Genomic DNA, 57,671 nt, shown 5'->3' with positions numbered 1-57,671 from the left:
GCCGGGGTGCAGGATGAACGGCTCGTCCCCCTCCACCTCGATCATCCGCGTCAGATCGGCCTGTTCGACGGCGGGATCGATGTGCGGATAGCGGTGGTTCTCGAACACCCGGAACCAGCGGTCCAGCCGCACGTCGATGCTGGAGGGCTGGACCATCGCCGGATCGTACGGATCGATCCGCACCCGTCCGGCATCGATCTCGGTACGGATGTCCTTGTCTGAGAGAAGCACGGACCGAGACTACGCGCACGAGACAGGACCGGCCCAATCGGACCGGCCCCGCGTCGCGTCCTGCACCCTCTGTCTGTCGGCAGTGCCCGTTCAGCCCCTGCTCAGCGCCGGTGATCCTCCTCCACCGGCACGGCGTTCCGCAGCCGCGCACAGCGCGGACACCGCAGCAGCCGGCCCGGCCCGATCCGGTCGGGCCCGAGGTTCTGCATCGGGAACGACGAGGTGCTGAACACATGCCCTTCGGCACACCGGACGACGGTGGATTCCATCGCTTCCCTCTCCCCAGATACGTGGACGACGAACGCCACATTAGGGGATGAACCGGGCGCACTCACGAGCGGCACTCCGTGATCCACCGTACGCCTCAACTCCCCACCGCCACGGCCACTTCCTCCCACCCGGGAACAGCGAAAAGACCCCTCGGCCTGTGCGGCGGGGGTCGTGGATGGGGTAGAGTGTCCGACGCCGAGCCGGAGTCTCTCCGGCTCTTCGCGGGCGTAGTTTAATGGTAGAACATGAGCTTCCCAAGCTCAGAGCGCGGGTTCGATTCCCGTCGCCCGCTCAGAGACAAAGCCCCAGGTCAGCGACCTGGGGCTTCTTCGTTGTCTGGACCTCTCTAGGGCTTCCGTGCCCGTTACGTGCCCGATCCGCCTTCAGGAGGTGGTGCGTTGGACTCCTCACGCTTCCGGGCAGCCGCATCCCGCTCCGCCTGTACGCGCGCGGCGATGCCGGCGGCGACCTCACGCTGACGCTCCAACGGCGAGTGCTGATAGATCAGCGCCGCCTTCTCCGAGGACTGCCCAGCACGGACAATCGTGTCCTTCAACGTGGCCCCGCTCTGCATCAAGGCGGCTCGCGTCCCGTTCCCCGGACGCGGCCCGGCTCCCCGGGCCGCCGCTCCTGTCTCCGACCCGCTCCGGCCCGGTCCGCCAGCCCGCGCTCATGACGTGACGGTGCCAACTTGCTTGCGAGGAACAGCTCATGGCCGGGTCCGGTCGGCTCCACGGCTTAGGCAGCCACATTGGGCCGAGCCTCTAAGTTCGGGGGCCGCGCTCGGACAATTCCGGGCAGGCGAGGTACTGCCCGAGTCGTAGGCAGCTTAGTGACCCCCGCCCCCTAACCCTAAAGCAGCTCCAGCCCAAAGCTGCTCCACCGACCTGAGTCTTGGTCGCGCGAAGGTTATCGGCTCAGCAGGTCCAATGCCTCTTTAAATCCCGGGTGCACGCGAAATACCTCCGCCGAAGAATTGAATCGAGCTCGGGGATCACGATACCGCCACACGTACTCAGATCCCCCACCCCTTCCTCCTGGCTTGAGGTATCCGACGATGGAAAACTCAAAGAGCTGACCCAACGCGTAGATCGGATCTATACCACTAAGGCTTTCTCTTCTCGACCAGGCGGAGGAAAAATCATCCAGTGCAAAATGCACGGACCCGATCTCCTTTACGACCTCCAAATACTCCTTGTAATTGGGGACGTGCTTGGCAATCTCATCATCAAGCTCATTGAGGAGGTAGTCAGAGTAGCCTGATCGCGCTTCATGCACGACTTGATTGTCAAACTGAGGATTACCTTCGATCATTGGCGCCTTGTGCTGCTGCAATACCTCATTGCAGAATTTAATTATGTCACGAGGCCGCAAGAAAGTTCGATCACAGATGTGCTTGTACTTGCTCTGCCTACTGGGCATCTCCCGCGTCTCATCAAATACTGACCCCCAGGAGACGTCCGGAGATGATGCATCACCAAGAACTCGACTAAACCTGCTCTCCATGAGCATCTTCAGAGTAAGGCCACTCCCATATTCACTCCACACAACCAACTCGGAGAAATTATCCTTGACCTTGTTCTTGTCTTCAAACTGCAAATCCTGGAAAATGTCGTCACGCAAAAAAACAACCACGTTAAGTTTCTTGCCATAGGATCGCGCAGCGAGGAATAGATCCCTTGCAGCAAGAATGAGACCGATTAGCCGCTGAGAGTACGCGGGGTCGTCCTTCGTGAAGCCAAGGTCCAGCTGATCGAAGCAAATATAGTAAGAGTGCTCAGGGTTGAGCGCACGCAAGACGTGCTCCTGAATCGCCCTATTTACTTCCTGGATATGCGGAGGAAGATCCTTGATTCGGACCCGTTCACCAGAGATTTCCAGGTAGGGAATCTTCAGCGTCCCTTTGAACCGCAGTTCCTTATTAGGGCTGAACAGTTGCCGGACATCGGGATCGCGAGTGCCATACGAGTCCACGACAAAATCCTCAAGTGCCTGCACGGCCTCGAACGAGTCGTCACTCCACGGTTGACTCTGATCTACATTGAGTAGAATCTTGGCAAGTCCGACCAGAGTCAAATACTTCCAGCTGTGGAAGTAACGCCTCTCTTCGGGAACCCCCGTTTGCGCTTGCAGGTCGTGATGCTGCCAAGGGTAATCATCGAATGAATGGCCATAGGCGAATTCTGCCGAACTTCTATCGGTTAGAAATTTCTTGAAGATTGCAGTTTTCCCTGAGCCCTTGCGACCCAAAATTAGAAATTTCTTGTTATCCCTAGCAGCGATATAGGCCGGATGATCCTGAAAGCATTCGCGGAGCAGTTCGTCTGCGTCAGCATCAATGGCGCCGAAATTTTCTGCTTCTGAGATCCTAAGCATCACTACCCCCTGACGGGACGGAACAAGCTCTAGCGGACAGGATAACCCTCTACGTCAGGGATGAGAATATTTCGCGGCTTCGAGTTCAGTTCAGTGAGAGGTCCCTAGATAACAGCAAGTGTGTTCTGCAGACCAGTCGACGCCGCGACCTCCAGCAGACTGCACCGTCCGCAAGCGTGCTGCCACAGATTGGGGCACATGCCAACGTTTCATACTCCTCAACGAGGCTGTGAGGTTAGGCGCCAGACAGGTAGCGAGTCACTGGACTGTGGACGTCGCAACGGGCAGTCCCTAGTTCCGTACGGTGCCGCCGTCACAGCTCAGCCGATGGCCACACTCCCCCAGCCCTAAACGGTGCTCACGCGCATGCCCGATCCGTGCCCGTAGCGTCGGTGAACCACGGTCAACAGCGGGTCATCGAGGATGCTGGCCGATGGGGCGTGGGGGCCGGGCGCACTGGCCAGGGCCCCAACTGCCCCTACAGCCACTGCGGTTCCCAAGCTCAGAGCGCGGGTTCGATTCCCGTCGCCCGCTCAGAGATGAACCCCCAGGTCAGTGGCCTGGGGGTTCTTTTGTGTGCGGGGCCGCTTGCGGGGTGGGTTGACGGGGGCGAGTGGGGGTGTCAGATGTGTTCTGGGCCAACTCGCCTCTGCCGGGGAGGACTTGGGATGTTGCGTCGAGCTGTCGGTCTGGTGTTGCTGGGGCTCGTGCTGCCCGCCTCGCTGGTGGGTGCGCCCTCCGCAGGGGCCGCGCGCGAGGGCGGAGCCGTACGCGAAGTGGGCGCTGCGCAGGGGGCGGAGGCCGCACACGATGCCGGGGACGCGCCGAGAACCGGGGCCGTACGGGGCGCCGGGGCCGCGTCGAGAGCCGGGGCCGCACAGGACGCCGGGGCCGAACCAAGAACCGGGGCCGTACGGGGCGCTGAAGCCGCGCCGAGAACCGGGGCCGCACACAACGCCGGGGACGCGCCGAGAGCCGGGGCCGCCCCGGACGCCGGGGTGCCTCTGGAGCGGCTCGGGGTGGAGGGGTTGGGGCTGGCGTTGCGGGAGGGGCGGACCAGTTCCGTGCGGCTCGTCGAGAGTTATCTGCGGCGGATCGGCGCGTACGAGGAGGACCGGAACGGGCGGGCCGGGGTCAACGCGGTGATCGCCGTGAACCGTTCGGCGCGGGCCGAGGCGGCGCGGCTGGACGCGGAGCGGCGGGAGGGGCGGACGCGGGGTCCGCTGCACGGGATTCCCGTGGTGGTGAAGGACAACATGGACACCGCGCGGATGCCGACCACGAGCGGGTCGGTTGCGCTGCGCGACATGCGGCCGGGGCGGGACGCGACGCAGATCAGCAGGCTGCGCGAGGCCGGGGCGATCGTGCTGGCGAAGACGAACATGCATGAGTTCGCGATGAGCGTCACCACGATCAGTTCGCTGGGCGGGCAGACCCGCAATCCGTACGACGTGACGCGGCATCCCGGCGGTTCGAGCGGCGGGAGCGCGGCGGCGGTGGCGGCGGCGTTCGCGCCGGCCGGGCTGGGGACGGACACCTGCGGTTCCGTACGGATTCCCGCCGCGCACAACAACCTTGTGGGGCTGCGTCCGACGTTCGGGCTGGCCAGCCGGGCCGGCATCGCGCCGCTGGCCGGTACGCAGGACACGGCGGGGCCGCTGACGGTGTCCGTACGGGATGCCGCGCTGCTGCTGGACACCATGGCCGGGTACGACCCGCGCGACCCGAGCACGGAGGCGGCCCGCGGAAAGGTGCCGCGGAGCTATCTGGACGGGCTGTCCCGTGCGTCGCTGGAGGGCCGGCGTGTGGGCGTCTTCACCGACAACTTCGGTACGGAGCCGGAGGCCGCGCCGACCAACACGGTCGTACGGAAGGCCGTCGCCGACATGCGCCGGGAGGGCGCCACGGCGGTCGAACTCGGGCCGCAGCCCGCGGTGACGGAGGCGGCGGCGGGCGCGAACCGGGTGCGGAACGAGTTCGAACGGGACCTGAACGCCTATCTGAAGACGTCCGCCGACGGGCGTCCCGAACGGCTCGCGCGGCTGGTCGCCCCGTACGACGAGGTGACGCTGGCCGACATCGCGAAGTCCGGGGAGGTCACGCCGAGCGTGCTGGAGACGCTGCGCGCCTGGGTGGACAGCCCGGCGCTGCCGAACCCCGAGTATCTGGAGAAGCTGCGCCAACGGGACGTTCTGCGGGCCGAGTTGACGAAGCTGATGCGCGAGCACGACCTGGACGCGCTGGTGTATCCGTCGGTGAGCCAGCCGCCGGGGAAGGTCGGGACGACGCAGCCGTACGCCAACTGCCGGCTGTCGGGCTACAGCGGCTTCCCGGCGCTGAGCGTGCCGGCCGGGTTCACGGGTGACGGACTGCCCGTGGGGGTGGAGCTGCTCGCGCGGCCGTTCGCCGAGCCGGAGCTGCTCGGCATGGGGCGGGCGTACGAGCGCGCCACCGGGCACCGCACGCTGCCGCCGGGCACCCCGCCCCTGCCGGGGACGGGCGACAGGTGACCGGAGAACGCCGAACGGCCAACCCCCGTACGGAGGCCGGCCGTTCAGGACGAAGAACCCTCAGGCGTGCGCTTCGGCCTGGGTGGGCTTCGGGATGAGGAACGAGGCCACGATGGCCGCGGCCATGATGACGACGCCTGCCGTCATACCGGCCGTGTAGCCCGCCGAGGACGTCTCGTCGGCCGGCTGCGCCACCGTCTGCACCGCGGAGAGCACCGCGAAGCTGAGGCCCGAACCGAGGTTGAAGGCACCGGCGTTGAGCCCGGGCAGGAAGCCGGGGTTCTCGCGGGGCGAGAGGACGATGCCGAGGCCGTTCAGCACGATGTTGCCCACACCCGCGTACGTGATGCCGACCAGGACCGAGGCCGCGAGCAGCATGGCCTTGGACTGTCCGCCGAGGGTGAGGATCATCAGGACCACCGTCGCGGCGGCCCCCGTCAGACCGAGGCGGAGGATGCGGCCGTACCCGTACGTGGCGGCGAGGCGTCCCGCGAGCGGGCCCATGGCGAGCCCGGCGAGGGCGTACGGGGTGAGCGTCCACCACGCGGACTGTTCGGCGGTCATGCCGAGGCCGGCGCGGGCGTCCTGGGCGAAGGCCGGGATCAGCCCGTTCATGACGGCGAAGACGCCGGTCATGGTGAGCACGGTCGTCAGCAGAGTCGCCCAGGTGGCGCGCTGCTTCAAGTGCCGGATGGCGACGAGGGGATGGCTGCTGCGGCCCTCCGTACGCCAGAACAGGGCGAAGGCGGCGGCGGACACGACGACGAGGACGGCGATGAGCGGCCAGTCGGCGGCGGCGAGCTTGCCGGCCTCGTTGAGCGCGACGAGCAGCGCGCCGACGGAGACGACGAGGGCCCCGACGCCGGGCCAGTCCATCCGGGTCGCCTCCTCGGACTTGGACTCCGGGGTGAGGGTCGCGACGAGGACCGCGGCGAGCGTCGCCACGACGGCCATGGCCCAGAACACCGAGGAGAATCCGTGGTGGTCGGCGAGCCAGCCGCCGGCGAGGGAGTCGACGCCGGCGATGCCGCCGTTGACGGCGGTGATGACGCCGAGCAGGGTGCCGTACTTCTTGGGCTCGGTGACCTCGACGCGCAGCATGATGAGGCAGAGCGGCACGGTCGGCCCTGACACGCCCTGGATGATGCGGCCCGCGAAGAGCATGGGCACGCTCTGCGCGAGGGCGGCGATCACGCAGCCGATCACCATCAGCGCGAGCATGCCCGCCAGCACCCTGCGGCGGCCGATGACATCGCCGAGCCGCGGGAGGAACAGGGAGAACAGCGCGGCCGAGGTGAAGAACGCGGTCTGGGTGAGGCCGACTTCGGCGGAGGTGGCGCCGAGGGAGTCCTGGATGCTCTTCAGCGCCGGACTGAGCATGCTGGCGTTCAGCTGGAACGCGAAGCACGCCACGAGGAGCGCGGTGAGCAGGACTCCGACGCGGACCGGGCGGCGGCCCACGGGGGCGGGGGCGGTGGCTGCCGTGCTCATGCGGCGCCGTCGCCGATCCGCTCCAGCGCGTCCACGACGAGGTTCCAGAAGCGCGTGTGGTCGAGGCCGACGGCGACCTGCGTGTGGCAGTCGTCGGGCGCGGGCGCGCGGAGGTCCGTCACGGTCATGCCGAGGGTGAGGCCGCCGCGGAGTTCGACATCGACGGGGGCCTTGCGTACGGACATGACGTCCGGGTCGATGACGTACGCCACAGCGCACGGGTCGTGCACCGGCGGGTGGTCGAAGCCCTGCATCTCGCGGTAGGTGGCGCCGAAGAAGTCGAGGAGTTCGTTGACGAAGCGGGCCGGCTTCGTGCCCACGGCGTCGATCTTCTTGATGACGTCGGGGGTGGCCAGCGCCTGGTGGGTGAGGTCGAGGCCGACCATGGTGACCGGCCAGCTCTCGTTGAAGACGATGTGCGCGGCCTCGGGGTCGATCACGATGTTGAACTCGGCGACGGGGCTCCAGTTGCCCTCGTGGTAGCCGCCGCCCATCAGCACGACCTCGCGGACGCGGGACGCGATCCGGGGCTCCTTGCGTACGGCGAGCGCGATGTTGGTGAGGCCGGCGGTGGGCACGATGGTGATCTCGCCGGGCTCGTGCGCCATCACCGTGTCGATGATGAGGTCGACGGCGTGCCGCCGGTCCAGCTCCAGCTCGGGCTCGGGCAGTTGGGGCCCGTCGAGTCCGGTCTCGCCGTGGATGTCCTCCGCCGTCTCGACGGTGCGCACCAGGGGCCGCGGGCAGCCGGCCGCGAACGGGACTCCGGTGATGCCGGCGATGCGGGCGACGGAGAGCGCATTCCGGGTGACCTTCTCCAGCGTCTGGTTGCCGACCACGGTGGTGACGGCGACCAGCTCGACGTCGGGGCTGCCGTGCGCGAGGAGCATGGCGATCGCGTCGTCATGCCCCGGGTCGCAGTCGAGGATGATCTTTTTGGACAACGGTGGAGCCCCTTTGCTCGGCTGGATCGCACATCTGGATCCCGGCGGTGCCGCGCGACTCGGCCGTACCGCGGATCGCAGGCAATCGTTCTCCGAAGACTTTGCTCACCGGTCCGGACGATGTCAATGGCCGAAATCATGCCCGCCCGATGTGCCAGCTCCCGGGCGTACGGAGGTCCCTGGGAGTGGCCGGGGCGTGGTGATAACGTTTGCCGCCATCTGACGGCGTACGGGGACGTTCCCGTACCGCCGGACCGCGAGCGAAGGGGCTGGAGGCGATGGCGGACGTCACACTGCGGGACGTGGCCCGGGCGTCGGGCTGTTCCGTCTCCACGGTGTCCCGGGTGCTGGCCGGAAGCCGCCCGGTCGACGCCGCTACGGCTCACCGGGTGCGGGAGGCGGCGGCCCGTCTCGGCTACCGGCCGAACCAGGTCGCCCGCGCGCTCCGCAGCCGTTCGACGGGCACTGTCGGACTGGTGCTGCCGCAGATCACCAACCCCTTCTACCCGCTGCTCGTACGGGAGTTGACGCACGCGCTGCACGCCGACGGACGGGCCGTGCTGCTCGCCGACTGCGACGACGACCCGGCGACGGAGAAGGCCCGGATCGCGGCCCTGCTGGACCGGCAGGTCGACGCGCTGCTGGTGGTCCCGGTCGACGAGCGCCGCAGCAGGGACGCGGTGGCCGCGGCGGCGGACCGGGTGCCGCTCGTCCTGCTGGACCGCGGCTGCGGTCCCGGCGTCGCCGACTCGGTGGCCGTCGACAACGGCGCCGGGATGGCGCTCGTGCTGGACCATCTGGCGGCTGCGGGCCGCCGCCGTCCCTGCTTCGCCGGTGCGGCCGGCACCGCTTCCGCGGCGGCCGAGCGCCGTGCCGCGTACGAGGCGGGGGCCGGGGCGCTGGACCCGCAGGCGCCCGGACGGGTCGAACTGGGGGATTTCTCCGTGGAGTTCGGCCGGGCGGCCGTGGACGCGCTGCTGCCGTCCCGGCCCGACGCCGTCGTCTGCGCGAACGATCTGATCGCCGTCGGGGCGCTCCAGCGGCTGCGGCAGCTCGGCGTGGACGTGCCCGGCGACATCGCCGTGACCGGCTTCGACGACATCCCCATGGCGGGGCTCGCCGACCCGGACCTGACGACCGTACGGCAGCCGGTGGCGGAACTGGCGGCCGAGGCCGCGCGGTTGCTCGACCGGCGACTCACCCCGGCCGCGAGCGGGAACGGGAACGGTACGGCGATCGGGGCCGGTCCGGGGGCCGGCTCCGGTACGGGGAACGGCGCGGGTGGTGGCGCGGGGGCGCCACGGCGCGCGATACGGCTCGCGCCCGGACTCGTCGTACGCGCCTCCTCAGGCGGCCCGTACGGCGCCCCCGCACCCCGCGCACCGCACACGTCCGAAACAGCCGAACTGACCGTGGCCGACTGGCCAGTCGAGAGAGACACAGGGGCAGAAGAGTGATCGCAGTCGTCGGAAGCCTCAATCTGGATCTCGTCGCGCCGGTGCCGAAGCACCCGGTGCCGGGCGAGACGGTGCTCGGCGGGGACATCGCCCAGCACCCCGGGGGAAAGGGCGCCAACCAGGCCGTCGCCGCCGCACGGCTCGGCGGGGAGGTCTCCTTCGTGGGCCGCGTCGGCGACGACGACGCGGCCGAGGTCATGCTGGAGGCGGCGCGCCGCCAGGGCGTCGGCACGACGCACATCCTGCGGACCGCGGAGACGCCGACCGGGCGGGCGCTGATCGCCGTCAGCCCGGAGGGCGAGAACACCATCATCGTCAGCCCCGGCGCCAACTCCCGGCTGGCGGCCGAGGACTGCACGGCCGCCGGTGACCTGCTGCGGAACGCGAAGGTCACGGTGCTCCAGCAGGAGGTGCCGGACGCGGCGAACCACGAGGCGGCCCGGCTGTCCGGCGGCCTCGTGGTGCACAACCCGGCGCCCGCCGTCGAGGGGTCCGAACCGCCACCGCACGTCGACCTGCTGGTGCCCAACCGCACCGAACTGGCCGCGCTCGCCGGTACGTCCGTGCCGCGGACCCTCGACGAGGTGGCCACCGCGGCCCGCAAGCTGAGCGGCGCGGACGCGGTGGCCGTCACCCTCGGCGGCGACGGCGTCCTGCTGCACGAGGGAACGGCGAGCCTGCACATCCCGGCCTTCCCCGTACGGCCCGTCGACACGACGGCGGCCGGAGACTCGTTCTGCGGCGCGCTCGCGGTCGCCCTCGCCGAGGACCGCACGCTCGAACAGGCCGCGCGCTGGGCGTGCGCCGCCGCGGCCGTCAGCACGACCCGCGCCGGCGCACAGCCCTCCCTGGCCCAGCGCGACGAGGTGGACACGTTCCTGGCTCAGCAGGGCTGACGAAAGGGGCGCGGGGAACTGTGCGTCCCCCGCGTGAACCGCAGCCGCTCAGCCCGCGCCATCAGTCCGCGCGGTCGAAGTAGCCGTTCAGGGTGCCGTAGTCGAGGGTGCCCTCGTACGAGGCGTACGTGCCGCTGTCCAGCAGTTCCCGCGCGGCGCGCAGGGCCGCCGTGTACGCGACCTGGGTGAGGGCCGTCCCCACGCTGACGCGCCGCACCCCGGCGTCCCGCAGCGCGGCGACGTCCGGGGCGCCCGGCCCCGCCATCACGTTGACCGGCAGGACCACGTCCGCCGTGAGGGACTTGAGGTCGTCCAGGCCGGTCATGCCGGGCACGAACAGGCAGTCGGCGCCCGCCTCTTCGTACGCGGCCGCCCTGGCCCGTACCGCGGCGGGGCGGTCGTCCGGGGCGCCCACGCCGAACAGGACGACATCCGTACGGGCGTTGATCACCAGGTCGGGCACTCCGCCGGAGACGGCAGCCTCCCGGGCCGCGCGGAGGCGCGCGGTCTGTTCCGCGACGGTGAACAGCGGGCCGCCGGGCGCGGTGGAGTCCTCCAGGTTGATGCCCGCCGCGCCGGCCGCGACAGCCTCCTCGACGGTGGCGGCGACGTCCCGCGGGTCCGGCCCGTAGCCGCCCTCGACGTCCACGGTGACCGGGAGTCCGGGCACGGCCGCGGCGATCGCCGAGGCGGCGGCCGTCATCCGCGTACGGGTGAGGTGCTGCCCGTCGGGGCTGCCGTGCGCCCAGGAGACGCCGCCGCTGGTGGTGCCGACGGCGCGGGCGCCCGCCTCCCTGAGCAGGACGGCGCTGCCCGCGTCCCAGGCGTTGGGGAGCACCAGCATCCCGTCGTGGTGCAGCGAACGCAGGTGTAATGCCTTGTCGTTGAGCGAGGTGAACACGTGGGCTCCGTCTGTCGTCGAGTCGTGCCGTGCCGTGCCGTGCCGTGCCGTGCCGTGCCGTGTCGTGTCGTGTCGTGTCGTGTCGTGTCGAGAGGGTCCGCGCCGGATCCGGCTACGCGTCGAGCGGGAGCAACGGGCGGACGCGGGCGCGTTCGTGGTCGAGCAGGCGGCGCTTGCGGTCCAGACCTCCGCCGTAGCCGGTCAGGTCTCCGGCCGCGCCGACGACGCGGTGGCAGGGCACGATGATCCCGACCGGGTTGCGGCCGTTGGCCATGCCGACGGCGCGCGAGGCGGAGGGGCGGCCGAGACGCCGCGCGAGCTCCCCGTACGTGGTGGTCTCCCCGTACGGGATTTCCCGGAGCGCCGCCCAGACCGCCTGCTGGAACGGCGTACCGTCGAGCCGCAACGGCAGGTCGAAGACGGTGCGTTCACCGGCGAAGTATGCGTCGAGCTGCTCCACCACGGCGGGCAGCGCACCCGGTTCGCGGGGGCCGAACGTCGCCCCGTCCGGCCGGTGCCGCTGCTCCGTCATGTAGAGCCCGGCGAGTTCGCCGTCGACGGCGACGAGCGTGAGGGGTCCCATGGGACTGTCGGTCACGGTGTGGGTACGGCGTCCGCGGAGCGTCTCGTGTGGAGTCACCCGCCCAGTATCCGGGGCTCCCACCCACGGGGACCGGCGGAAATGCGACAGGGACGGCGAGACGGGCGAGAGTCGGAGGCGGACTGGCATGGCCGGAACGGCAGTTGGCACGGCGGACAGCGCGGCAGACAAGCCGGCGGACGACGCAGCGGACCGAATGACAGCGCTGACGGTGACCTTCGTGGGGTCGGGCGACGCGTTCGGCAGCGGCGGACGCTTCCAGGCCTGCGTCCACCTGCGGGCACGCGACGAGCCGGGCACCGCCACCGCGACAGAGGCCGACCCAGCGACAGAGGCGGACGCCGAGACCGGCACCGCGACGGAGACCCGCGCGGAGACCGCGCCCGCGCTGCTCGTGGACTGCGGGGCCACGTCGCTGACGGCGCTCAAGTCGCAGGGCTTCGACCCCGGCGAGATCGGCGCCGTCCTCGTGTCCCATCTGCACGGCGACCACTTCGGCGGGCTGCCGTTCCTGATCCTCGACGGCCAGTTCTCCGGCCGTACGGCGCCGCTCACCGTCGCCGGCCCGCCCGGCACCGCCGAACGGCTCACCGCAGCCCAGGAGTTGATGTTCCCCGGCTCGTCGGCCGTACGGCGCAAGTTCGACGTACGGGTCGTGGAGCTGGAGCCGGGCCGCACCACGGACGTCGCGGGGGCCCGTGTCACCGCGTGGGAGGTCGACCACCCGTGCGGCGCCCCGCCGTTGGCGCTGCGCATCACCCTCGCGGGCCGGACCGTCGCCTGCACCGGCGACACGGCGTGGACGGATGCCCTCGTGGCGGCGGCCGACGGGGCCGATCTCCTCATCGCCGAGGCCTACTTCCGGGACAAGCCGGTCCCGTACCATCTGCGCCTCGCCGATCTGGTGGAACACCGGGCCCGTCTGAACGCCCGGCGCACCGTCCTCACACACATGTCGGCCGACATGCTCGCCGGACTGCCCGACGCCTCCGTACCCTTCGAAACCGCCCACGACGGCCGCACCCTCCACGTGTGACGAGCGCGCGAAGGGGCGCGGAGGCTGGAGCCGCCGCCGGCCTCAGAGCCAGCCGCTGCGCCGGAAGCCGCGGTACAGCGCGGCGCAGACCACCGTGATGACGGCGAGCGCCAGCGGATAGCCGAACCGCCAGTGCAGTTCCGGCATGTGGTCGAAGTTCATGCCGTACACGCCGCACACCATCGTGGGTACGGCGATGATCGCCGCCCAGGAGGTGATCTTGCGCATGGACTCGTTCTGCGCGACGGACATCTGCGCGAGATTCGCCTGCAGTATGGAGTTGATCAGGTCGTCGAAGGAGGCGACCTGCTCGGTGACGACGGCCAGATGGTCGGCGACGTCCCGGAAGTACGTCTGGATCTCCGGTTCCACCAGGCTCAGCGGCTGCGTCGAGAGCGTGTGCAGCGGGCGGTCCAGCGGCGCCACGGCCCGCTTGAGCTCCAGCAGTTCACGCTTGAGCTGATACACGCGCCCCGGGTCGGCGCCGGACACGGACTCCCGCGCGAAGACCTCCGACTCGACCCGGTCCAGGTCGTCCTGGAAGCAGTCGGCGACGGCGACGTAGTCGTCGACGATCTGGTCGGCGATCGCGTGCAGCACCGCCGACGGGCCCTTGGCCAGCTGCTCGGGGCGGGCCTCCAGACCCTCCCTGATCGGGCCCAGCGAGCCGTGCCCGCCGTGCCGCACGGTGATCACGTAGTCCGGGCCGAGGAAGACCATCACCTCACCGCTGTCCACCACCTCGCTGGTGGCGGTGAGTTCGGTGTGATCGCAGTAGCGCACCGTCTTCAGCACGGTGAGCAGCATGTCGTCGTAGCGCTCCAGCTTCGGCCGCTGGTGGCCCTGGAGGGCGTGCTCGACGGCCAGCGGATGCAGTCCGAGCAGCTCGGAGATCTCGGCGAACTCCTGCTCCTGCGGTTCGTGCAGTCCGATCCAGACGAACCCCTCACCGCACTCGCGCACCCGCTTCACGGCCTCGCTCGCGGACGCCGCGGAGTCTTCGCCCTCCTGCCGTACGCCGTCGACGTACGCGACACAGTTGACCACCGACGAGCCGAGCGGCGACCGCACAGGGTGACTGAGGTCGACGCGCCCCCTGGGACGCGGGATACGCGCCGCCTTGCGGAGGTGACGTGCCATGGACATCCGGGCTCCTTCCAGTAAGCGGAGCCAGTCTGCCAGCACTGTCCATTCCCGGAACCGTGAACGCACGGCCTCGTCCCGCGGCCCGCCCCGCCCGTGCCCGTACGGAACCGGAGCGGACAGAGCACCGCCCCCGTATCCCGGCGTACGGGACACGGGGGCGGGACCCGCACGGTCACGCGGCCCGGATACCCGCGTTGTCCCCGGCGACCGCCGCGGCGACCTGGTCGGCGTCGAGGTAGCCGTCGGTGCGCTCGAAGTCCGACAGCGTGATGGCGCGCCGCCCGCCGACGAAACCCGTACGGACGAAGTCGTCACCGGTGGCGGCGTTCAGCGCCCACAGCGCGGCCGTACGGAAGCGGGCCGTCCCGGTGCGCAGCGCCGCCAGGTGGTAGCTGCGGGCCACGAACTGCGCCGGGAGTCCGGAGAGTTCGACCCCCACGGGCTTGGCGACCGCGTCCGCGCCGCCCAGGTCGACGACGAGCCCCAGGTCCTTGTGCCGGTACGCCTCGCGCGGCATGCCGCGCACGGTGGCGGTGAGATTGCGGGCCATCTTCCAGCCCTGGCGCATCGCGTGCTGCGCGGTGGGCGGGCAGACGGCGTCCGGCTCGCCCTTGGCGAGGTCGGGAACGGCGGCGGCGTCGCCGAGCGCGAAGACCCCGTCGAGTCCGGGGACGCTGAGGTCCGGGTTGACGAGGAGCCTGCCCTTGACCGTCTCCCGGTCGAGCGTGGCGATCAGCGGGCTGGCGGCGACGCCCGCGGTCCAGATGAGGGTCCGGCAGGGCAGCACCCGGCCGTCGGTGAACGTGACGGTGTCCTCGGTGACTTCGGAGACGGACACGCCCAGGGACACCTCGGTGCCGCGGTTGCTGACGATCTCCATGGCCCGCTGGCCGAGCCGGTCGCCGAGTTCGGGCATGAGCTTCGGCGCGATGTCGATCAGGTGCCACTTGATCAGCCGCGGGTCGAGCCGGGGGTACCGCTTGAGCGCCGAGTTGGTGAGCCGCTGCAGACAGGCGACGGTCTCGGTGCCCGCGTAGCCGCCGCCGACGACCACGAACCGCAGCCGGGACGCGCGTTCGGCCTCGTCGCTCGTCGCGCAGGCCAGGTCGAGCTGCGCGATGACGTGGTCGCGTACGCCGGCGGCCTCCGCGAGGGTCTTCATGCCGCGCGCGTGCTCGGTGAGGCCCGGGATGTCGAAGGTGCGGGTGACGCTGCCGGGGGTGAGCACGAGGTAGTCGTAGCGCTGGTTGACCAGTTCGTCCGTGATCAGCCGTACGACGCAGACCTTGGAGCGGGTGTCCACGCCGATCACACCGCCGGGAACGATGGAGGTGCGCCGCAACTGGCGGCGCAGCGGCGGCGCGACGGCCTGCGGGGTGAGGACGCCGGAGGCGACCTGGGGCAGGAGGGGGAGGTAGAGCTCGTAGCTGTTGGGCGTGACGAGCGTGATCTTCGCTTCGTGCGGTGCGAGTTGGCGCTCCAGGCGCCGCGCGCACTCGACTCCGGCGAAGCCTCCGCCGACGATCAGGATGCTGGGTCGTTCCATGGCTGCACTCGCTAGGTCGACTCGGCACCGCGGACGCAATCCGGACTTACCAGGCGATACCGTACGGGCAGCCTCGCACGGGGCAGCAGGGGTCGCCACCGGCCGTGCCCCGCGCGGGCGAGCCCTTCCGGGCGCCCTCCGGAGCGCCTCGGCGCAGGTCAGTGCAGCATCCTCAGACCGGCCACACCGCCGACGATCAACGGGCAACAGGGGACGCACCGACGCACGGCGGCCCGGGGTCCCGCGGGACACCCGGGCCGCCGGCCGTACGTCTCGCGGGCGTCAGACCCCGCTGTGTCAGACCCCGATGGCCCCGCCGTCGGCGCGCCAGACGGAGACCACCGAGGGGCGGACGTAGGAGCCCTTGCCGTCGGGCCAGGCGGAGGCGGGTTTCTCGACGCTCGCGCCGTCGACCTCGCCCGGGTGCTGCACGGAGACCAGCACGCGCCGGTCCTGCACCACGGGGCCGCAGGTCTCGGCGCCCGTCGGCATGGTCAGGAACTGCCGCACCTGGCCGCGCTTGTCACCGCGGGTGGCGACGCCGAACAGGCCGTCGTGCGAGCCCAGTTCATTGCCGTCGGTGGACAGCCACAGGTTGCCGTACGCGTCGAAGGTGACGTTGTCCGGGCAGGAGATCGGGCTGACCTGGTCCTTCGGGAAGCCGCCGAAGTACGTCGAGGGGTCTGAAGGGTCTCCGCAGACCAGGAACAGCCGCCACTCGAAGCGGTCGGCCCCCGGGTCGTCGCCGCGCTCGGCGAACTCCAGGATCTGCCCGTGCTTGTTGTTGCTGCGCGGGTTCGCCTCGTCCGGGCCCGCCTTGCCGGCCTTGCCGCGGTCGATGTTGTTGGTGAGCGCCGCGTACACCCGGCCGGTGCGGGGGCTGGCCTCGACGTCCTCGGGGCGGTCCATCTTCGTGGCGCCCACCTTGTCACCGGCGAGCCGCGCGAAGACGTACACCTCCTCGGCCGTCATGCCGGGCACGTGCGACTCGTCGCCGGTGGCCAGCGGGATCCACTGGCCCTTGCCGTCGAACTCGCCGTCCTCGGGCAGCTTGCCCTTGCCGTCGATGGCGGAGGCCGGGCTGTCGCCGGTCAGCTTGGCCACGTACAGCGTGCCCTCGTCGAGCAGCGTCATGTTGTACTCGCGGGCCGGCCGGCTGTCGCCGCGCATCATCCGCTTCGAGGAGACGAACTTGTAGAGGTACTCGAAGCGCTCGTCGTCGCCCATGTAGACGACGGGACGCCCGTCGCGGGTCAGCCGGGGCTGCGCGCCCTCGTGCTTGAACCGGCCGAGCGCGGTGCGCTTGCGCGGCGTGGACTCCGGGTCGTACGGGTCGAGCTCGACGACCCAGTTGAACCGGTGCGGCTCGTGCGGCTCCTTCGTCACGTCGAAGCGCTTGTCGAAGCGCTCCCACTTGCGCTCGGAGTCGGTGCCCTTCAGCGCGTACCGCTCCAGCCGCTTCTTGTGCTCCGCGTCCTTCACCTTCTCGGTGTTCGCGAAGTACATGTCGACGTTCTCTTCGCCGTGCAGCGTCGTGCCCCACGGGGTGGTGCCGCCCGAGCAGTTGTTGAGGGTGCCCAGGACGGTGCGGCCCTGCGGGTCGGCGGAGGTGCGGAGCAGCTCGCTGCCGGCGGCGGGCCCGGTCACGCGGAACGGGGTGGTGGCGGTGACACGGCGGTTCAGCCGGTGCCGCGGTACGGCCTTCACCGCGCCGGTCTTCTTGTCCTCCTCCACCACGACCACCGACAGGCCGTGCGCGGCCCACGCGATCCCGACCTGCTCACGGGTGGGGTTGTCCGCGTCGTACCCGGCGAACATCAGCTCTTCGTCGGTGTACTCGTGGTTCGCCACCATCAGCTGCCGGCCGGGCTCGCTGTCCAGCGGCAGCAGCGACAGGAAGTCGTTGTTGTAGCCGAACTGGCCCTCCTGGGCCTTCGCCGACTGCTTCTTCGGGTCGAAGTCCGGCGCCCCCCGCAGGATCGGCTCGCCCCACTTGATCACGATGTTCTGCTCGTACCCGCGGGGCACGGTCACCTTGTCCGCGGTGTTCGGCTCGACCGGAGCGAAGCGCAGGCCCTTGGCCGCCTTCACGTCCGCGCCGGACGCGGCACCCGGCGCGGCACCCGCGGCGGGCGCGGCCGCGGCGCGGTCCGGGGCGCCGAGGCCCGAGCCCGCCACGGCGGCGGCGCCGACCACGGCACCGGCCTGCAGCATCGAGCGCCGGGACAGCGCCCGGTTGATGACGTCGCCGACGTATTCGTTCCCACTGGTGTTGGGCACCTCGTGGAAGCAGGCATCGCCACAGCGGTACCGACACGTCATCGCCGATCGTCCGCCGGGGTGCGACGCCCCGAGCATCGGCAGCAGCTTGCGCATGTTTCCTCCGGATGTCCGTCTCTACGCGCGGCGACGCTATGGGCGTAGATCCGCCGGAGATCAACCTACGAATGAACGAGGAGTGAACAGGTCAGCCGCGCCGCGCACCGCCCGTCCGGAGGGCACGGGGGCGAGGGGAGAAAACCCCTTCCCCGGGGCCGATAGGATTTCGGCCATGGCGGCCACTGGATCAGAGCAGAAGGGGAAGCAGACGTTCTACGTCTCCACCCCCATTTACTACGTGAACGACGCTCCTCACCTGGGCCACGCCTATACGACCGTCGCAGGCGACGTGCTCACCCGCTGGCACCGCCAGCGCGGTGAGAAGGTGTGGTACCTCACCGGCACGGACGAGCACGGTCAGAAGATCATGCGCACTGCCGAAGCGAACGGGGTCTCCCCGCAGGAGTGGTGCGACAAGCTCGTCGAGGATGCCTGGAAGCCCCTCTGGGAGCACCTGGACATCGCCAACGACGACTTCATCCGTACGACGGAGAAGCGGCACACCGACCGCGTCCGGGAGTTCGTCCAGGACCTCTACGACAAGGGCGAGATCTACCGGGGCGGGTACGAGGGCCCGTACTGCGTGGGCTGCGAGGAGTACAAGACCTACGGCGAACTCCTCGACGGCGAGGGCGAGTTCGAGGGCCAGAAGCTCTGCCCGATCCACAAGAAGCCGGTGGAGATGCTCCAGGAGGAGAACTACTTCTTCAAGCTCTCCGAGTACGGGCAGAAGCTGTTGGACCACTACGAGGCGCACCCCGAGTTCATCCAGCCCGAGTCCGCGCGCAACGAGGTCGTGAACTTCGTCCGGCAGGGCCTGGAGGACCTCTCCATCTCCCGGTCCACCTTCGACTGGGGCGTGCAGGTCCCCTGGGACGACAAGCACGTCATCTACGTGTGGGTCGACGCGCTGCTCAACTACGCGACGGCCGTGGGCTACGGCGCGGACCAGGAGCGGTTCGAGGAGACCTTCCCGGCGGACGTGCACCTCGTGGGCAAGGACATCCTCCGCTTCCACGCGGTGATCTGGCCGGCGATGCTGATGGCCAACGGCCTGCCGCTGCCCGGCAGGATCGCCGCGAACGGCTGGCTGATGGTCGGCGGCGAGAAGATGAGCAAGTCCAACCTGACGGGCATCAAGCCGCAGGACCTCACCGAGCACTTCGGCGTCGACGCGTACCGCTGGTACTTCCTGCGCGCCATCGCCTTCGGCCAGGACGGCTCCTTCTCCTGGGAGGACTTCTCAGCGCGCTACACCAGTGAACTGGCCAACGACTACGGCAACCTGGCCTCCCGGGTCGCCGCGATGGTCGGCAAGTACTTCGGCGGCGAGCTGCCGGAGGCCACCGCGTACGGACCGGCCGAGCAGGCCGTGACCGACGGGCTGGCGAAGGCCGTCGCGGAGGCCGACGAGAAGATCGGCGAGCAGCTGGACTTCGCCGGCGGCATCCAGGCGGTCTTCGACTTCGTGAAGCTCGTCAACGGCTACCTCACGGAGCAGGAGCCGTGGAAGGTCGCCAAGACGGCGAAGGCGGAAGGCGCGGAGGGCGAGGAGGCGCAGGCGCGCCTCGCGACGATCCTCTACACCGCGGCGGAGTCGCTGCGCGCCTGCGCGGTGCTGCTGAATCCGGTGATGCCGGAGACCTCGCAGAAGCTGTGGGATTCGCTCGGCGCGGAAGCGCACTTGGGTGCGCTTGCCGACCAGCGGGTGGGCGACGCGGCGCGCTGGGGTCAGCTTCCCGCGGGCGCCACGGTAACCAAGGGCGCGGTCCTCTTCCCGAGGCTGGAAGACCCCAAGTAGCAGGTTGTGGGCACTCGGTCCGCCCGAGGGGCGGAACGGGTGGGCACAACCGGGCCGCGGCCCGCGTACGGCACGTGCCCCCAGCGGCACGGGGCGCCCGGCGCGGCGCGCGCGGCCGTCGGGTGTGTGCGGGACAGACCTCGCGGGTGCGGTCCGTGTGCCCGCCCGTTCCGCCCTCTGGGCGGACCAGCCGCCCACACGACATGTGAAAGGGGCCCGGAACCTTGTCGGTTCCGGGCCCCTTTTCACGCGGCGGGACGCGAGCGCAGCGTCACAGCTTGGGCTTGCGGACCTGGAGGTGGAGTTCCTTCAGGCGCTTCTCGTCGACCTCGCTGGGCGCGCCCATCATGAGGTCGAGCGCGTTGCCGTTCAGCGGGAACGCGATCGTCTCGCGGATGTTCGGCTCGTCCGCCAGCAGCATCACGATGCGGTCGATGCCCGGGGCGATGCCACCGTGCGGCGGGGCGCCGAACTGGAACGCGCGCAGCATGCCGCCGAACTCGCGCTCCACGTCCTCCTTGCCGTAGCCCGCGATGTCGAACGCCTTGAACATGATCTCGGGCTCGTGGTTCCGGATCGCGCCGGAGGAGAGCTCGACGCCGTTGCAGACGATGTCGTACTGGAAGGCCAGGATGTCCAGCGGGTCCTTGGTCTGCAGCGCCTCGAGGCCGCCCTGCGGCATCGAGAAGGGGTTGTGGGAGAACTCGATCTCGCCGGTGTCCTCGTCCTTCTCGTACATCGGGAAGTCGACGATCCAGCAGAACCGGAAGACGCCCTCCTCGAAGTGCCCGGTGCGCTTGGCCACCTCGACCCGCACCGCGCCCATGATCTTGGAGACCTCGTCGAACTCACCGGCGCCGAAGAAGATCGCCGTACCCGGCTTCGCGTTCAGCGCGGTCAGCAGCGCCGTGGTGTCGTCCTCGGTGAGGAACTTGGCGATCGGCCCGGTCAGCGTCGCGTCGTCGCCGACCCGCACCCAGGCGAGGCCCTTCGCGCCCTGCTCGGCGGCGAAGTCTCCCATCTGGTCGAAGAACTTGCGGGGCTGGTCCGCGGTGTCCGGCACCGCCAGCGCGCGGACGTGCTTGCCCGCGAAGGCCTTGAAGCCGGAGCCCTCGAAGACGTCCGACACATCGGTCAGCTCCAGCTGGGCGCGCAGATCCGGCTTGTCCGAGCCGTACTTGAGCATCGCCTCGCGGAACGGGATGCGCGGGAACGGGGAGGTGCACTCGCGTCCCTCGCCGAGCTCCTGGAAGAGCTCGGTCATCAGCTTCTCGATGACCGCGAAGACGTCCTCCTGCTCGACGAAGCTCATCTCCATGTCGAGCTGGTAGAACTCGCCCGGCGAGCGGTCGGCGCGGGCGTCCTCGTCGCGGAAGCAGGGCGCGATCTGGAAGTAGCGGTCGAAGCCCGCGATCATCAGCAGCTGCTTGAACTGCTGCGGGGCCTGCGGCAGTGCGTAGAACTTGCCGGCGTGCAGCCGCGAGGGGACGAGGAAGTCCCGGGCGCCCTCGGGGGAGGTGGCCGACAGGATCGGGGTGGCCATCTCGTTGAAGCCCTGCGCGACCATCTTCTCGCGGATCTTCGCGATGACCTGCGAGCGCAGCATGATGTTGCGGTGCATGCGCTCGCGGCGCAGGTCGAGGAAGCGGTATTCGAGGCGCTTCTCCTCGTTGACCCCGTCCTCGGCGTTGATGGTGAAGGGGATCTGCTCCGCCGCGCCCAGCACCTCGACGTCGGAGACCTCGACCTCGACCTCGCCGGTGGGGAGTTCGGGGTTGACGTTCTCCGCGCCGCGCTCGCGGACGATGCCGTCGATGCGGAGCGTGGACTCCTTCGACAGCGAGCTCAGCAGCTCGTTGACCTCGGTCTGCTCGGGCCGGACGACCAGCTGCGTGATGCCGTGGTGGTCGCGCAGATCGATGAAGTTGATGCCGCCCAGGTTCCGACGATTGTGCAGCCAGCCACTGAGGCGGACGTCGGCGCCGACGTCCGTGGCACGGAGCTCGCCGCAGGTGTGGGAACGGTACCGATGCATCATCAATCCAGTCGTCGGTCTCAGAGGTCACGTGGGGGCGCCCCTCAGACTACCGCCCTGGCCCAGCCCCACTCGCCCCAGATTCCGCAACCTACCTAAAGTGGGGCAATGCGCACCGAGGACGTCCTGGCGGCCGTGAACACGGGCCTCTGGCGTTGGGAGACCGCCACCCACACGGTGACATGCAACGCACGGGCGGCCCGGCTGCTGGGACTGCCCGGCACCAGCGGAACGCAGCACAGTACGGGCGCCCTGACCGTCGCCCAGTCCACGGTCCGCGCCCACCTCCACGTCGTCGACTTCGTCGAACTCCAGGGCATCGTCACGCTCGCCGTCGCCGAGGGCGCGGTCTCCGAGGCGCTGCTGCGCGTCGTCGACGCGGACGGCGACGTCGTACGGACGGTGCGCGCCCGACTCAGCCCGCGGCACGAGGACGACGACGTCCACCTGATCGGGACGCTCTCCGAGGTGCCCGACCCGTCTCCCGCGCAGAGCCCGGTCACCGGCGACTGGCGGCGGAACCGCGAGGCGTTCCTGCTGGACGCGGGGCGGGCGCTGGCCGAGGCGTACACCACGGCCGAAGTGCTGCGCGTGGCCGCCTCGCTGGCGATGCCGGGCTTCTCCCCCGACGGGCTCGCCGTCTTCGGCGCCGAGGGCGACCGGCTCACCGTCATCGGGCACCACGGCCACGAGGACGGTCAGGAGCAGGCGTTCACCGAGATGCCGCTGGTGACGGACTATCCGGCGACCGAGGTGGTGCGTACGGGGCGGGCCATCTATCTGGCGTCGCCGGACGAGTACCGTCGCCGCTATCCGGCGACGTGGCCGCTGGTGGAACCGTTCGGGCGGCAGTCGTGGGCGTTCCTGCCGCTGGTCGTCGCGGGGCGCACCATCGGCGCGTGGATGGCGGCCTTCGCGTACCCCGTCGCGTTCACCCCCGACGAGCGGGCCGTGCTGACGACGGTGGCGCGGATGCTGGCGCAGGCCCTGTCGCGGACGAGCCGGCACGAGACCGAACGGGAGCTGACGGACGGTCTGCAGCGCACCATGCGCCCGGTGCACAAGCCGAGCGTCGCGGGGATGTCGGTGGCGGCGCGCTACATCCCGACCGGCGGCGGGCTGCAGGTCGGCGGCGACTGGTACGACGTGATCCCGCTGCCGTCCGGCCGTACGGCGATGGTCATCGGCGATGTGCAGGGCCACGACGTACGGGCCGCCGGGATCATGGGGCAGCTGCGGATCGCGCTGCGCGCGTACGCCTCCGAGGGGCACCATCCGGACGCGGTGCTCTCCCGGGCCTCCCGGTTCCTCGCCGGGATGGACGCGGCGGAGACGGAGGGCGAGCCGGGTCCTGAGGGGGAGACCGGCGGCAGGGACGAACTGGGGGAGACCGACGCGCGGTTCGCCACCTGCCTCTACATCGAGGTCGACCCGGTCACCGGCACCCTCGACATCGCCCGCGCGGGACACCCCGACCCGGCGATCCGGATGACGGACGGCACGATGTTCGTCCGGCCGACGGCGGGCGGGCTGCCGCTGGGGCTGGAGCCGGACACGGAGTACCCGACGACGCGGCTCGTGCTGGAGCCCGGCGAGACGCTGCTGGTGTGCACCGACGGGCTCATCGAGACCGGCGGCCACGACATGGAGACCGGCTGGGAGCGGATCGGCACCATCTTCCATACGCACTACAGCGCCCCGGACCGCGTCCACGACCCGTCCGACGAGGACGATCTGGAGCGGCTCGCGGACGAGCTGGTGCAGGCGGTGCACGGGCCGCCCTCCCACCACACGCCGGGCCCGCTCGCCGACCGCCGCGACGACGACATCGCGCTGCTGCTGCTCGCGCTGCGCGGCACGGACCTGCCGGAAGCCGGCGAGGGGCGGGGATCGGCCCGCCGTACGGTGCTCACCGTCGCGCAGGCGCAGCCGGACCGGATCGCCGACGCCCGGCACCAGCTGCAGGGGCTGCTCTACGACTGGGCCGGCGAGGACCAGGTGGACGGCGCGGTGCTGATGCTCTCCGAGATGCTGACGAACGTGCTGGTGCACACCGACGGGGACGCGCTGATGGTCGCCGAGATCAGCGGGCACCGCGGCGAGCGGCTGCTGCGCGTGGAGGTCGCCGACAACAGCGACGAGCTCCCGCACCGCCGCCGCCCCGGCGAACTGGCCTCGTCGGGGCGGGGGTTGGTGCTGCTGGAGATGCTCGCGGGCCGCTGGGGGGTGGACCCGCGGGGCGAGGGCAAGTGCATCTGGTTCGAGCTGCGCGAGAGCGACCCGCCGCCCGAGTGGGGCTGACGGGCCGCTCTCCGCCGTGCGGCGCCCGCGGGGGTCAGGCCTCGCCGGGGATGCGGCCGAGCCGGCCGGCCTGGAAGTCCTCGAAGGCCTGGACGAGTTCGGCGTGGCTGTTCATCACGAACGGCCCGTAGTGCGCGACCGGTTCGCGCAGCGGCTGCCCGCCGAGCAGCACGATCTCCAGGTCCGGGGTGTTCCCGTCCTGCTGCTCGTCGGCCCGTACGGTCAGCGAGTCGCCCGTGCCGAACACCGCGGTCTGCCCGGTGTGCACGGGACGCCGGTCGGCGCCGACGGTTCCGCGCCCGGCCATCGCGTACGCCAGGGCGTTGAAGTCCCTGCGCCACGGCAGCGTGATCTCCGCGCCGGGGGAGACCGTCGCGTGGATCATCGTGATCGGGGTGTGCGTGACGCCCGGGCCCTGGTGTCCGTCGAGTTCACCGGCGATGACGCGGAGCAGGGCGCCGCCATCGGGGGTGCTCAGCAGCTTGACGTTGCCGCCGCCGATGTCCTGGTAGCGCGGCGTGGTCATCTTGTCCTTGGACGGCAGGTTCACCCACAGCTGCAGTCCGTGGAACAGGCCGCCGGAGACGACGAGTTGCTCCGGCGGGGCCTCGATGTGCAGCAGTCCGGAGCCGGCGGTCATCCACTGGGTGTCGCCGCCGTTGATGGTGCCGCCGCCGCCCTCGGAGTCCTGGTGCACGAAGGTGCCGTCGATGAGGTACGTGACGGTCTCGAAGCCGCGGTGCGGGTGCCAGGGCGTGCCCTTCGGCTCGCCCGGCGCGTACTCCACCTCGCCCATCTGATCCATCATGATGAACGGGTCCAGGTGCCGCTGGTGGACGCCCGCGAAGGCCCGGCGCACCGGGAAGCCCTCCCCCTCGAAGCCGGAGGGCGCGGTGCTGACGGCGAGCACCGGGCGGTTCTCGCCGTCGGCGGGGGCCGCGACGCGGGGGAGTTCGAGCGGGTTCTCGACGGTGATGGCGGGCATGGCGTCCTCCTCGGTTCACCATTCAATCTAGTTGAACAATGAACAACCCGCCAGTGAGTCGCATTCCCGGGGGGCGGCCGAAGCGTTTTCCCCGCCGCAGCGGCGGGCGGGCACAGCGCCGCGCACCGGCGGTATCGGCGCACGTCGCGCCCACACCGCCGACCGGATCCGCCGGACTGCTCACCGTCGCGGCGGAGAGAAACAAGGGGTCGACGCCTCAGGCGTCGCGGAGGGGCCAAGCGCCAGCCGTCACCCGTACATGCGGCGCATCGCGAAGTCGACCATCTCCTCGACCGCCTTGGCGTCGAAGACGACGCGGTGGTCGCCCTCCATGTCGAGGACGAAGCCGTACCCGGACGGCAGCAGGTCCAGCACCTCCGCGCCGGTGATCACGAAGTACTTGGACTCCTTGCCGGCGTACCCCCGCAGCTCCTTGAGCGAGGTGAACATCGGGATCACCGGCTGCTGGGTGTTGTGCAGGGCGAGGAAGCCGGGGGTGTCACCGCGCGGGCAGTAGACCTTCGAGCCGGAGAAGATCCCCTGGAAGTCCTCGGAGGACATCGAGCCCGTGGTGAAAGCCCGCACCGCCTCCTGCAGCGAGGGCGGCGTCGGCTCCGGATACGCCGGCTGGCCGTCCCCCGGCCCCGGCTGGCCGTAGGGAGGCGGCTGGGTCTGCTGGCCCGCGTACTGCTGCTGGCCGTACTGCTGCCCGCCGTGCGGATAGCCCTGCCCTGCGGACGCGGTCTGGTCGTAGCCGTACATGCGGGAAAGAGTAACCAGTCACAGAAGGGCGGTTGGGGGTTGCTTCTTATTACCGGCGGGTAGCATTATCGGTGACCGGCTATCACACCAGAACAAGCCGTACCTGCCAGACGAGTCATAACGGAGCCGTCGCCATGGGGCACTACAAGTCGAATCTCCGCGACATCGAGTTCAACCTCTTCGAGGTGCTCGGCCGCGACACGGTGTACGGCACCGGACCGTTCGCCGAGATGGACGTCGAGACCGCGAAGAGCGTGCTGTCGGAGATCGCGCGCCTTGCCGAGAACGAGCTGGCCGCCTCCTACGAGGAGAGCGACCGCAACCCGCCGGTCTTCGACCCGGAGACCAACACCGCGCCCGTTCCCGCCGCCTTCAAGAAGAGCTACCAGGCCTACATGGACGCCGAGTGGTGGCGCCTGGGCATCCCGGAGGAGATCGGCGGCACCACCGCGCCGCGCTCGCTGCTCTGGGGCTTCGCGGAAACGATTCTTGGGTCCAACCCGGCCGTGTGGATGTACGCCTCGGGCCCGGCCTTCGCCGGCGTTCTCCACGAGGAGGGCACCGACGAGCAGCACAAGATCGCCAAGCTGATGGCGGACAAGCAGTGGGGCTCCACGATGGTGCTCACCGAGCCGGACGCCGGCTCGGACGTCGGCGCCGGCCGTGCGAAAGCCACGCAGCAGGACGACGGTTCGTGGCACATCGAGGGTGTGAAGCGCTTCATCACCTCCGGTGAGCACGACATGTCCGAGAACATCGTGCACTTCGTGCTGGCCCGCCCCGAGGGCCACGGCCCGGGCACCAAGGGCCTCTCGCTGTTCATCGTGCCGAAGTTCGACTTCGACTGGGAGACCGGCGAGCTGGGCGGGCGCAACGGCGTCTACGCCACCAACGTCGAGCACAAGATGGGCCTGAAGGCCTCCAACACCTGCGAGATGACCTTCGGCGCCAACGCCCCCGCCAAGGGCTGGCTGCTGGGCGAGAAGCACGACGGCATCCGCCAGATGTTCAAGATCATCGAGTTCGCGCGGATGATGGTCGGTACGAAGGCCATCGCCACCCTCTCGACGGGCTACCTGAACGCGCTGGAGTACGCCAAGGAGCGCGTGCAGGGCGCCGACCTGGCGCAGTTCACGGACAAGAAGGCGCCGCGCGTCACCATCACCCACCACCCGGACGTGCGCCGCTCGCTGATGACGCAGAAGGCGTACGCGGAGGGCATGCGCGCCCTGGTGCTCTACACCGCCACCGTGCAGGACCAGATCCTCGTCAAGGAGCACGACGGCGAGGACGCCTCGGCCGAGACGCGGCTCAACGACCTGCTGCTGCCGATCGTCAAGGGCTACGGCTCGGAGAAGTCGTACGAGCAGCTGGCGCAGTCGCTGCAGACCCTGGGCGGCTCCGGCTACCTGCAGGAGTACCCGGTCGAGCAGTACATCCGGGACTCCAAGATCGACACCCTCTACGAGGGCACCACCGCGATCCAGGGCCAGGACTTCTTCTTCCGCAAGGTCGTCCGCGACCAGGGCCAGGCCATGACGGCCCTCTCGGAGGAGATCAAGAAGTTCCTGTCCGAGGCGCAGGGCGGCGAGGACCTGGCCCCGGCCCGGGACCAGCTGTCGCAGGCCGCCGTGGACCTGGAGGCGATCGTCGGCGCCATGCTGACCGACCTCGCCGCCACCGAGAAGGACGTCAAGTCCATCTACAAGGTGGGCCTCAACACCACCCGCTTCCTGCTCGCCTCGGGCGACGTCGTCATCGGCTACCTGCTGCTGCGCGGCGCCGCTGTCGCGGCCGGGAAGCTGGCCTCGGCCTCCGCGAAGGACAAGCCGTTCTACGAGGGCAAGATCGCCGCGGCGAAGTTCTTCGCCGCGAACGTGCTGCCGAACCTGCGGATCCAGCGCGAACTGGCCGAGTCCGTCGACCAGTCGGTGATGGAGCTCGACGAAGCGGCGTTCTGACCTCCCCGGAACTCGCCTCGCGGCAACCCCTCATCACGAACGCCCCGCTTCACCCGGTCAGGGAGGAGCGGGGCGTTTCGGGTTCGTATCCTGAAGTGCATGAGTTCCAGCTCCGAGCGCCCCGCTCCTTCCCCGCAGCCCTTCGACCGTGCGCACACCGACGGCCTCATCGGCTTCCTCGCCGCCTCCCCCACGCCGTACCACGCGGTCGCGAACGCCGGTGAGCTGCTGGAGAAGGCGGGCTTCCGGCGGCTGCACGAGACGGACGCGTGGGACTCCTCGGCGGGCGGCAAGTACGTGCTGCGCGGCGGGGCGCTCATCGCCTGGTACGTCCCCGAGAGCGCCACACCCGCCACCCCGTTCCGGATCGTCGGCGCGCACACCGACTCCCCCAATCTGCGGGTGAAGCCGGTCCCGGACAGCGGCGCCAACGGCTGGCGTCAGATCGCCGTGGAGGTCTACGGCGGGACGCTCCTCAACACCTGGCTCGACCGCGACCTGGGGCTCGCCGGGCGGCTCTCGCTGCGCGACGGCACGACGCGGCTGGTGAACGTGGACCGCCCGCTGCTCCGCGTACCGCAGCTCGCCATCCATCTCGACCGGCAGGTCAACGACGGGCTGAAGCTGGACCGTCAGCGGCACATGCAGCCCGTGTGGGGGCTGGGCACACCGCAGGAGGGCGACCTCGTCAGGTTCCTCGCGGAGGAGGCCGAGCTGGCCGAACACGACATCGCCGGCTGGGACTTGATGACGCACAGCGTCGAGCCGCCCGCCTATCTGGGCCGCGACCGGGAGCTCGTCGCCGGTCCGCGGATGGACAACCTGCTGTCCGTGCACGCCGGCGCCGCCGCGCTCGCCGCGGCCGCGGAGGGCGACCCCGGCTGCATCCCGGTGCTCGCCGCCTTCGACCACGAGGAGAACGGCAGCCAGTCCGACACCGGCGCCGACGGCCCGCTGCTGGGCAACGTGCTGGAACGTTCTGTCTTCGCGCGCGGCGGCGGCTACGAGGACCGGGCGCGGGCCTACGCGGGCACCGTGTGCCTCTCCTCCGACACCGGGCACGCCGTGCACCCCAACTACGCGGAACGGCACGACCCGGGGCACCACCCGATGCCGAACGGCGGGCCGATCCTGAAGGTCAACGTCAACCAGCGGTACGCCACGGACGGGCCGGGCCGCGCCGTGTTCGCCGCGGCCTGTGAGCAGGCCGGTGTGCCGTGGCAGAGCTTCGTGTCCAACAACGCGATGCCCTGCGGCACGACGATCGGGCCCATCACCGCGGCGCGGCACGGGATTTCGACCGTCGACATCGGCGTCGCGATCCTCTCCATGCACTCGGCCCGCGAACTGTGCGGCGCGGACGACCCGTACCTGCTGGCGAACTGCCTCTCCGCCTTCCTGGCGGGCTGATCCGGGCGTGGAATTCCGCTTGCTCGGCCCGGTCGCCGCTGTCGACGCGGGCGGGCCCCTCCCGCTCGGGCCGCTGAAGCGGCGCAGCCTGCTGGCCGCGCTGCTGCTCAGCCCCAACTCGCCCGTGTCGACCGACCGGTTGGCCGAGGCGCTGTGGGAGGAGGAGCCCCCGCTGCACGCGCGCACCGTGATCCAGGGTCATGTGTCCCGGCTGCGGGCGCTGCTGGCGGACACGGGCATGTCCGCGTACGGGGTCGAACTGGCCACGCACGAGAGCGCGTACGCCCTGCTGCTGCCCGGCGAGATCCTCGACTCCGGACGGTTCGAGGACCTCGTGCACCTCGCCTCCCGGCAGCGGGACACCGCCGACAGCGCGCTGATGCTGCGCGAGGCGCTGGCCCTGTGGCAGGGGCCCGCGCTGACCGGCACGGTGGCCAGCGGGCCGCTGCGCGCGGCGGCGCGGGCGCTGGAGGAGAGCCGGCTGGTGGCGGTGGAGCGGCTGGCCGGGGTGTACGGACAGCTCGGTACGCCGGGGCAGGCGGTGGCGCTGCTGCGCGCCGAGACGGTCGCGCATCCGCTGCGGGAGACGCTGCTCGCGGCGCTGATCCGCGCGCTCGACGCGGCGGGCCAGCAGTCCGAGGCGCTGGCGTCCTACCACCGGGCCCGACGGCTCCTCGCCGAGGAGTTGGGCGTCGACCCGGGGCCTGCGCTGCGCGAGGCGTACGAAGGGGTGCTGCGCGGGCCCGCGTTCGACATGCGGACCGGCCGGGAGGCGGACTCGGGGCCGGCGGGGGAGTCGGAACGGGAGCCCGCGCAGGGGGCGGTACGGGAGCCGGAGCCCGTGGGTGGGACGGCACCCGCGCCTGTACGGGAACCGGGGACGGAGCGGATACCGGAGCCGCGGCCGGAGGCCGGCCAGGGCGCGGGCCGGAGCCCGGATGCGGCGCGGGGGAGACCCGGCGGACCGGGGCCCGACGGGTCGGGCGCCGGGGCCGAGGGCCGGGACGGGGCCGGGGTCGGAGCTGGGGGCGATTCCGGGTCCGGGTCCGGGACTTCCGCTGAGGACGGGCAAACGGCCGGCGTGGTGCGGCCGGGGACGGATGTGGCGCCGCCCATGGACTCCGTTGCGGGCGCGGGCACTTCGAGCGCGGGCGCCTCGGTCGCGGACACACCCGGCGCGGACACACCCGGCGCGGGCACTGCGGGTGCCGCAGGCACCGCGGGCACGGACACTCCCGGCGAGGCGGACGCCGGTACGGGAGCGGCCGACGCCACGCACGGCGCGCCCCGTGACGGGGGCGCCCACGCCGTACCGCGGCTGCTCCCCCGTACTCCGCGCGGCTTCACGGGGCGGGTGTCCGAACTGGCCGCGCTGGACCGGGCGCTGGGCATCCCGGAGGGGGCGCCCGGAGGTGGGGCGACGGAGGCTGCCCGGGCCGTGGAGGGCGTCGGCACGGCGGAGTCGAACCGGTCGGCAGGGTCAACCGGGGCGGTGGACAGGGGAGTTGCCGAGGTCACGGTGGCTCCCCGGGAGGCCGCCGCCCGGTCCGTGGAAGGTCTCAGCGCGGCAGAGGGGGGCCGCCCGGCAGGGGCAACCGGCGTGGCCGGCAGCGGAGTTGACGGCGTCACGGCCGCACTCCCGGGGCCCGGTGAAGAAGAGGGGCCGGTCGCCCTGGTGACCGGGCCTGCCGGGGTCGGCAAGACCGCGCTCGCCGTGCACTGGGCGCACCGCCGTACCGCGGCCTTCCCTGACGGTGTGCTCCACGCGGACCTGCACGGCTTCCGCGACGGCGAGACACCGGACGTCACCACGGAGGGCGCGGAGAACGACGGGACCGCGGGCCCCGGAGAGACCGCGACGGCCCGCGAGACCGGGGGCAAGCCCCGGCAACCGGGCGCAGTCCTGCGGGAGTTCCTGCTCACGCTCGGGCTTCCGGCCCGGCAGATCCCGGAGAGCACGGAGGGGGCGGCCGCGCGCTTCCGCGAACTCGTCGCGGACCGCAGGCTCCTGGTCGTCCTCGACAACGCCCGCGACTCCGCGCAGGTCCGCCCGCTGCTGCCCGGCGGTCCGCGCTGCGCCACCGTCGTCACCGGCCGCAACCGGCTGGAGGGCCTCATCGCCTCGGACTGCGCCCGCCCCGTGCCCGTACGGGCGCTCGACGAGGCGGACAGCGCCGAGCTGTTCGTCCGCGCGCTCGGGCCGGGGCGCGGCGACGCCGGGAACGACCCGGGCGCGGTACGCCGCGTGGCGCGGCTCTGCGGCGGGCTGCCGCTCGCGCTGCGGATCGCCGCGGCCCGGCTGACCGGCCGCCCGCAGTGGACGGCCGGCGCCCTCGCGGACGAACTGGAGGACGAGGAGCGAAGACTGGCGCTGCTGTCGGTGGAGGGCGCCGGGGTGGGCTCGGCGCTGCGCGCCTCCGTCGCGCGGCTCTCCGGCGACGACGTACGGCTCCTCGGAGCCCTCGCGCACTCGGTCACCCGCGAACTCGACGTGTACGCCGCGGCCTCCCTCGCCGGAACCGGAACCGGACCCGGAACCGAAGCCGGTGCCGGGGCCGTGGACGGCACCGGGGCAGGTCTGGAGCGGCTGGCCGCCGCGCATCTCGTCGACGAGGAGACGCCCGGCCGGTACGTGCTGCACGACCTCACCCGGCTGCACGCGCGCGGGCTGCGCACGCTCGCGCCGGAGGAGGCCGTACGCCGCCAGACCGACCACTGGCTGCGCGCCCAGCACGCCGCGGGGAAGGCCGTGGACCCGTCGGGGCGGCGTACCTGTGCGCTGCCCGCGGAGTGCGAACAGGGCGGGCCCGTACCGGAGTTCGCGTCCCGGGAGGCGGCCCGCACCTGGTACACCCGCGAGCAGGGCTCGCTGCTCGCGGCCTGCCGGGCCGCCGCCGCGCTCGGCGACCACGAGCGCACCTGGCGGCTCGGCGCCCTGCTCTGGCCCCTCATCCTGTGGCGGCCGCACCCCCGTTGGGCGGCCCCGCTGCGGCAGGCGCTGTACGCCGCCGAGGCCGCCGGCAGCGACGAGGGCGTGGGCCGGCTGACGGCGACGGTCGGGCTGCTGCTGGTGGAGACCGGCCGGCTCCGGGACGCCTCGGAGCACCTGGAGGCGTCGGTCGAGCCGATGCGGCGCGCCGGACTGACCGAATACGCGGCGCCCTCACTGGTGTTGCTGGGCATGTGCCGCAACCGCCTGGACGATCCGGAGGGCGCCCTGGAGGCCCAGCGCCGCGCCCACGTGACGGCCCGCGACGCGCAACTGGTGATCGCCCCCGCGCTGGAGCACCACTACGCGGCCCAACATGCCGTGGAGCAGGGCGACTTCGAAGCTGCCTCCCGGTACGCGGCGCGCGCGGTGGAGGAGGTGCCGCCGGGCGAACCGGAGGGGTGGCGGGCGCTGTTGTGGGAGTCGTACGGCATCGCGCTGCACCGTGCCGGGCTGCACCGGGAGACGTACGAGGCGCTGTCCGAGGTGCTCGCGGCGACCGAGGAGGAGGACATGCCCGCCCGTACGGCCGGGGCGCTCCAGCACCTCGGGGCGATCGCGGCGGCCCTGGACGAGCCGGGGCACGGCGCGGAGTACCGGCGGCAGGCGGAGGAGCTGCGGCAGAGGCTGCTGCGGCAGGGGGCGGAGCTGACGGACGCCGTACAGGTGCCGGAGTACGCGGCGTACGAGTCCGGTGAGGCGCGTTAGCCAGGTGTTAGCGGTACGGCAGCCGGACGCCAGCGGGGCCGCGCACGGTTGTCCGTGTCACCGACCGATCCACCGACCGGGGGAGCACCACCATGCGCAGCACCGCACGCACCACCGCCCGCAGCCGCAGGAACACCGGCCTGGCCGTCGCCGCGCTGGCGGCGCTGTCCCTGACCATGACGGCCTGCCAGGGCGGCGAGACCGACGCGTCCGCCAAGCCCTCCGACAACGCCTCCACCGGCGCCTCGCAGGACAGCGGATCGCAGAACGGCGGCGCGCAGGAGGGCAGTTCGCAGGAAGGCGGTTCGCAGGAGGGCGCCGCGAAGGCCGGCTCCGGGCAGGAGGCCGAGGCGCAGGCGGGCTCGGGCACCGGCGCCTCGAAGCAGAACGTGGGCACCTCCACCGCCGTCTGCAAGACCGAGGACCTGTACATCGACTTCGTGCGGAACGGCGCGGACGCGCCGCGGCCCGGCACCGACGAACAGCAGACCGCCACGCTCACCTTCACCAACAGGGGCCCGGAGACCTGCGCCCTCAACGGCTACCCCGGCATCACGCTCAAGGACGCCGCCGGGAAGACCGACTGGGACCTGCGCCGGCAGGCCGGCACCAAGGTCGGCCAGGTCTCGCTGAAGCCCGGCGCGACGACCAACGCGAAGCTCACGTTCCTGGGCGAGAAGGGCGACAGCGGCGACGGCTGGAAGCCCGCCAAGGTCGTCGTCACCCCGCCGAACGAGACGCACTCCCGCACCGTCGACTGGCCCTTCGGCGACGTCCAGCTCCAGGACGCCGCCACCCGCCCGGGCACCTTCATCGGCCAGGTCGGCGGCTGACCAGCGGAAACTCCGGCGTACGAAGGACGACTCCGCCGCCCCCGGTCCGGCCGGGGGCGGCGCGCGCCTCGTATCCTCACAGCGCACGTGTACGCCCGTACACGTCGACCACTCGCACCGCGCACGACCAGCGCACGAAACGGGGCATCAGCACCATGCGCAGCACCGCAGTCCGGACCCACGGGATCTCCACCGGGCGCCGCAGGCACGCCGTTCTGGCCGTCACCGCGCTCGCGGCCCTGTCGCTGACCGCGACCGCCTGCGGCGCCGGCGAGGACGCCGCGAAGGCCGGTGTCACGTACAGCACCGCGCCGAAGCAGAGCAAGGACCTCGCGGGGCAGCCCAGTTCGGACGAGGACCCCGGGATGAAGAAGGCCGGCAGCGGCGCTCCGGACTGCAAGACCGCCGATCTGTCCATCAAGGGCCTCTACTCGGATCCCGACGGCAAGGACCCGGTGGTGCCCAGGAAGACCGTCCAACAGCACACGGCCATCAGCTTCGTGAACAAGGGCGCGCACAAGTGTGTGCTGAACGGCTTCCCCGGCGTCACCTTCGAGGGCGGCAAGGAGAAGGACCCGGCGGACACCACGGGGAAGCTCCAGTGGGATCTGCCCCGCTCCGGCGACAAGCCGGCGCCGGTCACTCTCGGCCCGGGCAGGACGGCGTGGGCCCCGCTCACGTTCCTCTCCGAAGACGAGGACAGCAGCCTGTCGGAGGACGAGGACGGCGGCAAGGACGGCTGGTACCCGAAGAAGCTCGAGGTCACCCCGCCGAACGAGACCCGCTCCGTCACCCTCGACTGGCCGTGGGGCAACATCCGCCTGCAGGACGGCGCGAAGAGTTCCGGTACGTTCGTCCACCCGCTCGGCACCGGGCCGCGCGCGGCGGAGTAGCGCCGGAAGCGGGGAAGGCCGAAAACCTGCCCCCCGCAAGGGAATTGGCGCCGCGGCTGATTGCTCCCCCACCGGCCGGGTACCCGCCGCCTCGTACGGGCCCGCAGAGAAGCCAACCGGCAGGGAGGCGCAATCGATGGGCATCGTCATCTGCATCGCCATGATGGCCCTGGGGGCGATCCTCACCCTGGGCGTCAGCTGGGACGTCAGCGGCGCCAACATCGACGTGATCGGTCTGATCCTGCTGCTCGTCGGCACGATCGGACTGTGCGCGTACATCAGCATCTTCAAGCGGCGCCGCGTGCAGGCACCGCGGCCCGCCGCGCCGGTGGAAGAGGAGATGCACCACTGGGAGTGAAACGGCGGCGCCCGGCAGCGCCCCGCTCGGTCGCGGGGCACGGCCGGGCGCGTCGTGTCAGCCTTCGCTGTCCAGTCCGGCCAGCACCAGCGGCAGCCGTCCGGCGCCGCCGTCGGTCACCCGCACCGGAACTCCCCAGTCCTGCTGGTGCACATGGCAGGCCGGGAACTCGATGTCCGGCGCGTCGTCGCAGGACGCGGCCATCGCGCTGACGTGCAGCACGCCCTCGGTGACCGCGTCGTTCAGCGTGAGGTCCCGGCTGAGGTCGGTGCCCTGGCCTTCGCCGTCCGCGAGGAGTTCGGGCGGGGTCGCGCTGACGAGCAGCCGCGTGGACGGGCCGTACCGCTCGTCCAGCTTCTGTCCCGCCGGCGCCTGGAAGACCACGTCGAGGCGCAGCTTGCCCGGCGCGATATCGGTGGCCGCGCGCTGCGTGCGGTGCGCGACGGACTCGACCCGTACGGCCTCCTCCGGCAGCCGCAGCCGCGTCAGCCGGTGCCGCGCCGACTCCACGACGACGATGTCGTCGCCGACGAGCAGCGCGTCCGAGGGCTCCCGCAGATCGGTGGCGAGCGTGGTCACCTCACCGGTCGACGGGTCGTAGCGGCGCAGCGCGTGGTTGTACGTGTCGCTCACCGCGACCGAGCCGTCCGGCAGCGCCGTGACCCCCAACGGGTGCTGGAACAGGGCCTGTCCGGCCTCCCCGTCGCGGTGCCCGAAGTCGAAGAGCCCGGTGCCCACGGCCGTACGGACGGCGAAGCCCGCACCGTCCCGCTCGGCCCACCGCAGGGCGCTGGTCTCGGAGTCGGCGATCCACAGCCGCTCGCCGTCGGCTGATACGGACAGCCCCGAGGGCTGCGCGAACCAGGATTCCGCGGCGGGCCCGTCGACCAGGCCCTCGTTCGTGGTGCCCGCGGCGGCGCCGACGGTGCCGCTCTCCGGGTCGTACGTCCACAGCTGGTGGACACCCGCCATCGCGATCCACAGCCGGTCCGCGAACCAGGCCACGTCCCACGGCGAGGACAGCGCCACCTCGCGCGCGGGCCCGTCGTCCGGTGAGCCCTGCCACCACTGCTCGCCGGTGCCGGCCAGCGTGGTCACGTCGCCGGTGGCCGGATCGACGCGGCGCAGCAGGTGGTTGACGCTGTCCGCGACGGCGACGGCGCCGTCCGGGAGCAGCGCGAGCCCCTGCGGTTCGCTGAACTCCGCGCGGTCCACGGGCCCGTCCTGCGCGCCCCGCTCGCCGGTGCCGATCCTGCGGACGACGGTCTCGCCGTCCCCGTCGAGCTCCACCAGCTGGTGCCGGGTGGTATCGGAGACGAGGAAGTGCCCGCTGCCGGGCAGCGTCAGCGCCTTCCCGGGGAAGCGCAGATCGGTGGCCACCGGCTCCGGCGGTACGTACGGACCGTCGCCGCGGTGCAGGGTTCCCTTGGCGGCGTGCTCCTGCTCCAGCTGCTCGACCAGTGCCTCGATGGCGTGCGCGTGTCCTTCACCGGCGTGCTGCGCGACGACGTAGCCCTCGGGGTCGATGACGACGAGGGTGGGCCAGGCCCGCACCGCGTACTGCTTCCACGTCGCCAGCTCGGGGTCGTCGAGGACGGGGTGGTGGACCTCGTACCGTTCGACGGCGTCCACGACGGCCTGGTGCTCGGCCTCGTGCACGAACTTCGGCGAGTGCACGCCGACGATCACCACGGTGTCGCTGTGCCGCTCCTCCAGCTCCCGCAGTTCGTCGAGAACGTGCAGGCAGTTGATGCAGCAGAAGGTCCAGAAGTCGAGAACGGTGATCTTCCCTCGCAGGTCGGCGAGGGTGAGGTCGTTACCGCCGGTGTTCAGCCAGCCGCCCTTGCCGGTGAGCTCGGGCGCCCGGACGCGCGCGTGTGCAGCCATAACCCCATCCAACAGCGCGTTCCCGTGTCCGCATTCCCCGGGGCGGGTGTGTCACCTGCCGCTTCCCTGGCCGGAGCTTTACTGCACATTGGTTGCAGCTGCGAATGATCGGCTTCTAGCGTGGCGGCGTGCGCGGCGTACACCGCGTACGGGCGTCTCCCGGCCGGAGCGCCTTCCCCGAGAGAAAGCAGCCATGTCCACCACCCCCGCTCCGACCCCCGCCCGCGCCGCGCCCCGGGGTGCCGACCCCGAGGCCGGCCCCGGCTCCGGCTCCCGTATGGAGCGGATGCGGCGTTCCATGACGCGGCAGGAGTGGACCCGGCTGGGCGGCATGGCCCTGTTCATCCTGGCGCTGCACGTGATCGGCTGGTTCACGCTGGTGGCGATCGTCGCGCCGGAGCACTACGCGGTCGGTACGAAGACGTTCGGCATCGGCATCGGCGTGACCGCCTACACCCTCGGCATGCGGCACGCCTTCGACGCCGACCACATCGCGGCGATCGACAACACGACGCGGAAGCTGATGAGCGACGACAAGCGGCCGCTGTCAGTGGGCTTCTGGTTCTCGCTGGGCCACTCCAGCATCGTCTTCCTGCTCGCGCTGCTGCTCTCGTTCGGCATCAAGGGCCTCGCCGGGCCGCTGGAGAAGGACAGTTCGGGCCTGCACAACATCGCCGGGCTGATCGGCACGGCGGCCTCCGGGGTCTTTCTGTACGTCATCGCCGCGCTCAACATCCTGATCCTGGTGGGGATCTGGAAGGTCTTCCGCGAGATGCGGGGCGGCGAGTACGACGAGGCGGAGCTGGAGAAGCAGCTCGACAGCCGGGGGTTCATGAACCGGCTGCTGGGCCGGGTGATGAAGTCCGTCAGCAAGCCGTGGCAGATGTACCCGCTCGGCCTGCTCTTCGGCCTCGGCTTCGACACGGCCACCGAGATCGCCCTGCTGGTGCTGGCCGGCTCCGGCGCGGCGTCCGGTCTGCCCTGGTACGCGATCCTGTGCCTGCCGGTCCTGTTCGCCGCGGGGATGTCGCTGCTGGACACCGTCGACGGCACGTTCATGAACTTCGCGTACGGCTGGGCGTTCTCCAAGCCCGTACGGAAGGTCTACTACAACCTCACCATCACCGGTCTGTCCGTCGCCGTCGCCGTCATCATCGGCACGGTCGAACTCCTCGGCCTGCTCGCGGAGAAGCTCCACCTGCACGGCGCCTTCTGGGACTGGGTCGGCGGACTCAACCTGAACACCGTCGGGTTCGTGATCGTCGGCCTGTTCTTCGTGACCTGGCTGGTCGCGATGGTGGTGTGGCGCGTGGCCCGCATCGAGGAGAAGTGGACCGCGGATCTCCAGCCCGCCACGGACTCCCACGACGAGCGCTGACGCGCGGGGGCCGAGCGTCAAACAGCCGTAGGGCGGCGGAAAATCGGGCGGCTCGTCCGGTACGTCCCGAGGCGCCGGGGAAGCGGACGACGTGCCACCGGCCCTGTGTTCGACGGGGATAATCGGTAGCGTCAACGTCCCCTGCATCGTCACCCGAAAGCACTGCCGGGGTGCGCGAGCGCAGCGTAACTTGAGAGCACTCAGTCCGCGAACGTACGTACCGCCCGAGGGGTCTCGTGACCGACCACCCAAGCCTGCAGCCCTACATCGACGCCTGGACCGAGTCCGTGGAAGCGATATCCGAGCTGGTGCAGCCACTCGCCGAGGGCGAGTGGAGCCGGTCGACCGCTTGCCCCGGCTGGTCCGTCCGGGACATCGTCTCCCACCTCATCGGCCAGGAGTGCGAACTCCTGGGCGATCCCCGGCCGATACACACGCTGCCCCGCGATCTGTACCACGTCGTCGACGAACGCAGCCGGCACATGGAGATCCAGGTCGACGTGCGGCGGCACCACACGGGCCCCGAGATGACGAGCGAGCTCGAATACACGGTCATCCGCCGTACGCGGCAGCTGCGGAACGAGAAGCGGCAGCCCGAGGACCAGGTGCAGAACATCATGCCGGGCGGCGGAAAGATCTCCCTGGAACGGCAGTTGAGGCTGCGGGCCTTCGACGTCTGGGTGCACGAGCAGGACATCCGCCGCGCGCTGAACAAGCCGGGCAATCTCGACTCCTCGGGCGCGTACGTGGCACGGGACGAGCTGCTCGCCGGCCTGCCGAAGGTCGTCGCCAAGGACGCGGCGGCGCCGCTGAATTCGGCCGTCGTGGTCGACGTGAGCGGCCCGGTGGAGTTCCTCCGCACGGTGCGGGTCGACGAGGAGGGCCACGGCTCCGTGGACGGCAGCCCGTCACTGGGCCCGGCGCTGACGCTCTCGCTGGACTGGGAGACGTACGTGCGTCTCGCCTGCGGGCGGGTCCGCGCCGAACAGGTCGCGGACCGCGTCAAGGCCGAAGGCGACACCACCCTCGCCACAGCAATCCTCTCCTCCTTCGCGGTAACGCCGTAGCCCGGCGCGGGCAGCTGCGCCCGATGCGCGGCCCCACCACGCGGGCCGGCGTCCCGCCGAGGTGTGGGCAGCTGGTCCGCCCAAGGGGCGGCTGCAATCGATGTGCGGCTCCGCCGCGCGGGGCGGGCACACCTCCGAGGTGTGGGCAGCTGGTCCGCCCAAGGGGCGGAACGGGTGGGCACACCGGACCGCCAGCCGCGAGGCCACGTCCCCACGCACCCAACGCACGCGCCCCGATGAGGGGTTGGCCCCAGACCCGCCCCTACCCGTTTCTTCCAGGGCTCCGCCCCGGGCCCCACGTAGGTGGGGGGGAGGAAACGGGGCTGTCGCCCCGGACCCCACCGCACTACGCGCGCAAGACCCCGACGCCCCGCCCTCTGGGCGGGGAGGGGAGGAGGAATCGGGGCTGTCGCCCCGAGCCCCACGTAGGCAGGGGAAGGGACCGGGGGGCCGGCCTCCCCGGACCCCACCGGGACGGGGAAGGAAACGGGGCTGTCGCTCCGGACTCCACGTAGGTTCGGGGAGGGACCGGAGCCGGCCTCCCCGGGGCGAGGAACCGGGGCCGGCCCGGGCCCGGGCGGGGCTGCGCCCCGTCGCGCTCCGCGCGGGAGGGCGACCCGTAAGGGGCAGGCCCGGCCCACACGCGGGGCCGGGCCGTGGCAGGGCCGGCTACGCCGGGACGTGGACCGCTTCGACGCGGCTGGTCACGACCCGCTCGCGCTCGCGCCGCACCGCCCTCCCCCGCAGCCGCAGAATCTGCACAACCCCCAACGCCTCCAGCACGAAAACGCTCAGGAACGCGATCCGGAAGTTGTCGCCCGTCAGGTCGAGCAGCACACCCACCGCGAGCAGCGTCGTCATCGACGCGGTGAAGCCGCCCATGTTGACGATGCCGGAGGCCGTGCCCTGCCGCTCGGGCGGGTTGGCCGGCCGCGCGAAGTCGAAGCCGATCATCGAGGCCGGCCCGCACGCCCCGAGCACCACGCACAGCATGACCAGCAGCCAGCCGGGGGCCTGCCCGGGCCACACCAGGACGGAGGCCCACATCGTCGCGGTCGCGGCGACCGTGCCCAGCGCGATGGGCGTACGGGCCCGGTGGTGCCGGGCGATGGTCTGCCCGTACACCAGGCCCACGGCCATGTTGGACAGCACGATGAGCGTGAGGAGTTCGCCGGCTTCCTCGCGGCTGAGGCCCTGCGCCTGCACGAGGAACGGCATGCCCCACAGCAGCAGGAACACCATCGCGGGGAACTGGGTGGTGAAGTGCACCCACATGCCCAGCCGGGTGCCGGGCTCCCGCCAGGTCGCGGCGATCTGCCGCCGTATGTAGCCGGATCCGGTCTGCGCGGCGGACACCGCGGGTTCGAAGCCGGCGGGGTGGTCCTTCAGGAACGCCAGAGCCAGGACGAGGATCAGCACCCCGCCGAGCGCGCTGCCCGCGAACGTCGCCGTCCAGCCGAACACATCCAGCAGCCGGGCGAGTACGAGCGTCGTGACGAGGTTGCCCGCCATCCCGATGAGCGCCGCGATCTGCGCGATCAGCGGCCCGCGCTTCGCGGGGAACCAGCGCGAGCCGAGCCGCAGCACGCTGATGAACGTCATCGCGTCGCCGCAGCCGAGCAGCGCGCGCGAGGCCAGCGCGGCCGCGTACGAGCCGGACAGGGCGAAGCCGAACTGGCCGACGGTGAACAGCGCGACGCCCAGCAGCAGCACCTTCTTGGTGCCGAGCTTGTCGACCAGTAGGCCGACGGGTATCTGCATGCCCGCGTACACGAGCAGCTGGAGGATGGAGAACGTGGACAGCGCCGAGGCGTTGATGTCGAAGCGTTCGGCGGCGTCGAGGCCGGCGACGCCGAGGCTGGTCCGGTAGGTGATGGCGATGAAGTAGACGGCGACGCCGAGGCCCCAGACGGCCACGGCGCGCGGGCCGCCGGGCGGTTCGCCCGTGACGGATATGCCCTTCGCGGAGGCACCGCTCACCGCAGATCACCCTGTTCGACGTGACTGTCCTCGCCGGCCTGCGCGTCCTGGACGCCCTGGCTGTCCTGGACGCCCTGCACGAGATTGCGCACGCGTACGACGTGCCCGTGCACCGCCGCTGCCGCCGCGTCACCGTCGCCGGCCCGCAACGCGGCGAGGATTCCCGCGTGTTCGGTGATGTTCTTGGTGACCCGGTCGGGCTGGGCGTGCATCACGGCGACGCCCATCCGCAGCTGCCGGTCGCGGAGCTGGTCGTAGAGCCGGGTGAGGATCGCGTTGCCGGTGCTCTTCACGATCTCGGCGTGGAAGCAGCGGTCGGCGCCGGCGAGCGCGGTCAGATCGCCGGTCGCGGCGTGCTCCCGCTGCTCCTCCAGCAGTTCCTCCAGGCGGGCGAGCAGGGCCGCGGAGGCCGGTACGGACTTGCGTACGGCGTGCTCCTCGACCAGCAGCCGGGTCTCGACGACGTCGTTGATCTCCTGCGCGGAGACGGGCAGCACGAGCGCGCCCTTCTTCGGGTAGAGCCGGATCAGGCCCTCGGCCTCCAGGCGCAGCAGTGCCTCGCGCACCGGGGTGCGGGAGACGCCGACGGCCTCGGCGAGCTCGCCCTCGGTGAGCAGCATCCCGCCCTCGTAACGCCGTTCCAGGACGGCCTCTTTGACATGTGCGTAGACACGCTCCGCGGCGGGTGGTGGCTTGGGGGAGGAGACGGGGGCGGCGTGCGCGACAGTCATGTGCACACCATAGATACATCAGGGACACAAGAGGAGCCCCGTCCCGCGATGCGGAACGGGGCTCCCTGAACTATGTCGCTTTTTGCGGGTGTTGATCCTTTTCGTCGGTGACGACCGTCACGTCCAGGTCATCAGCCGCTTGGGACGCTCCAGTACGGCCGCGACGTCGGCCAGCACCCGCGAGCCCAGCTCCCCGTCCACCAGCCGGTGGTCGAAGGAGAGCGCGAGCGTGGTCACCTCACGCGGCTTGACCTTGCCCTTGTGCACCCACGGCTGTTCGCGGACCTGCCCGAAGGCGAGGATCGCGGACTCCCCGGGGTTGAGGATCGGCGTACCGGTGTCGACGCCGAAGACGCCGACGTTGGTGATGGTCACCGTCCCGCCCTGCATCGCGGCGGGGCTGGTCTTCCCCTCGCGCGCGGTGGAGACCAAGTCGCCGAGGGCGGACGCCAGTTCGGGCAGGGTCTTGTCCTGGGCGCCCTTGATGTTCGGCACGACCAGACCGCGCGGGGTGGCCGCGGCGATGCCCAGATTGACGTAGTCCTTCTGGACGATCTCCTGATTGGCCTCGTCCCAGGCGGCGTTGACCTCCGGGTGCCGGCGGATGGCGACGAGGAACGCCTTCGCCACGAGCAGCAGCGGATTGACGCGCACGCCCGCCATGTCCGGGTCCTGCTTCAGCTCCCGTACGAGCTTCATCGTGCGGGTCACGTCCACGGTCACGAACTCGGTGACGTGCGGCGCGGTGAAGGCGCTGTTGACCATCGCCTGCGCGGTCGCCTTCCGTACGCCGCGGATCGGCGTACGGGTCTCGCCCGCGCGCACGTGCCGGTCGAGAGAGGTCGGCGCGGGAGCGGTCGGCTCGGCGGTGACCGGCTCCGGCTCCACCACGGCCTCGGGCTCCGGCGGCGCGGCGGCGGCCATCACGTCGTCACGCGTGACGATGCCGCCGTCCCCGGTCGGCGTGACCTCTGCGAGGTCCACCCCGAGGTCCTTGGCGAGCTTCCGCACGGGCGGCTTGGCCAGTGGCCGCCCGGCGGGGGCGCTCGCCGCGGGCGCGTGCCCGTTCAGCCCAGCACCGCTCGTGGCCTCCGGGCTCCAAGTGCCTTGCTGCGCTGGGGCGTTGGACTGCGCCTCAGCCTGCCCGCCCGACGCGGCAGCGGCGGCCGTGCCGGCGGCACCGGCCCCGGTGCCGGACGCGCCGGTGCCCGAAGTGCCCCGCTGCGCGGGCGCGTTGGCGCCCGGCGAAGCCTGGGCGCCGCCCTGCGCCGGAGGCGTCGCGGCCGGACCGCTGGAGGCGGCAGGCTTGCGGGGGCGGCGCTTCGTGGAGCTCTGGCTGACGCCGTAGCCCACCAGCACGGGCTGGCGGCCCCCGCCCTCGGAGCCGCCCTCGTCGGCAGCGGGCGTCTCCTCGGCGGCGGGGGTCTCCTCGGCAGCAGGGGCCTCACCGGCGGGCTCCCCGCCGGAGGCGGAACCCGTGTCGACCGCGATGATCGCGGTGCCGACATCGACCGTCGACCCCTCCTCGAAGCGCAGCTCGTGCACCGTTCCGTCGAACGGGATGGGGAGTTCGACCGCCGCCTTCGCCGTCTCGACCTCGCAGACGACCTGCCCGTCGGCGACCGTGTCGCCGGGCTGGACGAACCACTTGAGGATCTCGGCCTCCGTCAGCCCCTCGCCCACGTCGGGCATCTTGAACTCACGGATACCGGTCGCGTTCCTCGCGCTTTCGGTCATCGTCACGACTCTCCCTCAGTACGCCAGCGCGCGGTCGACGGCATCGAGCACCCGGTCGAGGCCCGGCAGGTACTCGTCCTCCAGCCGGGCCGGCGGATACGGCGCGTGGAAGGCGCCGACCCGCAGCACCGGCGCCTCCAGCTGGTAGAAGCACCGCTCCGTGATGCGGGCGGCGATCTCCGAGCCCACACCCAGGAACACCGGCGCCTCGTGCACCATCACCAGCCTGCCCGTCTTCTCGACCGAGCGCTGGAGAGTGTCGAAGTCGATCGGGGACATCGAGCGGAGGTCCACGACCTCCAGCGAGTTGCCCTCCTCGGCCGCCGCGTCGGCGACCTCCAGCGCGGTCTTCACCATCGGACCGTACGCGGCGAGCGTCAGGTCGCCGCCCTCGCGCGCGATCCGCGCCCGGTGCAGCGGCGCCGGAGCGGCCTCCGCCATGGTGCCGGCGGCGGGCAGCGCGACCTCGCCCTTGTCCCAGTAGCGCCGCTTGGGCTCGAAGAAGATGACCGGGTCGTCGCACTCGATGGCCTGGCGCATCATCCAGTACGCGTCCGAAGCGTTCGAAGGGGACACGCACTTGAGCCCCGCGACGTGCGCGAACAGCGTCTCGGGCGACTCGCTGTGGTGCTCCACGGCGCCGATGCCGCCCGCGTACGGAATGCGGATCACGATCGGCAGCTTGATCTTGCCCAGCGCGCGGGCGTGCATCTTCGCGAGCTGCGTGACGATCTGGTCGTACGCGGGGAAGACGAACCCGTCGAACTGGATCTCCACCACGGGCCGGTAGCCGCGCAGCGCGAGGCCGATGGCCGTGCCGACGATGCCGGACTCGGCCAGCGGCGTGTCGATGACCCGCTTCTCACCGAAGGTGTCGTACAGCCCGTCGGTGATGCGGAAGACGCCGCCGAGCTTGCCGACGTCCTCCCCCATGATCAGGACCTTCGGGTCGTTCTCCAGCGCCGAACGCAGCGCCTCGTTCAGTCCCTTGGCGAGCGGCATCTTCCGTACGGCCTGCGGCTCGCTGCCGACGGCTGTCCCGTCGGCGGGTGCGGTGGCGGTCGCCATCTCAGCGGCCCTCCTCGTCGGTGTCTGCGAAGGACGCGAGATATTCGGCGAACTGCGCGCGCTCCTCGTCCACCAGCGCGTGCCCGTCCGCGTAGACGTTCTCGAAGATGGCCATGGTGTCGGGCGCCGCCATGGTGCGGATGGACTCGCGTACGTGCTTGCCCATCTCGTCGCTCTCCGCCTCCAGCCCGTCGAAGAACTCCGCGTCGGCGAGCCCTTCCTTCTCCAGGTACGTACGGAGCCGCAGGATCGGGTCCTTGGCCTCCCACGCCTCCCGCTCCGCGTCCTCGCGGTAGCGCGACGGGTCGTCGGACGTGGTGTGCGCGCCCATCCGGTACGTGTACGCCTCGACCAGCATCGGCCCCTGTCCCGTGCGGGCCCGCTCCAGGGCGGCCCGGGTCACGGCGAGGCACGCCAGCACGTCGTTGCCGTCCACGCGGACGCCGGGGAAGCCGAAGCCCTGCGCGCGCTGGTACAGCGGCACCGTGGACTGCTTCTCGACGGACTCGGAGATCGCCCACTGGTTGTTCTGGCAGAAGAACACGACCGGCGCGTTGTAGACCGAGGCGAAGGTGAACGACTCGGAGACATCGCCCTGGCTGGACGCGCCGTCGCCGAAGTACGCGATCACCGCGGAGTCCGCCTCGTCCATCGTGATGCCCATCGCGTAGCCGGTGGCGTGCAGCGTCTGGGAGCCGATGACGATCGTGTAGAGGTGGAAGTTGTTGCTGTTCGGGTCCCAGCCGCCGTGGTTGACGCCGCGGAACATGCCCAGCAGGTTCGTCGGGTCGACGCCGCGGCACCAGGCCACACCGTGTTCCCGGTAGGTCGGAAAGACGTAGTCGTCGTCGCGCAGCGCCCGTCCGCTGCCGATCTGCGCGGCCTCCTGGCCCAGCAGCGAGGCCCACAGGCCCAGTTCGCCCTGGCGCTGCAGCGAGGTCGCCTCGGCGTCGAAACGGCGGGTGAGCACCATGTCCCGGTAGAGGGCGCGGAGTTCATCGGCGCTCACGTCGATGTCGTAGTCCGGGTGGGAGACCCGCTCGCCCTCGGGCGTGAGCAGCTGTACGAGCTCGGCGCCGTCCTGCGCCGTGCCGTTGCTCCCGGAGGTCCCCTTTTTCTGCGCCGCGGTCTTGCGGGTGGTGCGGGTCTTGCCTGACGCGGTGGTGCCCTTGGCGGCCGCCGGTTTCCCGGCCGCTCGCTTTCCTCCGGTGCCGCCGCTGCGCGCCGAACCACGCGCGGCAGTGCTCTCCACTGTCACGTCTGCTCCTCTGTCTGTCCGGCCTCCGGGGTCGCCGGCGGCCTGGGGTCCCCGCCCCGGAGGCGGGGGGAGGCTCGCCCGTTCCGTGCGGCGCACGGGGTGGGTGCGGCGCGGACGGAAACGAGCGGTGACTGCATATCCCTTTCCCGATTCTCCGCGGGAGCCAAGCCCAGAACTCCATACACGCATGAAGCAGCCCTGACCTGCAACTTTGCTCGGATATCCAAATAACAGCTCGGAAATCAAAGCAACTCGGCCAGATCAGGGACATCACTGGTCAGGGCTTTGCACAGACCGCGGACACCCGCACGTTATCCCGCGGCACACGAGTGCGGGAAGAGCGGAGAGGCGCACAGGGGATGACGGTATGTGAGACTGAGCCCGTGCGCGAAGACGGAAAAATCAGGGTATTTCTCCTCGACGACCACGAGGTGGTGCGCCGCGGGGTGCACGACATGCTGTCGCTCGAATCCGATATCGAAGTCGTCGGAGAGGCCGGTTCCGCCGCCGACGCACTCGCCCGCATTCCCGCCACCAGGCCCGATGTCGCCGTTCTCGACGTACGGCTGCCGGACGGCAGCGGCGTCGAAGTCTGCCGCGAGGTCCGGTCGAGGGACGAAGCGATCAAATGTCTGATGCTCACGTCCTTCTCCGATGATGAGGCGCTCTTCGACGCGATCATGGCCGGCGCCTCCGGCTATGTGCTCAAGGCGATCCGCGGCCAGGAACTGCTCACCGCCGTACGGGATGTGGCCGCCGGCAAGTCGCTGCTCGACCCGGTCGCCACCCAGCGGGTGCTGGAACGGCTGCGGCAGGGCGGCCGCGGCCGGCAGGACGACCGGCTCGCCTCCCTCACCGACCAGGAACGCAAGATCCTCGACCTGATCGGCGAGGGCCTGACCAACCGGGCCATCGGCGAACGGCTGCACCTCGCGGAGAAGACCATCAAGAACTACGTGTCGAGCCTGCTCGCCAAGCTCGGCATGGAACGCCGCTCGCAGGCCGCCGCGTACGTGGCCCGGATGCAGGCCGGCCACTCGCAGGAGGGAAATCCCCCCGAGGGGAACCGCTTCTGACGCACAGTCCGCCGGACATCCGGCCGGTGACGGTCACCCCGTGCCGCGGTCACCCCGTGAAGGCGTCGCGGACGTCCTCGTAGCTGTCCGTCCACCACACCACCAGTGCCGCGGCCGCGGGGAACAGCGGATCGGCGCGGGAGTCGTGCAACTGGTAGCGCCAGCGCAGCATCCAGAAGTCGTTCAGCCGCTCCCACCACACCCGGTGCACCGCGCCGCCCATCTCCTCCGGACCCGCTCCCGCCGCCGTCCGGTAGGCCCGCGCGTACGCCCGCACCCGGCGCAGATCCAGCGTCCCGTCGGCGCGCAGGAAGAAGATGACCGCCGCGCGCACCGCCTCCTCGGCGCGCGGCTGCACCCCCAGCCGGTCCCAGTCGACGATCGCCAAGGGCTCGCTCCCGGCGTGCCGGTACAGCAGGTTGAGCGGGTGGAAGTCGCCGTGCACCCAGCCCGCCGCGGGCTCGGAAGGCTCCGGCGGGCGCTGCCCGGCGCAGCGGCGCAGCAGGGCGCGGCGCTCCAGCAGCCGCTGCTCGGCGAGCGCGTCGAAACCGTCGGTGCGCGGCCGTGCCCGTACCCGCGCCAGCAGGTCGCCGATGACCGCGTGGGTGTCCTCGGGATCGGCGCCGGGGAGCGCGGCCGCCGCGGTGGCCGGTATGACACGGGCCAGCTGGGTGTGCACCTGGCCGAGCAGCGCGCCCAGCCTGCGGGACTGGGCGGTGGTCAGCTCACAGCCGTGCCGGTGCCGGCCGTCGATCCAGGGGTGCAGGGCGTAGCAACTGTCGCCGAGCACGGCGACCGTACGGCCCTGCTCGTCCGGCACGGGCGGCACCACGGGCAGGCCGCGGTCGCGGAGCTGTACGGTCGCGCCGTGCTGGCGGCCGATCTCCTCGGCGTCGCCGTCGAGATGGTGCTTGAGGAAGAACCGGCCGCGGGTGGTGGCCAGTTGGTAGCCGCGGTTCAGCAGGCCCTGCGCCACGGGCTCGCACGTCAGCACGTCCCCCGCGCCGTACCGGCCGAGCAGCGTGCTCAGGGTGCGCGGGGAGAGCGGGGGGTGCGAGGGCTGCACGAGCGGCATCGTAGAGGATGCCGGTGACCCTGCGTGTGCGGCGCCGTACGCCGCGGGGGCCGCACTGCTGTGCGGCCGGTCCCGCCCCGGCCGTACGTCCGGACAGGCCCTCGGGCCCGCCCGGACGTCCGCCGTCAGAGGCTGGGCTCGGCTCCGCCGGTGTCCGTACCGCCGGTGTCGGTGCCGCCGGTGTCCGTACCGCCGCCGCCGACGTCGCCTTCGGTCGTCCCGCCGTCGGTCGTCCCGCCGTCGGTGCCGCCGTCCGTCGTACCGCCGTCGGTCGTGCCGCCGTCGGTCGTGCCGCCGTCCGTCGTGCCGCCCTGCTGGCCGCCCGTGCTGCCGGTGCCGGTGTCCGAGGGCGTGGTGGTCGGCTGGTCGGTCGGAGTGCCCTGGGTCTCGCTGGGCGAGGTGGGCGTCTCGGAGGGCGTCGGCGTGTAGTCGCCGGTGTTGCCCGTGGAGCCCGGGTCCTGCTCCTCCGTCTCCGTCTCCGTCGGCGTCGGCTCCTCGGAGGTCTTCTCGTCCTTCGTGGAGGAGCTGGACGTCGAAGGCTTGGCGGGCGGCTTGTCGCCGTCGCCGCCCTGGCTGAGCGCGAACACGACACCGGCCGCGATCGCGGCCGCCGCGAGCAGCGCGATCAGCCCGTACTTGAGGCCCTTGCGCCCGCCGCCACCGCTGCGGTGCGCGCCGCCCTCGAAGCCGCCGTCGTCGTCCCGCGGGCTGCCCATCAGCAGCGGCGGGCCGAGCTGGGAGGTGTCGCCGTGCGCGGGGTGCTGCTGCGCGCCGGCGCCGGGCACGCCCATGGCCGGGGTGGCGGCACCCGCGTGGGTGGCGCCGGTGTTCCACAGGCCGCCGGTGTGGCCGCCCTGCTCGTGCAGCATGCGCAGCGCGTACTGCGTCAGACCGCGCATCTCCTCGGCGGTCTGGAACCGGTCGTCGGGGTCCTTGGCGAGCGAGCGCATGACGAGCCCGTCGAGCTCCGGCGGTACGTCGCCGGAGATCTCGGACGGCACGCGTGCCTCGTCCTGGACGTGCTGGTAGACCACCGAGAGCGGGGTCTCACCCGTGAACGGGGGTCTGAGCGTGAGCAGTTCGTAGAGCAGGCAGCCCGTCGCGTACAGGTCGGAGCGGGTGTCCACGGTCTTGCCGAGGGCCTGCTCGGGCGACAGGTACTGCGGGGTGCCCATCACCATGCCGGTCTGCGTCATGGTGTTCGACGCGCCGTGCAGCGCACGGGCGATGCCGAAGTCCATCACCTTCACCGCGCCGGTGTTGGTGATGATGACGTTGGCCGGCTTGATGTCCCGGTGCACGATGCCGTGCTGGTGGCTGTAGGCCAGCGCCTCCAGCACCCCGGACACGATGATCAGTGCCTGGTCGGCGGGCGGGGCCTCGGCGTTCAGCAGGAGATCGCGGATGGTGCGGCCCTCGACCAGCTCCATCACGATGTACGGCGTGATGTTCCCGCCGATCATCTCCTCGCCGGAGTCGTAGACCGCGACGACGGCGTGGTGGTTGAGCCCGGCGACGGACTGTGCCTCGCGGGTGAAGCGCGCCTTGGACACGGGGTCCTCGGCGAGGTCGGAGCGGAGCAGCTTGACCGCGACCGTGCGGCCGAGCCGCAGGTCCTCGGCGCCGAAGACCTCGGCCATGCCACCCCGGCCGAGCCGGTGGGTGAGTCGGTAACGGCCGTCGCCGACCAGGCCGTTATTGCCCCACAGCTCCGGCGAATCGGGCATGGAACCGCCCGTCTCGTCGGGGTCCGAAGGGCCCCCGGCGGCCTGCGTCTGTGCCATCAGTCCTCGCCGTCGATTCGGTTCCGCGCGCTGCGCGGTACGTCCTCCCCCTCGCGAGCGCCGGAGGAGATGCTCAGGGGATACGGAATCCCTGTGGCAGAGCGATCCCCGTAGTGGAGGCTACAGGCTCGGGGCAGGTACATGGTTGGGGACGGAGGAGCCATCCAAGCGGCTGCGCGGCCCGGCTGGCAAGTTCGCTGTCCGCCGCGGGCGGGAGAGGCCCGTCACGGGTCTGTGCGCACAGGATGGGCATCCGGTTACGGAACGGGCAACGCGCTTGACGTGTCAGTGCCCTTCGGCAGACTTGGGCCAGAATCGGGACCTCTGGATCACCGGAGGACCCGGAAAACCTGGAAAGTACCTGCGCGGGGGCAGCGCCGCCGAGGGGGAGCAGTCAATGAGCGACGACGGCGCACAGGCGGCCGCACAGTATCTGGGCAGAACGATCGGCGGCCGGTTCCAGCTGCAGAGCCTGCTCGGCGCCGGCGGCATGGCGTCCGTCTACCTCGCGTACGACTCGGTGCTCGACCGGCAGGTCGCGGTGAAGACGCTGCACACGGAGCTGGGCAGGGAGCAGTCCTTCCGCGAGCGGTTCCGGCGCGAGGCGCAGTCCGTCGCGAAGCTGACGCACACCAACATCGTCTCCGTCTTCGACTCCGGTGAGGACACTGAGCTGGCTGCCGCCTCCGGCGAGGGCGACGGTCCGCCTGTTCCCTACATCGTCATGGAGTACGTCGAGGGCAAGCCGCTGCGCAGCGTGCTCGACGAGGACATCGCGCAGTTCGGCGCGATGCCTGCCGACAAGGCGCTCAAGATCACAGGCGATGTGCTGGCAGCACTTGAGGTCAGCCACGAAATGGGCCTGGTGCACCGGGACATCAAGCCCGGCAATGTGATGGTGACCCGCCGCGGTGTGGTCAAGGTCATGGACTTCGGCATCGCCCGCGCCATGCAGTCGGGTGTCACGTCCATGACGCAGACCGGCATGGTCGTGGGCACCCCGCAGTATCTGTCGCCCGAGCAGGCGCTGGGGCGCGGCGTGGACACCCGCGCCGACCTGTACTCCGTCGGCATCATGCTGTTCGAGCTGCTGACGGGCCGGCTGCCCTTCGACGCGGACTCCCCGCTGGCCATCGCGTACGCGCACGTGCAGGAGGAGGCCCCGGTCCCCTCGGGGATCAACCAGTCGCTGCCGCCCGGGGTGGACGCGCTGGTGGCGCGGTCGCTGCGGAAGAACCCCAACGAGCGCTTCCCCACTGCCGAGACCATGCGCGACGAGTGCGCGCGGATCGGCGGTTCGGGGACGGCCTCCGGGGCGGCCCCGATGATCGTGGGCGGTCCCGCGGGCAACAGCGGCGCCGGCGTCGGCCAGGCGGTCTTCCCCTCGGTCGACGGCCAGGGCACACCGCCGCCGGGCGGCGTACAGCAGCCGTACCAGGGGCAGTTCGGCGGCTTCGGCCCGTCGACGCCCCCGCCGCCCACCGGTCCCGTCCCGGCGCACGGCGCGCCGATGGCCCAGCAGGGCTGGTCGGGGCCGTACCAGCAGGCCGCGCACACCCCGCCGCCGCACGGGCTCGCGCCCACCGGGCCGGGAGGTCCGGGCGGGGCCGGCGGAGGGCCGGGCCGGGGCGGCCGCGGCAATGTCGCCGTGATCGTCGGTTCGGCGGTGGCCGCCGTCGTCGCGCTCATTGTGGTCGGCGCCCTCGTCATGAGCGCCGGCGGCGACGAGGAGCCGCAGGCCAGAAACGGCCCGAAGGCCACGGCCAGTCAGGAGCCGGCGGACGACTCCGGGGCCGACGAGTCCGCGGCGGGCAACGACAAGGGCGGCTTCAAGCCCGAGGACAAGAGCAAGACGATCGACACCACGCGCTGCACGGAAGCGCAGAATTCGATCACCAACAAGACGAACGTCCCGGACTTCACGTACAAGAACCTGTCGTCGGTCAAGGAGTGCATCCGCGCGGCCGGCTGGAAGCTCGGTGAGGTCACCACCGAGGACGAGAACGTCTGGGGCAAGAACATGGTCCTGGAGCAGGACCCGGAGTACCTCGACGAGTTCGACCCGAAGAAGGACAGCGTCGACCTGACCGTCTCCTCCGGCCGGCCGGAGTGACGGCCCCGGAGTGACAGCCGGAGTGACGGACCCGCGGAACGGGGCCGCCACTCACGGCAGTCGAGCCGGCCCGGACGTCAGGCCGGGCGCCGGACCTCGACCGTACGGAAACGGTCGGCGACGAACGCGGCGTCGCACAGCGCCGCGTTGGCGGCCGGGTTGCCGCCGGAGCCGTGGAAGTCGGAGAAGGCGGCCGTCTGGTTGACGTACACCCCGCCCGTGAGATTCAGCGACAGCTGGGCGCACTCGTCGAGGCAGGCGTCCTGGACCTGCCGTTCCGCCTCCGGTGAGGTGGTCCAGGCGGCGACGGTCATCGCGCCCTTCTCGCGGATGGTGCGCCGCAGCAGATCCACGGCGGCCGAGGTGTCGTCGACGGCCACCGCGAAGGAGACCGGTCCGAAGCACTCGGCGAGACAGACCGCCTCCGACTCCGGCTTGGCGCCGTCCAGTTTGACGATCACCGGCGTACGGACGGTCGCGTCGGGGAAGTCCGGGTGGGTCACCTCGCGCGAGGGCAGCGCGACCTCGCCGAGCGAGCGCGCGGCCTCGATCCGTTCCCGTACGCGGGAGTTGACGAGCGCGCCGAGCAGCGCGTTGGCCCGCGCGTCGTCGCCGAGCAGCTTCTGCACGGCGGCGGCGAGGTCGGTGACCACGTCGTCGTACGACTTGTCCCCCGCGTCCGTGGCGATGCCGTCCCGGGGGATCAGCAGGTTCTGCGGGGTGGTGCACATCTGGCCGCTGTAGAGGGAGAGCGAGAAGGCCAGGTTGGCCAGCATGCCGGCGTAGTCGCCGGTGGAGTCGATGACAGCGGTGTTGACGCCGGCCTTCTCCGTGTAGACGCGGGCCTGCGGCGCGTTGGCCTCCAGCCAGTCGCCGAAGGCGGTCGAGCCCGTGTAGTCGATGATGCGCACCTCGGGCCGGGTGGCCAGCTCCTTCGCCAGGCCCTCGCCGTCCCGCTCGGCGGCCAGCGCCACCAGGTTGGGGTCGAAGCCCGCCTCCGCCAGCACCTCACGCGCTGCCCGTACGGTCAGCGCCAGCGGCAGTACGGCCCGCGGGTGCGGCTTGACCAGCACCGGGTTGCCGGTGGCGAGGGAGGCGAAGAAGCCGGGGTAGCCGTTCCAGGTCGGGAAGGTGTTGCAGCCGACCAGCAGGGAGACGCCGCGGCCGACCGCGGTGAACTCCTTGTCCAGCACCACCGGTTCGCGCTTGCCCTGCGGCTTCTCCCAGCGCGCCGCGCCGGGAACCCGGGTCTGCTCCGCGTACGCGTACGCCACCGCCTCCATCCCGCGGTCCTGCGCGTGCGGCCCGCCGGCCTGGAACGCCATGGTGAACGCCTGCCCGCTGGTGTGCATGACGGCGTGCGCCATCTCGTGCGTACGGGCGCTGATGCGGGCCAGGATCTCCAGGCACACGGCGGCCCGCGCCTCCGGCCCGGCGGCCCGCCACGCGGCCATCCCGCCGTACATGGCGGGAAGCAGCACGGCGGTGTCGGGGCGCGGATAGCTGATGCCCAACTCCAGGCCGTACGGCGAGACTTCGGTGGCCGTCCAGCCGTCCGTACCGGGCTGGCCCGGCAGCTCGAAGCGGGACCCGCGCAGCGCGTCGAACGCGGCCTGGCCCTCCTCGGCGCTCAGCGAGCCCTCGCCGTACGCCTTCGGATGCTCGGGGTGCGGCGACCAGAACTCGCGGGTCCGGACCGCCTCCAGCGCCCGCTCCAGCGTCGGGCGGTGCTTCTCGGTCAGCTCTGCGGTGCTGCTGGCTCCGGTGGTCACGGCAGTCAACTCCTCGGTGGGGTGCGTCGGCACTCGGATACTGCTCCCGCACGGATACTGCTACCGAACGATCGGTCGGGACAAGAGGGCTCGTAGACTGGTTGTCATGGCGGCCAAGAAGGACACCCACAAGCGCGACACGTACACGCCCGATTCGCTCCTCACGGTCGCCGTGCGGGTGTTCAACGAGCGCGGTTACGACGGCACCTCCATGGAGCACCTGTCCCAGGCCGCGGGCATCTCCAAGTCGTCGATCTACCACCACGTGCGCGGCAAGGAAGAGCTGCTGCGCAGGGCGATAAGCCGCGCCCTGGACGGGCTGTTCGGCACGCTGGAGGAGCCCGGAGCCCGCGAGGGCCGGGCCATCGACCGGCTGGAATACGTCACGCGGCGCACCACCGAGGTGCTGATGTCCGAGCTGCCGTACGTGACTCTGCTGCTGCGGGTGCGGGGCAACACGGCGACCGAGCGGTGGGCCATGGCACGCAGACGCGAATTCGACCAGCGGGTCGCCGAACTCCTCAAGCAGGCCTCGGCGGACGGCGATCTCCGCCCCGACGTGGACGTCCGGCTGGCCACCCGGCTGCTGTTCGGAATGATCAACTCGCTCGTCGAGTGGTACCGGCCGGCCCGCGCGGGCCGGGACGGCAACGCCGCGAGCGACGAGGTGGCCGACGCCGTCGTGCGCACCGCCTTCGCGGGCCTGCGGACCTGAGCCCGCGCGGCCGGCACCGCGCGGCCCGCCTCACAGCTCCGGTTCGAGCTCCGTCTCCTCGAAGACCAGCAGCGTCCGGGTGCTGAGCACCTCCGGGATCGACTGGATCCGGGTCAGCACCAGATCCCGCAGCGCCCTGTTGTCCTGCGTGTGGACCAGCAGCAGCACATCGAAGTCCCCGCTGACCAGGGCCATATGAGACGCCCCCGGCAGCTCCCGCAGCTGCTCGCGCACGGTGCGCCACGAGTCCTGGACGATCTTCAGCGTGATGTAGGCGGAGGCTCCCTGACCGGCCCGCTCCTGGTCGATGCGGGCGCTGAAGCCGCGGATCACGCCGTCCTCGACGAGCCGGTTGATCCGCGCGTACGCGTTGGCCCGTGACACGTGCACCTTCTCGGCCACCGACCGCACGGAGGCGCGGCCGTCCGAACGCAGCAGCCGCAGGATGTTCCTGTCGACCTCGTCGAGCGGCCTGACCGGCCAGTGGGGGACGGGGCTGGTGACCATCTGTTCGTCCGCCATGCCCTGCGGCCTCCCCTCTGTGGACGTCCTGCTTCCATCGAACGCATCACGCGACCGTTTGTCCACAGGCTGCGGGCCCCTGTGGTCAAAATGTGCTGGCGACCGAACAATCGGTAGGGGGAACTCGCTGTATTTCCGGGGTTCTCCACCCGATGTCACGGTCCCCACGAGGAGGTGCTCGACATGACGGTCCTTGAGCAGCCCGGCGACAGGCGTCTCGCCCCGCCCCCGGCCTGGCGCCCCCGTCACGACCCCGCACCACTGCTGCCGGACCGGGAGCCGTACCGGCTGCTGGGCACGGGCGCGGAGCTGGACGCCACGCTGCTGCGGGAGCTGTACGGCCGGCTGGTGAGCGGCCGCCGCTACAACGAGCAGGCCACGGCGCTGACCCGGCAGGGCAGGCTCGCCGTGTACCCCTCCTCCGCGGGACAGGAGGCGTGCCAGATCGCCGCGGCCCTGGTGCTGGAGGAGCGCGACTGGCTGTTCCCCAGCTACCGGGACACCCTCGCGGCCGTCCAGCGCGGTCTGGACCCGGTGGACGTACTGGCGCTGCTGCGCGGCGACCGGCACTCCGGCTACGACCCGCGGGCCACCCGCGTCGCGCCCCTGTGCACCCCGCTCGCCACCCAACTCCCGCACGCCGTGGGCCTCGCGCACGCGGCGCGGCTGCGCGGCGACGACGTGGTGGCGCTGGCGCTCGCGGGCGACGGGGCCACCAGTGAGGGCGACTTCCACGAGGCGCTGAACTTCGCCGCCGTGTGGCGGGCGCCCGTGGTGTTCCTCGTACAGAACAACGGCTTCGCCATCTCCGTACCGCTGGCGAAGCAGTCGGCGGCGCCCTCCCTCGCGCACAAGGCCGTCGGCTACGGCATGCCGGGCCGGCTCGTCGACGGCAACGACGCGCCCGCCGTGCACCGGGTGCTCGGCGAGGCCGTACGGCACGCCCGCGAGGGCGGCGGGCCGACGCTCGTCGAGGCCGTGACGTATCGGGTCGAGGCGCACACCAACGCGGACGACGCCACCCGCTACCGCACGCAGGAGGAGGTCGCGGCCTGGCGCGAGCACGACCCGGTCGCGCTGCTGGAGCGCGAACTGCGCGGCCGCGGACTGCTGGACGACGCCGGCGTACGGGAGGCGGCCGAGGACGCGGAGCGGCTCGCGGCGGACCTCCGCACGCGCATGAACCGCGACCCGGAGCTCGCCCCCGAGGAGCTCTTCGCCCATGTCTACGCGCAGCCGACGCAGCAACTGCGCGCGCAGGAGGCGCAGTTGCGCGCCGAGCGCGAGGCCGAGCAGTCGGGCGAGCAGGCGCACGGGCACACGGCCGGGGAGGAACAGGACTGATGGGTACGGCAGTCGAGGCGCCCCGCGAGACGGCGGGGCCGAAACCGGTCAGCATGGCGCACGCCCTGAACCGGGCACTGCGCGACGCACTGGCCGACGACCCGGCGGTGCACGTCTTCGGCGAGGACGTGGGCACGCTGGGCGGCGTGTTCCGCGTGACGGACGGGCTGGCCCGGGAGTTCGGCGAGGACCGCTGCACGGACTCCCCGCTGGCAGAGGCCGGGATCCTCGGTACCGCGGTCGGCATGGCGATGTACGGTCTGCGGCCCGTGGTGGAGATGCAGTTCGACGCCTTCGCGTACCCGGCGTTCGAGCAGCTCGTCTCGCACGTCGCGCGGATGCGGAACCGCACCCGCGGCGCGCTGCCGATGCCGCTCACCGTGCGGGTGCCGTACGGCGGCGGCATCGGGGGAGTGGAGCACCACAGCGACTCCTCCGAGGCGTACTACATGGCGACGCCCGGCCTGCACGTGGTCGCGCCCGCGACGGTCGCCGACGCGTACGGGCTGCTGCGGCAGTCCATCGAGAGCGACGACCCGGTGATCTTCCTGGAGCCGAAGCGGCTCTACTGGGGCAAGGCCGGCTGGTCCCCCGACTCCCCCGAGCAGGTGCCGGACATCGGCCGCGCGGTGGTCAGGCGCGCGGGCACGGACGCCACGCTGATCACGTACGGGCCTTCGCTGCCGGTCTGTCTGGAGGCGGCCGAGGCGGCTCGGGAGGACGGGCTGTCCCTCGAAGTGGTCGACCTGCGCTCGCTGGTGCCGTTCGACGAGGAGACCGTCGCCGCGTCCGTACGGCGCACCGGACGGGCGGTCGTGGTGCACGAGTCCGCGGGCTTCGGGGGCCCCGGCGGGGAGCTGGCGGCACGGATCGGGGAACGCTGCTTCCACCACCTGGAGGCCCCGGTGCTGCGCGTGACGGGCTTCGACATCCCGTACCCGCCGCCGATGCTGGAACGGCACCATCTGCCGGGCGTGGACCGCGTGCTGGACGCCGTCGACCGGCTGCAGTGGGAGAGCACCTTCGTGGAAGGCGGGAACTGATGGCACAGGTCCACGAGTTCGCGCTGCCCGACCTGGGGGAGGGCCTCACGGAGGCCACGATCGTGCAGTGGCTGGTCGCGGTCGGCGACGCCGTGGAGACCGACCAGCCGGTCGTCGAGGTGGAGACGGCCAAGGCCCTCGTCGAGATCCCCTGCCCGTACGCGGGCGTCGTCACCTCGCACGCGGCGGACCAGGGCGCCGAACTCCCCGTCGGCTCCCCCTTGCTGACCGTCGCCACCGGCGAGGGCGCCGCCTCGGCTGCGGGCGCCGGGGCCGGTACGGACGGATCGGAGGCGGGGGA

The 57,671-nt window shown here is 71.3% G+C and carries 43 protein-coding genes, 1 tRNA gene and 1 pseudogene (2 of these 45 running past the window's edge); 21 read left to right on the top strand and 24 right to left on the bottom strand.

Features of this window, described 5'->3' with window-relative positions; all coding sequences use genetic code 11:
• Together dcd and AC3AGO_RS18080 are read right to left on the bottom strand one after the other, a co-directional pair.
• A protein-coding gene (dcd, locus tag AC3AGO_RS18085; RefSeq protein ID WP_487821248.1) for a dCTP deaminase crosses the window boundary here: on the bottom strand, positions 1–231 show its beginning. 345 nt of this gene lie to the left of the window's left edge; 231 of the gene's 576 nt are visible here — the first part of the coding sequence; its start codon is at positions 229–231; the stop codon falls past the left edge of the window.
• 101 nt (positions 232–332) lie between these two features.
• Positions 333–500 carry a hypothetical protein gene (locus tag AC3AGO_RS18080; protein WP_487821247.1) on the bottom strand — a complete coding sequence of 56 codons (168 nt, stop codon included), beginning with the start codon at positions 498–500 and terminating at the stop codon, positions 333–335.
• 222 nt (positions 501–722) lie between these two features.
• On the opposite strand from AC3AGO_RS18080, the gene AC3AGO_RS18075 reads away from it, so the two are divergent.
• Positions 723–793 (top strand) — tRNA-Gly (locus AC3AGO_RS18075).
• Positions 794–865: 72 nt separating this feature from the next.
• Here AC3AGO_RS18075 and AC3AGO_RS18070 read toward each other — a convergent pair.
• Positions 866–1,072, bottom strand: a pseudogene (locus AC3AGO_RS18070) (tyrosine-type recombinase/integrase); the annotation flags it as partial.
• A gap of 338 nt (positions 1,073–1,410) precedes the next feature.
• Positions 1,411–2,877: a P-loop ATPase, Sll1717 family gene (locus AC3AGO_RS18065; RefSeq protein WP_487821246.1), complete on the bottom strand. Its 1,467-nt coding sequence runs from the start codon at positions 2,875–2,877 to the stop codon at positions 1,411–1,413.
• Positions 2,878–3,875: 998 nt separating this feature from the next.
• On the opposite strand from AC3AGO_RS18065, the gene AC3AGO_RS18060 reads away from it, so the two are divergent.
• Positions 3,876–5,387: an amidase gene (locus AC3AGO_RS18060; RefSeq protein ID WP_487821245.1), complete on the top strand. Its 1,512-nt coding sequence runs from the start codon at positions 3,876–3,878 to the stop codon at positions 5,385–5,387.
• Between the two features lie 60 nt (positions 5,388–5,447).
• Here AC3AGO_RS18060 and uriT read toward each other — a convergent pair whose 3' ends face one another.
• Entirely contained in the window at positions 5,448–6,878 is a 1,431-nt protein-coding gene (gene uriT, locus AC3AGO_RS18055) for a uridine transporter UriT (RefSeq protein ID WP_487821244.1), read from the bottom strand.
• A complete protein-coding gene (gene uriH, locus AC3AGO_RS18050; protein ID WP_487821243.1) occupies positions 6,875–7,822 on the bottom strand; it encodes a uridine-preferring nucleoside hydrolase UriH in 948 nt (315 codons plus the stop codon). The genes uriT and uriH overlap by 4 nt, the downstream gene beginning before the upstream one ends.
• A 278-nt stretch (positions 7,823–8,100) precedes the next feature.
• On the opposite strand from uriH, the gene AC3AGO_RS18045 reads away from it, so the two are divergent.
• Complete coding sequence (locus tag AC3AGO_RS18045; protein WP_487821242.1) at positions 8,101–9,279, top strand: LacI family DNA-binding transcriptional regulator; 1,179 nt, start codon at positions 8,101–8,103, stop codon at positions 9,277–9,279.
• Positions 9,276–10,175, top strand: a complete 900-nt coding sequence (gene rbsK / locus AC3AGO_RS18040; RefSeq protein WP_487821241.1) for a ribokinase — start codon at positions 9,276–9,278, stop codon at positions 10,173–10,175. Before AC3AGO_RS18045 ends, rbsK begins: the two co-directional genes overlap by 4 nt.
• Positions 10,176–10,236: 61 nt before the next feature.
• Here rbsK and AC3AGO_RS18035 read toward each other — a convergent pair whose 3' ends face one another.
• Both AC3AGO_RS18035 and AC3AGO_RS18030 read right to left on the bottom strand, forming a co-directional pair.
• On the bottom strand, positions 10,237–11,076 hold the full coding sequence (locus AC3AGO_RS18035) for an isocitrate lyase/PEP mutase family protein (protein WP_487821240.1): 840 nt from the start codon (positions 11,074–11,076) through the stop codon (positions 10,237–10,239).
• A 112-nt stretch (positions 11,077–11,188) separates the two neighbouring features.
• Complete coding sequence (locus tag AC3AGO_RS18030) at positions 11,189–11,716, bottom strand: methylated-DNA--[protein]-cysteine S-methyltransferase (protein WP_487821239.1); 528 nt, start codon at positions 11,714–11,716, stop codon at positions 11,189–11,191.
• 88 nt (positions 11,717–11,804) lie between these two features.
• Here AC3AGO_RS18030 and AC3AGO_RS18025 point away from each other — a divergent pair, with 88 nt between their 5' ends.
• On the top strand, positions 11,805–12,713 hold the full coding sequence (locus AC3AGO_RS18025; RefSeq protein ID WP_487821238.1) for an MBL fold metallo-hydrolase: 909 nt from the start codon (positions 11,805–11,807) through the stop codon (positions 12,711–12,713).
• 42 nt (positions 12,714–12,755) lie between these two features.
• Here AC3AGO_RS18025 and corA read toward each other — a convergent pair whose 3' ends face one another.
• The 3 genes from corA to AC3AGO_RS18010 form a co-directional block, all read right to left on the bottom strand.
• A complete protein-coding gene (gene corA / locus AC3AGO_RS18020; RefSeq protein WP_487821237.1) occupies positions 12,756–13,853 on the bottom strand; it encodes a magnesium/cobalt transporter CorA in 1,098 nt (365 codons plus the stop codon).
• A gap of 178 nt (positions 13,854–14,031) precedes the next feature.
• Complete coding sequence (locus tag AC3AGO_RS18015) at positions 14,032–15,405, bottom strand: NAD(P)/FAD-dependent oxidoreductase (protein WP_487821236.1); 1,374 nt, start codon at positions 15,403–15,405, stop codon at positions 14,032–14,034.
• A gap of 297 nt (positions 15,406–15,702) precedes the next feature.
• Complete coding sequence (locus AC3AGO_RS18010; protein WP_487821235.1) at positions 15,703–17,781, bottom strand: PhoX family protein; 2,079 nt, start codon at positions 17,779–17,781, stop codon at positions 15,703–15,705.
• Between the two features lie 175 nt (positions 17,782–17,956).
• On the opposite strand from AC3AGO_RS18010, the gene metG reads away from it, so the two are divergent.
• Positions 17,957–19,585, top strand: coding sequence for a methionine--tRNA ligase (gene metG, locus AC3AGO_RS18005; RefSeq protein WP_487821234.1), 1,629 nt, complete (start codon positions 17,957–17,959; stop codon positions 19,583–19,585).
• A 271-nt stretch (positions 19,586–19,856) separates the two neighbouring features.
• On the opposite strand, the gene aspS is transcribed toward metG, so the two are convergent.
• Positions 19,857–21,620 (bottom strand): aspartate--tRNA ligase, encoded by a 1,764-nt coding sequence (gene aspS, locus AC3AGO_RS18000; protein WP_487824700.1) that lies wholly within the window; start codon positions 21,618–21,620, stop codon positions 19,857–19,859.
• 108 nt (positions 21,621–21,728) lie between these two features.
• Here aspS and AC3AGO_RS17995 point away from each other — a divergent pair, with 108 nt between their 5' ends.
• Entirely contained in the window at positions 21,729–23,921 is a 2,193-nt protein-coding gene (locus AC3AGO_RS17995) for an ATP-binding SpoIIE family protein phosphatase (protein ID WP_487821233.1), read from the top strand.
• A gap of 34 nt (positions 23,922–23,955) precedes the next feature.
• On the opposite strand, the gene AC3AGO_RS17990 is transcribed toward AC3AGO_RS17995, so the two are convergent.
• Both AC3AGO_RS17990 and AC3AGO_RS17985 read right to left on the bottom strand, forming a co-directional pair.
• A complete protein-coding gene (locus tag AC3AGO_RS17990) occupies positions 23,956–24,906 on the bottom strand; it encodes a pirin family protein (protein WP_487821232.1) in 951 nt (316 codons plus the stop codon).
• A 249-nt stretch (positions 24,907–25,155) separates the two neighbouring features.
• Positions 25,156–25,668 carry an SseB family protein gene (locus tag AC3AGO_RS17985; RefSeq protein WP_487821231.1) on the bottom strand — a complete coding sequence of 171 codons (513 nt, stop codon included), beginning with the start codon at positions 25,666–25,668 and terminating at the stop codon, positions 25,156–25,158.
• A 134-nt stretch (positions 25,669–25,802) separates the two neighbouring features.
• Here AC3AGO_RS17985 and AC3AGO_RS17980 point away from each other — a divergent pair, with 134 nt between their 5' ends.
• The 6 genes from AC3AGO_RS17980 (at position 25,803) to AC3AGO_RS17955 (ending at position 34,820) form a co-directional block, all read left to right on the top strand.
• On the top strand, positions 25,803–27,629 hold the full coding sequence (locus AC3AGO_RS17980; RefSeq protein WP_487821230.1) for an acyl-CoA dehydrogenase: 1,827 nt from the start codon (positions 25,803–25,805) through the stop codon (positions 27,627–27,629).
• A gap of 99 nt (positions 27,630–27,728) precedes the next feature.
• On the top strand, positions 27,729–29,039 hold the full coding sequence (locus tag AC3AGO_RS17975) for a M18 family aminopeptidase (protein ID WP_487821229.1): 1,311 nt from the start codon (positions 27,729–27,731) through the stop codon (positions 29,037–29,039).
• A gap of 7 nt (positions 29,040–29,046) precedes the next feature.
• Positions 29,047–32,736, top strand: a complete 3,690-nt coding sequence (locus AC3AGO_RS17970; protein ID WP_487821228.1) for a BTAD domain-containing putative transcriptional regulator — start codon at positions 29,047–29,049, stop codon at positions 32,734–32,736.
• 92 nt (positions 32,737–32,828) lie between these two features.
• Positions 32,829–33,569 (top strand): DUF4232 domain-containing protein, encoded by a 741-nt coding sequence (locus AC3AGO_RS17965; protein WP_487821227.1) that lies wholly within the window; start codon positions 32,829–32,831, stop codon positions 33,567–33,569.
• A 155-nt stretch (positions 33,570–33,724) separates the two neighbouring features.
• Entirely contained in the window at positions 33,725–34,462 is a 738-nt protein-coding gene (locus tag AC3AGO_RS17960) for a DUF4232 domain-containing protein (protein ID WP_487821226.1), read from the top strand.
• Between the two features lie 136 nt (positions 34,463–34,598).
• Entirely contained in the window at positions 34,599–34,820 is a 222-nt protein-coding gene (locus tag AC3AGO_RS17955; RefSeq protein WP_487821225.1) for a hypothetical protein, read from the top strand.
• Positions 34,821–34,877: 57 nt separating this feature from the next.
• Here the strand turns inward: AC3AGO_RS17955 and AC3AGO_RS17950 are convergent, their stop codons facing one another.
• On the bottom strand, positions 34,878–36,707 hold the full coding sequence (locus AC3AGO_RS17950; RefSeq protein ID WP_487821224.1) for an NHL domain-containing thioredoxin family protein: 1,830 nt from the start codon (positions 36,705–36,707) through the stop codon (positions 34,878–34,880).
• Positions 36,708–36,900: 193 nt separating this feature from the next.
• Here AC3AGO_RS17950 and nicT point away from each other — a divergent pair, with 193 nt between their 5' ends.
• Both nicT and AC3AGO_RS17940 read left to right on the top strand, forming a co-directional pair.
• Positions 36,901–38,085 (top strand): Nickel transporter NicT, encoded by a 1,185-nt coding sequence (gene nicT / locus AC3AGO_RS17945; protein WP_487821223.1) that lies wholly within the window; start codon positions 36,901–36,903, stop codon positions 38,083–38,085.
• Positions 38,086–38,321: 236 nt separating this feature from the next.
• Positions 38,322–39,152: a maleylpyruvate isomerase family mycothiol-dependent enzyme gene (locus tag AC3AGO_RS17940; RefSeq protein ID WP_487821222.1), complete on the top strand. Its 831-nt coding sequence runs from the start codon at positions 38,322–38,324 to the stop codon at positions 39,150–39,152.
• A 669-nt stretch (positions 39,153–39,821) separates the two neighbouring features.
• On the opposite strand, the gene AC3AGO_RS17935 is transcribed toward AC3AGO_RS17940, so the two are convergent.
• The 5 genes from AC3AGO_RS17935 to pdhA (AC3AGO_RS17915) form a co-directional block, all read right to left on the bottom strand.
• The gene (locus tag AC3AGO_RS17935) at positions 39,822–41,132 is read right to left on the bottom strand and encodes an MFS transporter (protein WP_487821221.1); all 1,311 of its coding nucleotides are present in this window, start codon (positions 41,130–41,132) and stop codon (positions 39,822–39,824) included.
• On the bottom strand, positions 41,129–41,863 hold the full coding sequence (locus AC3AGO_RS17930) for a GntR family transcriptional regulator (RefSeq protein WP_487821220.1): 735 nt from the start codon (positions 41,861–41,863) through the stop codon (positions 41,129–41,131). The genes AC3AGO_RS17935 and AC3AGO_RS17930 overlap by 4 nt, the downstream gene beginning before the upstream one ends.
• A 117-nt stretch (positions 41,864–41,980) precedes the next feature.
• A complete protein-coding gene (locus AC3AGO_RS17925) occupies positions 41,981–43,600 on the bottom strand; it encodes a dihydrolipoamide acetyltransferase family protein (RefSeq protein WP_487824699.1) in 1,620 nt (539 codons plus the stop codon).
• Between the two features lie 15 nt (positions 43,601–43,615).
• On the bottom strand, positions 43,616–44,602 hold the full coding sequence (locus AC3AGO_RS17920) for an alpha-ketoacid dehydrogenase subunit beta (RefSeq protein WP_487824698.1): 987 nt from the start codon (positions 44,600–44,602) through the stop codon (positions 43,616–43,618).
• Positions 44,603–44,669: 67 nt separating this feature from the next.
• Positions 44,670–45,926 carry a pyruvate dehydrogenase (acetyl-transferring) E1 component subunit alpha gene (gene pdhA, locus AC3AGO_RS17915; protein WP_487821219.1) on the bottom strand — a complete coding sequence of 419 codons (1,257 nt, stop codon included), beginning with the start codon at positions 45,924–45,926 and terminating at the stop codon, positions 44,670–44,672.
• 383 nt (positions 45,927–46,309) lie between these two features.
• Between pdhA (AC3AGO_RS17915) and AC3AGO_RS17910 the strand changes: the two genes are divergently transcribed.
• On the top strand, positions 46,310–47,002 hold the full coding sequence (locus AC3AGO_RS17910) for a response regulator (RefSeq protein WP_487821218.1): 693 nt from the start codon (positions 46,310–46,312) through the stop codon (positions 47,000–47,002).
• Positions 47,003–47,051: 49 nt separating this feature from the next.
• On the opposite strand, the gene AC3AGO_RS17905 is transcribed toward AC3AGO_RS17910, so the two are convergent.
• Together AC3AGO_RS17905 and AC3AGO_RS17900 are read right to left on the bottom strand one after the other, a co-directional pair.
• Positions 47,052–48,077 (bottom strand): phosphotransferase, encoded by a 1,026-nt coding sequence (locus tag AC3AGO_RS17905; protein ID WP_487821217.1) that lies wholly within the window; start codon positions 48,075–48,077, stop codon positions 47,052–47,054.
• Positions 48,078–48,202: 125 nt separating this feature from the next.
• A complete protein-coding gene (locus AC3AGO_RS17900) occupies positions 48,203–49,861 on the bottom strand; it encodes a protein kinase domain-containing protein (RefSeq protein ID WP_487821216.1) in 1,659 nt (552 codons plus the stop codon).
• A 397-nt stretch (positions 49,862–50,258) separates the two neighbouring features.
• On the opposite strand from AC3AGO_RS17900, the gene AC3AGO_RS17895 reads away from it, so the two are divergent.
• The gene (locus AC3AGO_RS17895) at positions 50,259–51,974 is read left to right on the top strand and encodes a Stk1 family PASTA domain-containing Ser/Thr kinase (RefSeq protein ID WP_487821215.1); all 1,716 of its coding nucleotides are present in this window, start codon (positions 50,259–50,261) and stop codon (positions 51,972–51,974) included.
• Between the two features lie 77 nt (positions 51,975–52,051).
• Here the strand turns inward: AC3AGO_RS17895 and paaN are convergent, their stop codons facing one another.
• Positions 52,052–53,746 carry a phenylacetic acid degradation protein PaaN gene (paaN, locus tag AC3AGO_RS17890; protein WP_487821214.1) on the bottom strand — a complete coding sequence of 565 codons (1,695 nt, stop codon included), beginning with the start codon at positions 53,744–53,746 and terminating at the stop codon, positions 52,052–52,054.
• A gap of 106 nt (positions 53,747–53,852) precedes the next feature.
• Between paaN and AC3AGO_RS17885 the strand changes: the two genes are divergently transcribed.
• Positions 53,853–54,461, top strand: coding sequence for a TetR/AcrR family transcriptional regulator (locus tag AC3AGO_RS17885; protein ID WP_487821213.1), 609 nt, complete (start codon positions 53,853–53,855; stop codon positions 54,459–54,461).
• 30 nt (positions 54,462–54,491) lie between these two features.
• Here AC3AGO_RS17885 and AC3AGO_RS17880 read toward each other — a convergent pair whose 3' ends face one another.
• Positions 54,492–54,983: an Lrp/AsnC family transcriptional regulator gene (locus tag AC3AGO_RS17880; protein WP_487821212.1), complete on the bottom strand. Its 492-nt coding sequence runs from the start codon at positions 54,981–54,983 to the stop codon at positions 54,492–54,494.
• A gap of 183 nt (positions 54,984–55,166) precedes the next feature.
• Here AC3AGO_RS17880 and pdhA (AC3AGO_RS17875) point away from each other — a divergent pair, with 183 nt between their 5' ends.
• The 3 genes in view from pdhA (AC3AGO_RS17875) to AC3AGO_RS17865 are tightly spaced (each overlapping or abutting the next) and all read left to right on the top strand, a layout consistent with a single transcriptional unit that may run on beyond the window.
• Complete coding sequence (pdhA, locus tag AC3AGO_RS17875; protein ID WP_487821211.1) at positions 55,167–56,327, top strand: pyruvate dehydrogenase (acetyl-transferring) E1 component subunit alpha; 1,161 nt, start codon at positions 55,167–55,169, stop codon at positions 56,325–56,327.
• Positions 56,327–57,370: an alpha-ketoacid dehydrogenase subunit beta gene (locus tag AC3AGO_RS17870; protein ID WP_487821210.1), complete on the top strand. Its 1,044-nt coding sequence runs from the start codon at positions 56,327–56,329 to the stop codon at positions 57,368–57,370. The genes pdhA (AC3AGO_RS17875) and AC3AGO_RS17870 overlap by 1 nt, the downstream gene beginning before the upstream one ends.
• A protein-coding gene (locus tag AC3AGO_RS17865; RefSeq protein WP_487821209.1) for a dihydrolipoamide acetyltransferase family protein crosses the window boundary here: on the top strand, positions 57,370–57,671 show its beginning. The gene runs 1,084 nt beyond the window's last position; only the first 302 of its 1,386 coding nucleotides appear in the window; it begins with the start codon at positions 57,370–57,372; its stop codon lies off the right edge, out of view. Before AC3AGO_RS17870 ends, AC3AGO_RS17865 begins: the two co-directional genes overlap by 1 nt.

Source organism: Streptomyces sp. BL1 (assembly GCF_057628045.1).
Note: the sequence above shows the minus strand (reverse complement) of the source record. Positions and strands in the feature narration are given on the sequence as shown.

Bases quoted from the DNA above. Each gene is read 5' to 3' on its own strand.
- AC3AGO_RS18080 (WP_487821247.1), bottom strand. From the start codon at position 500: ATGGAATCCACCGTCGTCCGGTGTGCCGAAGGGCATGTGTTCAGCACC.
- AC3AGO_RS18065 (WP_487821246.1), bottom strand. From the start codon at position 2,877: ATGCTTAGGATCTCAGAAGCAGAAAATTTCGGCGCCATTGATGCTGAC.
- uriT (WP_487821244.1), bottom strand. From the start codon at position 6,878: ATGAGCACGGCAGCCACCGCCCCCGCCCCCGTGGGCCGCCGCCCGGTC.
- AC3AGO_RS18045 (WP_487821242.1), top strand. From the start codon at position 8,101: ATGGCGGACGTCACACTGCGGGACGTGGCCCGGGCGTCGGGCTGTTCC.
- AC3AGO_RS18025 (WP_487821238.1), top strand. From the start codon at position 11,805: ATGGCCGGAACGGCAGTTGGCACGGCGGACAGCGCGGCAGACAAGCCG.
- corA (WP_487821237.1), bottom strand. From the start codon at position 13,853: ATGGCACGTCACCTCCGCAAGGCGGCGCGTATCCCGCGTCCCAGGGGG.
- AC3AGO_RS18015 (WP_487821236.1), bottom strand. From the start codon at position 15,405: ATGGAACGACCCAGCATCCTGATCGTCGGCGGAGGCTTCGCCGGAGTC.
- AC3AGO_RS18010 (WP_487821235.1), bottom strand. From the start codon at position 17,781: ATGCGCAAGCTGCTGCCGATGCTCGGGGCGTCGCACCCCGGCGGACGA.
- metG (WP_487821234.1), top strand. From the start codon at position 17,957: ATGGCGGCCACTGGATCAGAGCAGAAGGGGAAGCAGACGTTCTACGTC.
- aspS (WP_487824700.1), bottom strand. From the start codon at position 21,620: ATGCATCGGTACCGTTCCCACACCTGCGGCGAGCTCCGTGCCACGGAC.
- AC3AGO_RS17995 (WP_487821233.1), top strand. From the start codon at position 21,729: ATGCGCACCGAGGACGTCCTGGCGGCCGTGAACACGGGCCTCTGGCGT.
- AC3AGO_RS17990 (WP_487821232.1), bottom strand. From the start codon at position 24,906: ATGCCCGCCATCACCGTCGAGAACCCGCTCGAACTCCCCCGCGTCGCG.
- AC3AGO_RS17985 (WP_487821231.1), bottom strand. From the start codon at position 25,668: ATGTACGGCTACGACCAGACCGCGTCCGCAGGGCAGGGCTATCCGCAC.
- AC3AGO_RS17980 (WP_487821230.1), top strand. From the start codon at position 25,803: ATGGGGCACTACAAGTCGAATCTCCGCGACATCGAGTTCAACCTCTTC.
- AC3AGO_RS17975 (WP_487821229.1), top strand. From the start codon at position 27,729: ATGAGTTCCAGCTCCGAGCGCCCCGCTCCTTCCCCGCAGCCCTTCGAC.
- AC3AGO_RS17965 (WP_487821227.1), top strand. From the start codon at position 32,829: ATGCGCAGCACCGCACGCACCACCGCCCGCAGCCGCAGGAACACCGGC.
- AC3AGO_RS17960 (WP_487821226.1), top strand. From the start codon at position 33,725: ATGCGCAGCACCGCAGTCCGGACCCACGGGATCTCCACCGGGCGCCGC.
- AC3AGO_RS17955 (WP_487821225.1), top strand. From the start codon at position 34,599: ATGGGCATCGTCATCTGCATCGCCATGATGGCCCTGGGGGCGATCCTC.
- AC3AGO_RS17950 (WP_487821224.1), bottom strand. From the start codon at position 36,707: ATGGCTGCACACGCGCGCGTCCGGGCGCCCGAGCTCACCGGCAAGGGC.
- nicT (WP_487821223.1), top strand. From the start codon at position 36,901: ATGTCCACCACCCCCGCTCCGACCCCCGCCCGCGCCGCGCCCCGGGGT.
- AC3AGO_RS17930 (WP_487821220.1), bottom strand. From the start codon at position 41,863: ATGACTGTCGCGCACGCCGCCCCCGTCTCCTCCCCCAAGCCACCACCC.
- AC3AGO_RS17925 (WP_487824699.1), bottom strand. From the start codon at position 43,600: ATGACCGAAAGCGCGAGGAACGCGACCGGTATCCGTGAGTTCAAGATG.
- AC3AGO_RS17920 (WP_487824698.1), bottom strand. From the start codon at position 44,602: ATGCCGCTCGCCAAGGGACTGAACGAGGCGCTGCGTTCGGCGCTGGAG.
- AC3AGO_RS17905 (WP_487821217.1), bottom strand. From the start codon at position 48,077: ATGCCGCTCGTGCAGCCCTCGCACCCCCCGCTCTCCCCGCGCACCCTG.
- AC3AGO_RS17900 (WP_487821216.1), bottom strand. From the start codon at position 49,861: ATGGCACAGACGCAGGCCGCCGGGGGCCCTTCGGACCCCGACGAGACG.
- AC3AGO_RS17895 (WP_487821215.1), top strand. From the start codon at position 50,259: ATGAGCGACGACGGCGCACAGGCGGCCGCACAGTATCTGGGCAGAACG.
- AC3AGO_RS17885 (WP_487821213.1), top strand. From the start codon at position 53,853: ATGGCGGCCAAGAAGGACACCCACAAGCGCGACACGTACACGCCCGAT.
- AC3AGO_RS17880 (WP_487821212.1), bottom strand. From the start codon at position 54,983: ATGGCGGACGAACAGATGGTCACCAGCCCCGTCCCCCACTGGCCGGTC.
- pdhA (WP_487821211.1), top strand. From the start codon at position 55,167: ATGACGGTCCTTGAGCAGCCCGGCGACAGGCGTCTCGCCCCGCCCCCG.
- AC3AGO_RS17870 (WP_487821210.1), top strand. From the start codon at position 56,327: ATGGGTACGGCAGTCGAGGCGCCCCGCGAGACGGCGGGGCCGAAACCG.